Here is a 57,671-nt window from a genome sequence, read left to right on the forward strand (position 1 = left end):
CGCAATTCCAGCATAAATCTCGAATATGAAGTTCCTCCACCTAGTGGAGTTATATCTTCTCCTGAAACTCCACCAAAAGAAGTTGCATCTCTATAACCTCGCAAAGGAATAATTTCTCTACCGTCAAATCTATTTCCATAAAGACCGGTTCCTCCTAAATAAAATCTTTCAAAAGGAGGTATTCCTACCTTAGAATTATAATTACTTAAGAATCCAAACTCTCCTCCAGCTTTCAAAACAAATTTTCCAATTAATTCTTGATACCAATAAGCTTTCATCTTGATCTTATAATATTCTAGCCATTTATATTTTTCCTTATCGGTCTTCTTATTATAATCCTCATTATTAAACGCTGAGTAGGGAGGGGTAAATTTGATAGAAAGCTCAAATTCTGATCCCATGGTTGGAAAAATTGGATCAAATCCTGCAGAATATCTTCCTAAACTTGCATATAAACTAAAATTATTACTTTCTCCATTATCCCAGGTGGTATAGCCTAATGCATTTTCATCGGCTATATTAAATGGATAATTTCTGAAAGAATATAATTGATAATTAATTCCATAAGATAATCTAAAATAATTATCCGGCCAGTTTAAACGGGTGGTTAAACCTACTTGACCTCCATATATATCTAATTTATTTTTTCCTTCTGCGTAATAATTATTATAGTTTAATATAGTACTATATAGAGATACAGTCATAGAGGTAGGTCTTTTACCGGTAATCCATGGTTCTGTAAACGAAATACTATAGTTTTGATAATTGCTTCCTGCTTGAGCTCTTAATGATATGCTTTGTCCATCTCCTGATGGTATCGGCTTCCAAGCTTTTTTCTTAAAAAAATCATTAAATGAGAAATTTCCGAATGTAAGTCCTAAAGTCCCAATAAATCGATTACCTCCATATCCTCCTTGTAATTCTATCTGACTATTTGTTCCTTTTTCTTCTAATTTATAATTAACGTCTACCGTACGGGTTTCTACATTAGGTGTGATGTCCGGACGTAAGGTTTGTGCTTCAAAATATCCCATTTGAGCTAATTCCATAATAGTTCTTTGTATATCTTCTTTTGAAAAAAGATCCCCAGGTCTAGTACTGAGAGAACGTTGTATCACATGGTCATGGGTTTTCGTATTTCCTGAAAAAGTCACCTTATCCCAATAGGCTTGTTCTCCTTCTCTTATTTTTATTTCAACATCAATAGTATCGTTTCGTACTGCTTTTTCTATTGGGATTACATTTGAAAATACATATCCATTATTATAATAAAGAGTCGCTATATCATCATTTTTTTCTGATCCAGATACTTTTTTATTAAATCCGACAGCATCATAAGGATCTCCCTTTTTATAGCCAATGACTTTAGTTAGCGTTTCACTGGAATAAGCAGAATTTCCTGAAAAGGTAACATTTCCTAAATAATATCTTTTTCCTTCTTCTACATTTACTTTAACATTAAAATTTTTTTTATTTGTTCTGATTACTGTATCTGAAGTTATTTTAGCATCTCTAAATCCATATGATTGAAATGTTTCAACTACTCTGTTCAAATCTTCTAAATACTTTTCCGGAACGTATTTTGATTTCTTCCAAAACCGATAAAATCTTTTTTGTTTTGTATTTTTAAAAGCTCGTGATCTCACGGTTGAAGCTTTTAAAACTTTAGTTCCGTTAATCTTGATAGAACTTACTTTAACTCTTGGTCCTTTATCTATTGTTACATTCCAATTAACCAAATTAGGATCTGATGGATTGGCAGATTCTTTTATAACAGCCATGGCATCAGGGAAACCCTTTTCCGTATACTCATTTTTTATAGAGTTTTGAAGTTTAGTACGTAAATCATCAGTAATTTTAGATTTAGTTTTAAGCCCATTATCTTTGATAAGCTTTTCTCCTTTTGATTTACTGATTCCATGGAATTTAACTGTTCCTAAATCAGGAAGTGCAACTAGATTTATTCGAAGGTACACTTCTTTATTAATTATTTTGGTTAAAAAGATCTCAACATTAGCAAAAAGTTTAGAATCCCACAACTTTTTTACTGCTGTATTAATCTGCATTCCAGGTATTTCGACTATATCTCCTTCATATAAGCCTGTGTATCGCATGATTTGATTTTTGGAATACTTATCGGTTCCTGTAATTTTGATCTCTTTAATACGTAATGCAGAATCATCTTTAGAAGAGGTATCTAAATCTTTATTCACCCCAGCATTAGATGTTTGCCCAGACACTTGGACGCTATCTGAAACCTGACCAAATATAAATGTATGTATTGAGATTAAAACGGCCGCTAATAATTTCTTCATGTATAATTTTTACTTCTTTTACTTTACTTTTATTTGTTCGCTTATTTTTCCAAATCTTCTTTCTCTGGTCTGATAAAATTCTATTGCTTTCGAAAATTCATCTTTGTTAAAATCAGGCCATAATGTATCTGTAAAATATAATTCTGCGTAGGCTATTTGCCAAAGTAAAAAATTACTAATTCTTTGTTCTCCACTAGTTCTAATAAGAAGATCTACATCTGGTAGATCATTAGTATATAAATATTGATTAAAAATATTCTCATTTATTTGTTCTAAGGACAATTCATTGTTTGAAAAATCTAAGGCTATTTTTTTAGTTGCATCTACAATCTCATTTTTAGAACCATAGCTTAATGCTAAGGTTAAGGTCCCCTTTTGATTATTACAAGTTTCAGTGATCAGTATATTCAACTCCTCGCTAACATTCTTAGGGAATTTATCAATATTACCGATTACTTTAACTCTAATCCCTTTTTCCTTTAAACTCTTTGTTTCTTTTTTTATAGTATTCACTAATAATCCCATTAATGAATTAACTTCTAAAATCGGTCTATTCCAATTTTCTGTAGAAAATGCATATAAGGTAAGATAGGGTATATTTGTATCATCACAAAATTCAATTGCTTCTCGAACGGCTTTAATTGCATTTTGATGTCCCAAACTACGAATCATACCTCTTTTTTTAGCCCATCTACCGTTGCCATCCATAATTATAGCAACATGTCGGGGTAACTTATTTTCTTCTATAAATATATCTTTTTTAGACATTAATAATTTTAATTTAATAACAATAACATGGAGGTCTACCAAATGTATATGTTAAGTTTATTCCCCATATTAAATACCAATCATTACTTTTAAATGTATTACCTGTTTGGTGTTTTCCTATTATTTTAGAGTTTCTCCTATTTATTTCATCTTTTATGTTAGAATCTGTCGCACTAATGCTATTTAACTTTGGATCAACATTTATAGTTATATTTTTGTTTTTTACAGAACTATAATCAAGATTATCTTGAAATGTATATCTTGCTCCTACTTCAAATGATAATAACCAATCGTATTTAATCTTAATTTTATATCCTATTCCAAAAGGAATATTAAAACCGAATTTCATGGATTTTTTATAATTTTCCTCTGTTATAAAATCCTTATAATCTTTTGGGTTTCGAAAAGATCCATCAGAATTTTTAGCACGTGTATGATTGATTGTATATTTTCTATCATTATATCCATATCCTCCAATTCCAGCAAATATATAAGGGGATGATCCGGAATATTTTATATCATTAATATCAAAGAAATAATACTCAAATAGAACCGAGGTTTCTAATATTGTATTACTTCCTGAAATATGTCTTTTGTACCTGTAATCTTCACTCGCTTTTTCATCATCAAAAAACACCCTGTTATATATTAAATTAAGCCTTAAGCTTTGTCTATTATCTAAATTATATCTATAAAGTAGACCTAGTGAAATTGGTATTCTATCCATATCCATAGGTAAAATCTCTATATAGTTTGTTTTACCTATATCTCCAATAATATTAGCTCTTCCAATAGAAATTCCAAGTTCATTACGTTGGGCCTTTATATGTATCAGACAACAAGTACAAATTAGAATAATTAATAAGAAAATATTTTTCATTTTAATTTAATATTATTTCACATAATGCACTAAACGTGAAATAAAGTTATTATGTTGCATTTTTCTTTGCAATTATCTATCATCTCAAACAACAAATATAATAATTCTTTTTATGTTTATACTCTTTATTTTATTATTAACTTATTTTTAGTACGTAACCTTTATTTTAAATATCTTTTTACCCTTTCTATTAAAAATAAAATTCAAATTTTAAAATTGTTATATGTAAAATTTGATTATTTTTGAAATCTAATGTCTAAGATAACTGAACAAATTAAAATTCCAATTGCTGATGAAATGAAGCTTTTCGAGAAGAGATTCTATGAATCTATGAAAAGTAAAGTTCCCTTGTTGGATAGAATAACTCAGTTTATTGTTAGAAGAAAAGGTAAGCAAATGCGTCCTATGTTTGTATTCTTAACAGCTAAGCTTACCGGTACTATAACTGATAAAACTTATCGTGCAGCTTCATTAATTGAACTTATTCATACTGCAACCTTAGTCCATGATGATGTAGTAGACGAGAGTTATATGAGAAGAGGGTTCTTTTCAATTAATGCATTATGGAAAAATAAAATTGCTGTTTTGGTAGGTGATTATCTTCTTTCCAAAAGCGTATTATTAGCTACTGATAATCAAGATTTAGATTTACTATCAATTATCTCTAGAACTATACGTGAAATGTCTGAAGGAGAGTTACTGCAACTGGAAAAAAGCCGTATGCTTGATATAACAGAAGAAGTTTATTTTGAAATTATACGTCAAAAAACTGCTGTTCTTATATCTGCCTGTTGCGAAGCTGGAGCACGTTCTACTTTTGCTTCTGATGAAAATGCTGATAAACTGCGACTCTTTGGGGAATATACTGGTATTGCATTTCAAATTAAAGATGACTTATTTGATTACACAAGTACCAATCTTATCGGGAAACCTATAGGAATTGATATTCAGGAAAGAAAAATGACACTCCCTTTAATTTACGTTCTTTCTACAACAACTAAAGAGAACAAAAAGTGGTTAATTAATTCCATTAAAAATCATAACAAGGATAAAAAAAGAGTTTCTGAAATAATTAATTTTGTTAAGGAAAACGGAGGACTAAACTATACGATAAATAAGATGAATGAATATAAACAAAAAGCGCTAGATATTTTAGTTACTTTTCCTAAAAACGAAAATCGCGATTCTTTAGAGCTTATGCTAAAATATGTTATTGAAAGAAAACATTAAAGAATTAACACTTTTATTTTTCTACAATTACAATCATTTGACCACTTCATTTAAATAAATTTAGCATTTTGAAAATTGAACATTATAAATTAAGCGATGGATTTTTATATTAATATAGAAGGAAATTTAAAAAATAATTTTTCACTTTATAAGCAAATGGCACCCTTCTCCGATTATTGTTTATAAGATGAATTTGTTATTTTCTAAACTTCCTATCATTATAACTATCAATTAATTTTCTTGTTTTTCTAGAAATAAATAAAATGCATACTCTAATGCAACCTCTTTCAATGATTCGAAACGTCCGCTTGAACCTCCATGTCCTGCATCCATATTGGTTTGTAATAATAAAAGATTAGAATCTGTTTTCATATCTCTAAGTTTTGCCACCCATTTAGCCGGCTCCCAGTATTGTACCTGAGAATCGTGTAAACCGGTTGTTACTAACATATTGGGATACTCTTTCTTTTCGACATTATCATATGGAGAATAAGATTTCATATAATTATAATATTCTATTTGATTTGGATTTCCCCATTCGTCATATTCTCCTGTGGTTAAGGGAATATTCTCATCCAACATGGTGGTAACTACATCTACAAAGGGGACATCTGCAACCACTCCATGAAAAAGTTTGGGTGCATAATTAATTACTGCTCCCATTAATAAACCGCCGGCACTTCCCCCATTGGCATATAAATGATTGCATGAAGTGTATTCATTTTTAATTAAATATTCAGCACTATCTATAAAATCGAAGAATGTATTTTTCTTTTTTAACATTTTCCCTTCTTCATACCAACGTCTACCTAAATCTTCCCCACCCCTTACATGAGTTATTACGTAAATGAAGCCTCGATCCAATAAAGATAAGCGTATTGAACTAAAAGTAGCATCCATCGAATATCCATAAGATCCATAAGCATATAATAATAAGGGGGTATTTTTTGAAGGCTTTGTATCTTTTCTCATTACTAAAGACATAGGTATACTTACTCCGTCCCTTGCTTTTGCCCATATTCTCTTAGTTATATAATTATCTTTAGTAAAATTTCCGATTACTTCCTGCTCTTTTAATACCGTCTTTTCTTTTGTACGCATATTATAATCTATATCACTCCATGGCGTAGTCATAGAGGTATAACGATACCTTATTATTTCTGTATCAAAATCTCTATTAACAGATGTGCCCACTGTATAAACTTCTTCTTCAAAAGGAATTTCATACGTAACTGAATTGTCCCAACTTTTAATTTTTATATGTGTTAATCCACTTTCACGTTCTTCTGTCACTAAATAATTTCTAAAGAGCTCAAATCCTTCCAGTAAGATTTTTTCATTATGCGGAATTACTTCAATCCAATTTTCTTTTTCTGTTTCTGTTATTGAAGTCTTCATCAATTTAAAGTTAGTAGCACCATCTTTATTAGTAAGAATGTAGAAGAAATCATCAAAATGGTCGAATGAGTACTCTAACCCTCTTATTCTCTCTTGAAATATTTTCCATTTTGCATTGGGATTATCGGCAGGAATAAACCTATATTCATCAGTTAATGTACTACCGGATGCTATAACTATATATTTTAAGGATTTAGTTTTAGTTACATATACAGTAAAGGTTTCATCTTTTTCTTCAAATAATAATATATCTTCTTTTTGTGATGTTCCTAATACATGCTTATATATTTTAGAAGAACGTAAGGTTTTTGGGTCTTGAACTGAATAAAATAGTGTATGATTATCATTTGCCCATACTACATTCCCCGTTGTGTTTTCTAATATATCGGAAAGTAATTCTCCTGTTATTAAATTTTTAATCTGTATTGAATAGATTCTTCGTCCAATTGTATCAACAGAATAACAGACCATTGTATTATCCGGACTTACACTAATGCTTCCAATTTGATAAAATTTATATTCTTTAGCCATTTGATTAACATCAAACATAATTTCCTCTTGGGCATCTAAAGATTCTTTTTTTCGAATATATATCGGATATTCACCCCCTTTTATATATTTGGTTGCATACCAATACTTATTAAATTTATAGGGAACTGACTCATCATCTTCTTTGATCCTAGACTTCATTTCTCCAAATAAATCTTTTTGTAATTGTTCCGTAGATCTCATTTGCTCTTGGGTGTAAGCATTTTCCTTCTCCAAATACTCGATCACTTCCGGATTATCTCTATCATTAAGCCAATAGTAATTATCGATTCTTGTATCATTATGAATAACCAACTTTTTAGGAATTTTCTTCGCTACAGGTGCCTGCATATTTACTTAATTTATTATCAACATCAAAAATAAGGGTAAAAATATAGAAAGACAATAGTTTAGATATTTTTATTAAGTCCCTATAAATAAAATACAATAAATTATATTTATTAATAAACAAATTTGATCATTGTTAATATTTAAAATCTTTATTTTATAAAAATTTATTTAATTTTCATTACCCCTACTTTTATCCCTACTTTAATTTCATATATTTGCGCAAATATTTTAATTTATTAATAAATGATATTAACTACAACTAATTCTATTGAAGGATTTACCACTAAGGAATATAAGGGTATTGTAAGCGGTGAAACTATTATTGGAGCAAATTTTATCAAGGATTTCAAAGCTAATCTTACCGATTTTTTCGGTGGTAGGTCTACTGCTTATGAAAAAGTTTTAATTGAAGCTAAACAAACGGCATTACAAGAGTTGGAAAAAAACGCAAAACAATTAGGAGCAAATGCTGTTATCGGTATTCATATAGATTATGAAACTTTGGGTGCTAAAGGGAGTATGATTATGGTATCTATCTCTGGCACAGCTGTAATAATTTAAAATAAATATTGATAAAACTCCTTTCAATTTTCTGCCTTTTTATTTAGTATTTCAATTTATTCATAAACAAATATTGATAGCGACAACGCTACTTATTTTATTTGAAATAAAAAGAAATACAAATAGAAAATATATTAAAAGAATCTTTTAAAGATCTCATTTCAGGATTCATTTATTAGATGGTGGAGGCGAATTCTATGAAATTTAGCTTTGAAGTACGATGCTACACAATATTTTCCGTGAAGATGTCTCATAATACTTTCACGGAAAATACAAAAAAATAAAATAAAAGATTTACATGGCACATTAATCTTAGCCTTACAATTAGTTTCAGATTTTTCCGAAAAAAACACATTCATGGAATAAATATATTATCAATAAATTTCCTGAATTTAATTTTTTTCTCATTCTTTTATAAAGAAGACAATTTTCCGATAAAAGAGTTCTCATTACTTACACTGAATTATTTTTAAATATCGTATTCAGGCTTAACTTTTTGAACATAACATTATATGAGTCCTCTTTAATTGCTCCATACCTCCTATTATTTATTTTATTGTATTTTTATAAAATTAAGATTATTAATAAAGTCTTTTTTATATAAACAAAAAACCCTCAAAAATGAGAGTTTTTTATTTAATATATGTAATTTAAGTTTAGTTACATTTATGCATCTAATTCTCCGGCAATAACATTTAAACTTCCTAAAGTTATAATTGCGTCTGATAACATTTGATCTTTTATTAATTCCGGATAAGCTTGGTAATATATAAAACACGGTCTTCGGAAATGCAGTCTATAAGGACTTCTTCCTCCATCACTTACCATATAAAATCCTAATTCACCATTTCCTCCTTCAACGGAATGAAAAACTTCTCCAGTTGGAATATCTGTTTCTCCCATAATTATTTTAAAATGATAAATCAATGCTTCCATACTTGTATAGACATCTGGTTTATCGGGAAGATAATATTCTGGAACATCCACATGGTAATTGCCCTCAGGTAAATTTTCATAAGCATTTTTAACCAATTTGAAACTTTCCCTCATTTCTTGTAAACGTACCATGAATCTATCGTAAGCATCTCCTGCAGTTCCAATTGGAATAATAAAATCAAAATCATCATAAGAAGAATAAGGACTCATTACTCTCACATCATAGTCTACTCCAGCGGCTCGTAAATTAGGACCTGTAAAACCGTAATTCAAGGCTCTTTCAGCTGAGATCCCCCCCACTCCAATTGTCCGATCCATAAAGATTCTGTTTCTTTCTAGCAAACTGGCAAATTCTTCTAATCTTTTAGGAAATTCTGCTATAAATTCTTTTATTAATTGATGAAATTTCGGACTAAAATCACGTTCAAATCCTCCTATTCTTCCAATATTAGTTGTCATACGAGCTCCACAAACCTGCTCGTATAGATCATATATTTTCTCTCTATCCTGAAATACGTATGTAAATCCAGTTAAAGCACCTGTATCAACTCCCATTACGGAGTCACAAACCAAATGGTCTGCTATTCTTGCCAACTCCATGATTATGATACGCATATAATCAATTTTTTTGGTAACTTTTATTCCCAAAAATTTCTCCATGGTCATATGCCATCCCATATTGTTAATTGGAGATGAACAATAATTAAGCCTATCTGTTAGAGTAGTGATTTGTGAATATGTTCTTCTTTCAGATATTTTTTCAAATGCTCGGTGAATGTATCCCACCGTAGATTTGGCTGATACAATCCTTTCTCCATCCATCAATATTTTATTTTCAAATATACCATGAGTAGAAGGGTGTGTAGGTCCTAAGTTGATTCTTTGCAACTCGCCGTCTACTTGTTCCTTCACAATATATTTGTCCACAGAATTTGATAAATCAATCAAATCACTAATATTTTTTTGCTTAGACATTTTATTATTCTAACTATTTTATTTTACTAAATTATCTGCCGAACATGGCATCATTTTTATCAGTGCGAGTAGTATCTTCCAATGTATATTGCTTCAAAAGTGGATGATAATCCATATCGTCCCTATTTAGTATTCTTGTAAGGTCAGGATGTCCTTTGAATTTGATTCCATAGAAATCAAAGGTTTCCCTCTCTTGCCAATTAGCAGCAGAATAAATAGAGGTAATTGAATCAATTTCAGGATTATCTATAGAAAAAAATGCTTTAATCCGTATTCTAAAATTATTTATAAAGCTATGAAGATGGTAGATTACTCCAAGTTCATTACCTTTATTGGTAGGATAATGTATTCCGCAAACATCCGTTAAAAAATCAATTTTAATATCATGATTTTTAATGAAAGTTAATAAGGGAAGTACAATATCTTTTTTTATTTCCAGGGTTAAAATTCCATCCGGTTCATATGTCCTTATAATACCATCTCCAAACTCATCTGTTATGAGTTGCAATACAAATTGATTATCTATAATTTTTCCTTCCATAAATTATCACGAAATTTCATATGAACTTAATAATTCTTTGTATTCTGCAGATTCTCTTCTTCTTAGACTTTCATTTCTAGCTATTTCTTGAATTTGCATAAAACCTTCAATAATTTGTTCAGGTCTAGGAGGACATCCGGGAACATATACATCTACGGGAATAACTTTATCAATTCCTTGCAATACTGAATAGGTATCAAAAATTCCACCACTTGAAGCACAGGCCCCCACTGCCATCACCCATTTAGGCTCTGCCATTTGAGTGTACACTCGCTTTAATACCGGAGCTAATTTTTTAGATATGGTTCCACAGACCATAAGAAGGTCTGCCTGTCTTGGCGAAAAACACATATTTTCTGCTCCAAAACGTGATAAATCATAATTGGAAGCCTGTATAGCCATAAATTCAATTCCACAGCAAGAGGTAGCAAATGGTAATGGCCATAGTGAATAAGACCTTGCTAATCCAATGATCTTATCAAAATTTCCGGCAAAATATCCGGGCCCACTAACTCCTTCAGGAGCCTCAACAATCTTAACTTTTTTTTCTGCCATTTCTTTTTTAAAAATATTTTAAAAATAGATTTTTATTATTCCTATTTTTCCCAATCCAGTGCGCCTTTTTTAACCACATATACAAAGCCCATAAGAAAAACGGAAATGAATGTTAATACCGCTAAAAAGCCTTCTACTCCGAAATCTCTTATATTTAAAGCATAGGGATAAAAAAAGATGATTTCAATATCAAATAATACAAATAAAATTGCTGTTAAAAAATATTTAACTGAAAAGGGCGAACGGGCATCTCCTTCATATGCTATTCCACATTCAAAGGTATCATCCTTAACTTTCCCGTGTACTCTCGAACCTAACATAGCCGATCCGATTAGAGCTGTTACACTGAACCCTAAAGCTACTGCAACCTGTATAAGTACTGGAACATAATCTATAGGTAAACTCATCCTTTCTAATTTTTTATACTTTCAATTTTAGAATGCAAAGTTAATATATTTTTTATAGTTGACCTCTATTTCAGCTATTAAACATCTTCAAATTAGCCTACAAGAAATTAGAATAAAAAAAACAAAAACAAATATAAAATATTAACAATCAATATATTAATAAAAACAACAACATAAAAAACTCATTTTATTTGTAATTGGTCTAAATTAAAATTATATTTGCCGAAAAAATAAAAAATTATTATGAAAAAAACCTACATAGCTTTTGTTCTTTTATGTTTAGGACAGCTACTATTAGCTCAATATACATCAGGAATTAAAGGATATTTATTAGATGTTGAAGACAAACCGATCAAAACGGCAATTATTTACATTGACGATGAAAAAGTTTCTGAGGTTAATAATCAATCTGGATATTTTGAAGTATCTGGTCTTAATGATGGATTTCATAAATTAACTATCACCTCAACTAAATTTAATGATTATACGAAATCTATTATACTCAATCCAGATGAAGTTCAAGACATAAGTATAACATTATATGGAAAAGGTGATATAGATGATGTGACTATATACGGAACCAAACAAATACACGGATTAGATATGATTACCCGTCTTCCGGTTGCTCCTAGAGAATTACCTCAAAATATTTCTGTTATTACCAGTGAAATTATTGATAAGCAAGGAGCGTTAACCTTAACGGATGCAGTTAGAAATGTTCCGGGAGTGACTTTATTCGGAACTTATGGGGGAGCTTCTGAAAGTATGTCAATCAGAGGATATCGCGGTACTCCTGTATTAAAAAACGGTGTTCAAGTTGATTCTGATTTCCGATCTGCTTCTTTACTCTCTGACATGCAAGGAGTATCTAGTGTTCAAGTATTACGCGGTTCAGCAGCTATTACTCAAGGTATAGGGAACGGATTAGGAAGTCCGGGAGGAGTTATCAATGTAGTTACTAAAACTCCTTTGTTTTTAACAGCTGGAAACGTCGCCATTGAAACAGGAAGCTGGGGATTATTCAGACCAACATTTGACTATCAGACTGTATTAGATAAAAAAAGAACGGCCGGATTTCGTTTAAATGGTGCCTACCAGAGATCTGACAGTTATAAACCTAGAGTCGATAATAACAGAGTTTACATAAATCCATCCTTTGAATGGAGGCCTGACGATAAAACAACCGTTACTCTTGAATTAGATTACCTAAATAATAATATCACCCCGGATAGAGGTACCGTAAATTCAACTGACTCTGATAAAAATAACCTATTAGATACCACCCACAAATTTTATGGATGGACAACTGATAATCAGAACACAAAAATTACCACATACAGTGCAAAAGTTGTAAGAAAATTAAATGATGTATTAAGTTTACGTGCTTTATATGCGGCATCTGAAAATAACGAAGAAACTTACGGGTTAGGTTCTTTAGCTAGCCCTTATAGATTTAAAGATGAAACAGGAAAAGATGTCACTGATTTTACCAGACGTGCCAGAACTTTAGCTTGGTCAGAAAGTGAAGATAAAAATAAAGTAATACAAATTGATTTGATTGGAAAAAATATCTATACTGGTAAAGTAAAACACACTTTTCAAACAGGTTTTGATTATAAGTTAAATAAAACAAATTCCATTACCCATGGAAAATATAGAAGAGACGATAGGGGAAAGGTAATTTTAGATCCTAAAACTGGATTACCTGCTATAGATAGATCTATAAATATAGATGTAATTAATATATTTGATAAAATACCAAATGTATTACCAAAAGGAATCAATAAATCTGCCTTCGACGCAATTGCTTCAACTAGTTCAAGTGAGTCAGAAGTATATGGAATAATGATTCAAGATGCTGTTGAAATAAATAAGTACATTCGAGCTAATGTAGGATTACGTTTTAGTCAAGATGCTAAAAAACCGAATATAGATGCCGCTAATGAGGCATGGGATCCTTTTGTAGGAGTAATGGTTAGCCCTTTAAAAAATATAAGTGTTTTTGGTAATTATGCTACTACAACTAATTTACGATCCGCAAGTAATCCTACTAAAGACGGAGGTACTATTGGATCTTCCGTTACTAACCAATTTGAGGTAGGAGTGAAATCTGATTGGTTTAATAAAAAATTAGATTTTAATGTAACCTATTACTTTATTAAAAATAATGATATATCTTACCAAGTATATGAAAATGGAGTAGGTACAGGATATTACTCTAAAGCAGGAGATTTAAGAAGAAATGGGGTAGAAATCGAGGCGAATGGTCACATTTTGGAAAATTTACAAGTAATTTTAGGATATTCTTATTCAGATGTACAATATAAAAATAGCGTAGCTTATGTAAATGGTTCAAGACCTATGAATGCTCCGTATACTACTGCAAATGGATGGGTACAATACTTAGTCAATAATGGAGCATTAAAAAACCTTGTTGTAGGCGTTGGTGTGTATTATGTAGGTGATCGTCCTATTAATGACCATAGTTCAGATTTAAGAGCTGATGGTCATGGTTCCACCCCGGGTATAAAACCTTTTAATATGCCTGATTATACCACTGTCAATGCTCAATTAGGATACACTTATCAAAATATAGGATTAAAATTTTTCTTTAATAATATTTTCGATAAAATTGGTTATACGTCTTATTATAGAGGTGGTTATATTAATCAAATTGATCCTAGAAATTTTAAACTTCAACTTACCTATAAATTCTAACTTTTTCATCAAATAATTTTTTAATTACTAATATTAAAACTACCTGCTTAGGCTGGTAGTTTTTTTGTATCTATTATAAAAAAGATATATATTACGATGAAATGACTTCATAACTTGAGAAAATTATATAATAGCGTTTTTCTTCTTATAAATATTTCGTATTAAAATAATTTATTGTTATTTTTTTTATCCAAACTATTCACATTTTCAGAATTGAAATTGCAGGTTTAATTCATATTAATAGGATGTGTACAAAGGAAAATTGAGAATTAAAATTTTCAACTTAGAAATAAAAGAAAAAAAACACTTATTCTGTACTCAAAAATATTTATAAAATTATAGGTAGGAATTTGTTAAAATGAGAATTTCATTGAAATAAATAAAAATAAAATAAGAATACGGCATTCAATGCTTTTTCAAGATTATTTAACTATAAATATTTAAATTAATATCATTAAATTTAATTAACAATTTTGAGAATTTATATGTGGTTAAATAAAATGATAAAAAAGTAATAGAAAATAAATATTAATCTTTAACTTATAAAAAAGATAATCCTTTTAATTGTAAAAGCCTCATCTCATCATTTATTGTTTTTCTGTCAGATATTTCCAATATCTTTTTGGCATATGTTGTTTTTGATTCTTTAGATTAATTCGTTCTTTAATGGTTAACGCCTGATAGTATTTTTTCCATGATTCCTGAAAGAGTACTTCTTTAGAATCCAATAAACTTTCATTGATTGAATCTTTGCTGAAATATTCATTATCTCTTTCTAGCGTCATTTGAATAACCTCTTTACTATCATAATAAAATCCATAATCACGTTTTAAATCATAAATAATCCAAGACTGAAAAGAAAATCGATCTTTAAAATGCGGAATAGCCAGCGGTAAACTATTGTAAATGGGATACACAGGAGCAAAATAGATTCCGTCTCTGGATTTTTTAAATCGAACAAATTGTTTCCAATTATATCCTTCTTTATAGACTTTTTTAGCTAAATTATGGGCTTGAATTATTACATCGTCACCAAAATCGGTATGACCGGCAAATTTGCTATCAATGGCTTTTTTAATATATTTAAATAGTAACCAATCTCTTTCATCTTGCTCCGACAGCCAAACTGCATGAATAATGTTAAGTGATTCTTTAGACATTTTTTTCTTTAGATAATTCCATACTTTTACTACAATCTCTTCTCTTGTTTGTATCTCTAATAATTGGTCGATAAATAAAGGAGGAATATCTCCTAATTTTATAAGCATCTCTGGAAATAATTTCTTTTGATATGCCTCAAAAATTACACATAAAAGCCCATCTAACGTCTTATCATAAGAAAATAGTATCATTATTTTTTTAAATTTTAAGGAAAAAATAAAGAAATCTGATTGGTGTTTTTAACAGTATTTTTTTTATTTACAAGAATTTTCTTTAAATAAGCAGGTGTAGTTTCATTAATGGTGATTCCTGAGGAATCTCTACATGTAATGAAATATTGCGCCCTTTTTATAATAACTCCGATTTTTTTTAGTTGATATAAATCTAATTTACCAAATTTCCGTGATGCTATAATTAATTTGGCTGACTTAATTCCTATACCAGGCACACGCAATATCTGCCGATACTCAGCATTATTAATATCAATAGGAAACATTTCGGGATGACGAAGTGCCCAAGCTAGTTTGGGATCCACATCTAGATCGAGATTAGGATTTTTTTCATCAATAATTTCTTCTGCCGAAAATTGATAAAATCTCATCAGCCAATCCGCCTGGTATAGTCTATTTTCCCTTACTAAGGGAGCTTGTTGCAAAACGGGAAGCCGAGTGTCATAAGAATTAACTGGTATGAATCCTGAATAGTAGACTCTTCTCATACTTGATTGCATATATAAAAGTGAGGAAACCCTTAATATATCTTGATCCGTCTCGTTGGTTGCCCCTATAATCATCTGTGTGCTCTGCCCTGCCGGAGTAAATCGGGGAATTGATTTATATTTTTTCTTTTCTTCCTTATATTCGAGAACTCCGTTCTGAATATATTTCATGGGGGCAAAGACGCTTTTGTGATCTTTTTCGGGGGCTAAAAATTTGAGGTTTTTCTCTGTAGGAATTTCTATATTCACGCTGAGTCTATCCGCATATAGTCCTGCTTGTGTTACTAATTCTTTACTGGCTCCCGGAATGCTTTTCATATGAATATAACCATTATATCTATGAACCGTACGCAATTCCTTGATTACCCGAATCATTCTTTCCATGGTATGATCGGGACTTTTAACTACTCCTGAGCTTAAAAACAAACCTTCTATATAATTTCTTTTATAAAATTCCAATGTTAGTTCAACCAGTTCTTTAACACTGAATGCAGTTCGTTTTATATCGTTACTTTTACGACTTATGCAATAGGCACAATCGTACATGCAATAATTGGTCATCATTATTTTCAGCAAAGAAATGCATCTTCCGTCATCGGTAAATGTATGGCATATTCCCGAAAAAGAAGTTGAGCCTATGCCCCCTGCTGCACTCTTCCTTCCAGCTCCGCTTGAGGAACAAGAAACATCATATTTGGCTGATTCTGCTAATGTTGCGAGCTTATTGATGATTTGTTCTTTCATACATAACAAAATTACTAATCCTATTTTTTTTTATGAAATTTCAAATCATAAAAGAAACATAAATATTTAATAAACAATAACTTAAATTAAAAATATTTCCGTAAGTTTCTAAAGGAAACCAAGGAATATTATATGCCTTAATTTTTACTTAATAGTGTACCATTTTAACATATATAAGCCTATAAGCAATCCTCTTAAAAATAATATATATCTGAAACGAGTTATTAAATAAATATTATAAAATTTAAGTAATTAATGATCATGCTCAGACTCTATCTCGCCGGATTGGAGATAGTATACTCCTTTTATCACCAATTCTTGCTGAGAATTGAAATTTAAAATCTCTATGAAATCATCATTTGATCTTCCTATTTTTATTTCTTTTCGTTCTACATGATTTCCTTTTTTTATAAAAATATATGATTTTTCGTCCTCTTCGAATACAGCCTCTTTAGGTACTGTTAGCACATCTTTAGATTTATTGATTATATAAGCATTTACAAATCTTTTCTCATAAAAATCAGTTGGTGGTAATTTCGTTTGAATATCTGCATGAACCTGTATGGTATTATTTTCGGTATTCGTTACTTTTCCTATAATATGAATTTTACTTTTAATTAAAGTTTCAATTTCAGGTAGAGTAAATTCTACAGCTTGCCCTACATATAAAGATGAGGCATATTTGGACGGAACGTTTAATTCAACATGCAATTTATCTTGATTTATTATCAAGAAAAGTTCATCGGCGGTACTTATTTGCTTACCGGGAGAAATTTCTTCTGCTTGTACATATCCACTTATAGGACTTAATATTTTTAATTCCGGATTAATTTTACCTGTCTTGATTATAAAATTTGGCATAAACCCTAATAAGTGTAGTTCTGATCTCAAGCTTTCATATTCTGCAGTTGAGACTTGATAGGCAGCTAGAGATTGTTCGTAAGATTTTTTACTGGTTGCATCTCCTTCTAATAATGTCTTTTTTCGCTGGTAATCTTTGTATGCTAAATTCATCGTATAATAACTTTCTAAAAATTGTTTTTGCAATGTTATAAATGAAGGGTTATTTATAGTTGCTAATTCTTGCCCTTTATGTACATAATCTCCGGTAATAAAATTTATTTTCTCAATAAATCCATCTATTTTACTGTGGATGGATGCTTTATTTTCTGGAAGAGCATGTATAATACCAGTAACCATTATTTTTGATTCAATGGAACGCAACTCTGCTTTGCCGAATTCTATCCCATTAGTTTTGATCATCTCATCGTTTAAAGTTATTTTGGAATGCTCTTGGATATCTTCTTGATAGTGCTCTTTATTTTTTGAGGAACATGAATAACAAAGTATTGTTACAGTGTAAAATATATTTATGTATGTTGATATTTTCATGATCGATAAATTAATTTTGTTGGGTTAAATAGTTAAGTTCAATCAGAGTTTGATTATAGGTATTTACTAAATCCAAATAGGTATTTTGCGACTCTAAAGAGGATCTTAATATGCTGCAATATTGCAGGTAGTCAATTTCTCCGTAACGATATTTTATGTCTGCTATTCCGATCATTTTTTGTGAATCTTCGAGATGGGAAGTTCCAAATATGTTTAATTCATTATTAATCAGTTTCTGCTGCTCTTTTAGCTGCTTTATCCTTAAGTTTATACTTCGTTTGGTTTGTTCTTTCTGATATTCGACATTTTTATTTTCCAATAAGGTTTGTTCTTTCAGCTTTTTATAATCATTATTAAATAAGGGGATGTTTACGCTAACTACTCCTGCATAGTAGCTGTAATTATTTTCTATGCTTTGCATCAATCCTCCAATGGATAGTTCCGGTAATCTTTTGGATTTTTCCCAAGCTAACATTTTATTGTTGTGCTCCTTTTCTTTTTCAAATTCATACAAATATTTATAATTTATACTGTCTGAAATAGAATTATTCTGCATTTGGTGGAATCTCTCCAACGGCTCTAATTTTTCATTCGCATTTATTCCACATAAGTTATATATATTATTTTCAATGTTTATATTTTCTTGTTCATTTATGATCTTTTGCTGTATTATTTGTTCCAACTCTGCCTTAAAAAATTGTTTTTCCATATAATCTGTTTCTCCTTTTTCATAACTAAACTGAGCCTTTTTTAGTCCTTCTTTATATAAGGAATCCATTTGGGTAAATAATTTTCTTTTTTCAATAAGGTAAACCCATTGGTTATATAGTTGTTCGAGATGAAAAATTATTATGTGTTTTTGTAAGGAAGATTTTGCCGTTAACCATTCTACGCGACTATCCATAAAATTCTTCTTTTTTCCATATGAAAATAGATTTCCAAAATCTTGGCCGATTTCCCATTGATAATCTGATTCTCTACTGTTAAATTGCCCATATCCTACCTTCATTGAAGTCGAATTGAGCGAATAAGCATATTTCTTTTCCAATTTTTCTTTTTGAATCTGTAATTCTCTAGTTTTCAATTCAATATTTTCTTTATAAGCCAGATCTATAAGATTGGAAAGCGATACTTTTGTTTGAGCTTTTCCTGAATATATGCTTCCTAAAAAAATTACTATCGAAATGATTATTTTAGGATTTATCTTCTTTTTAAACCTCTTATTTTCTAAAATGTAATATAAGGCCGGGACTATTAATAAAGTTAATAAGGTAGATGTAAACAACCCTCCTATTACTACGGTAGCTAAAGGTCTTTGTACTTCAGCACCATTAGATGTTGATAAAGCCATAGGAAAAAAGCCTAGGGTAGCCACCATTGCAGTCATAAACACAGGTCGTAATCGATTTTCCCCCCCTACTTTTATTATTTCCTGAAGAGAAGTATATTTACCTGAATTTTTTAAGTAATTTAATTCACTTACCAAAACTATTCCGTTTAGAACGGCAACGCCGAAAAGGGCTATAAAACCAACGCCTGCCGAAATACTAAAAGGCAGCCCTCTTATCCACAATGCAATAATTCCTCCAATCGATGCTAAAGGGACTGCTGAAAAAATCAATAGCGCATCTTTAATACTCTTAAAAGTTATATATAAGAGTAAGAGTATTATGGATAAAGCAATAGGAATTGCAATGCTCAGTCGTGAAGAGGCTTCTTTAAGATTTTTAAATGCTCCTCCATATTCAATTCTATAACCGGGAGGCAATTTGATGGAGGTGTTTAACCTTGATTGAATATCTTGAACTAAGGATGTTATGTCTGTTTCACGAACATTTATCCCAATATTTATTTTTCTTTGCGCTTGTTCTCTTGAAATTAGCATAGGCCCGGTCTCATATTTTACGGATGCTACTTCAGAAACTGGAATTAGATTTTGAGTAGCGGTACGTACATGTAATTGTTCTAAACTCAAATTTTTTCTATATTTTTCATCTAAACGTATTACTAAATCGAAACGTCGTTCTCCTTCTACAATAGTCCCTGCTTTTAAGCCCGCCACTGAAGATTGTATGATTAGATTTAACGTGTTTACATCTAATCCATATTGGGCTAATTTGTTACGATCATAGGTAATTTCCATTTGCTTGAGACCTTCTGTTTGTTCTACTTTTACATCCGATGCTCCTTCTATTTTTTTTATTATTTGTGAAGCTCGATCTGCTATTTTTTTTAATTCTACCGCATCTTCTCCGAATATTTTAATTACAATATCCGCTTTTGCTCCTGTCATTAATTCATTAAATCTTAACTGAATGGGTTGAGAAAATTCAAATGAAGCGCCTAACACTGATGACAGCTTATCTTTGATTTTATTAGCCAATTCTTCTTGTGTTTGAGCTGAAACCCATTTATCTTTTTCTTTTAAAATAATCATGATATCTGAATCTTCTATTCCCATAGGATCAGTAGGAACTTCGGCGGTTCCTATTTTTGATATCACATGAATAACTTCTGGAAAATTATTTTTTATAATTTTTTCTATTTTATTGGTAGTCTTAATACTTTCCTTTAAGGAACTCCCGGGCTGAATGCTCATTTGCATAGCTATGTTTCCTTCCTGTAAGGTGGGAACAAACTCAGCCCCCATATTTTTGAAAATAAATATGGAAAAAAGCCAAATTATTAGGACTACACCTACTACTTTATAAGGTATTTTTAATACTTTCTCCAATATAGGGAGATAAACTGATTTTAGTTTATCCATAATTTTATCTGCATAAGTTATTTTATATACAATATCTTTTTTTATAAAAAGTGTTGTCATTACAGGTACATAGGTTAAGGAAAGCAGTAGTGCTCCAAGTATAGCAAAACTTACAGCCATAGCCATAGGCCTAAACATTTTGCCTTCAATTCCCGTTAAAGACATTACCGGAATAAAAACCAATATGATTATCAGAATTCCAAATGCTGCCGATTTATAAATTTCTCCTGTAGTTTTACCTACAATTCCATCTAATTGTTTTTGGGTGATATTTTTTCCTAAGTATTTTGTATGCAAGACATAAATAACAGATTCTACAATAATAATAGCACCGTCTACAACAATACCAAAATCTATTGCTCCTAAAGACAGCAAATTGGCAGACACTCCAAAAATGTTCATCATTATTAAGGCAAATAATAAGGAAAGTGGTATGATTGAGGCTACGATAAGACCTGCTCTTATATTTCCCAATAAAATAATCACAACAAAAATTACTATTATTCCGCCTTCAATTAAATTTTTTTTAACTGTTGAAATAGTTTTTTCAATGAGATGGGATCTATCTAGATATATATATATTTCTAAACCTTCAGGTAAGGTGGTCTTAACTTGATTAATCCTTTCTTTTACGTTTCGGACAGTCTTATAGGAATTTTCTCCTTTCAACATTAAAGTTATTCCTCCAACCACTTCTCCTTTTCCGTCCATGGTCATTGCTCCGAATCTTTGGGCGGATGCATAGGTTACTTCCGCTATATCTGATATTTTTATGGGAACTTGTTCCTTTACTGCTACTACTATATTTTTTATATCTTGAAGGTTTTTTAACATTCCGTTTGTTCTGATATAAAATAAATTGTGCTGTTTTTCAATATATCCTGATCCTGAATTTTGATTATTTTTTTCCAGCGCATTATAAACTTCTTCTAAGGTAATTCCATAGCTTTGTAATACAATAGGATCAATTCCTACTTCATATTCTTTTACTTTTCCTCCGAAACTTGAAATTTCAATGATACCCTCAATTCCATTAAGCTGTTTTTTTATTATCCAATCCTGAATTGTTCGTAAATCTTCCAAAGTGTAATCCGATTCAAAACCAGGCTTAACTTTAATTACATATTGACAAATCTCTCCTAGCCCTGTAGTTATAGGCATTAGTTGTGGTTCACCTATTCCGTTAGGAATTTCATTTTTAGTGATATCTATTTGTTCTTTTACTAATTGTCTTGCTCGTAGTACTGGAATATTTTCTTTAAATACTACAGTTATTATGGATAAGCCAAATCTTGATATAGATCTTACTTCAATCGCTCCAGGTATATTCCTTAATTCTGATTCCAGAGGTATGGTTATTAATTGCTCGACTTCTTGTGGGGCTAATGTGGGAGAGGTAGTAACTACCTGTACTTGATTATTGGTAATGTCGGGAGTAGCGTCTATAGGTATGGTCTGTATCGAATACAAACCACCTATTAGTAAAGCTACTACACCAATGGCTACCCATAATTTATATTTTATTGATAACTCAATTATAGCTTGAAACATGTTTTATTATTTTTTAATTATGTATAAAATGATATTATTACATTTTTAGCTTTCTAAAAAAAATTTACATAATTTCCAATCACCGATCTTCATTCTATAGATCTGTGTCATATAAATGAAGATTTATTATTTGTTGTAGCAATTATTATTTTAGAAGTAAAATTTATATTCTATTTAATTTACTCCTATTTCTAAATGGATAATTATGAAATTTTTAAATAAATGTAAAAGGAGGAGCCCTTAAAGGATTTTCTAACTGATTTTCAGTTGAAGTATTTGAAAAGGTATAATAATGTTTTACATGTTTTTTTTCCGGATTTTTTAAACAAAAGTTAACGTTTAAAAAAAAATCGGGATTTATAAAAATGAGTTTTTGAAAAATTTCATAGTCTGTAGTGGATAATTTGAATTCATCCAAATTATTTTCCCCTAGATCGATGTGTTTAATAAGATCCTCAAGCTGATTAAATATATTTGAAGATTGATTTTCTTCTGAATCAACAAAAATACAGTTATGAAGCGTAAATTCAAACTCAACCTTATGCTGATGCGGCACAAAGGCATGCACTACAATTAATAATGTAGCAAATATTATTGATATTTCCCTTATTAATTTCAATTATAACAAATATAAATATTTAATTTGTTAAAAGCTATATTTTATATCTTATTTTATTATAAGATAATTTTATATAGCGTTTTTATCTCCACTTATCGTTTTAAAAACAGTTCCTGCAATAATTATCATATCTAATAAAAAAGACCATTTCCTGACATAATACACATCTGCTATGATTCGTTTCTGCATATCTTCTCTAGAATTAATTTCTCCTCTAAAACCTTTTACTTGAGCCAAACCGGTAATTCCCGGCTTAACATAATGCCTTAGGCTATATTTTAATAATAAATCATTGTAATAGTTATCTTGAACGACCATGTGCGGTCGTGGCCCAACAACCGACATATTACCTTTTAAAACGTTAAAAAATTGAGGCATTTCATCTAAACTGGATTTACGTAATATACTTCCTAATTTTGTAATTCTCGAATCTCCTTTAACAGTTGCTTTAACATCATTATCAGAACTATCAATCATGGTTCTGAATTTATAACAGTTAAATATTTGTCCCCCAAATCCAACTCTTTTTTGAAGATATAGAACTGGTTTTCCTGAATCTAATAAAATAGCTAATCCAATGAGCGGAAACAGCCAACTTAAAATAAAAATGATTATAAAACTGGAAAAAATTATATCGAAACTTCTTTTTAAAATTTGATTCCAAATATCATCAAGTGGAAATTTTTTAAATAAAAGTATTGGAAAAGTATCATAATACTCCAATTTTAAACCATAAAAAGAACCATATGCTGCGCTAGGAATAAATCTTATTTCAATATGCAACTTTTGGGCTAATACTACAAGGCTATCATGAATTTCAAGAGATAATTTTCCATTTAGAGAAAAAAATACTATTTGAACTCCTTCTTCTAATATAAAATATTTTAGTCTTATCAAATCGAATTTGTAGACTTTTTTTTGTTCATTGTCTTGAATATTTGAGAAAAAACATCCACAATTCATAAATCCATAATCCTTTCTTTTAGATAATAATTTAATAAAAGAACGTGTATTTTTATTTTCATCTACAAAAATTACTTTTCTATAATTACCTCCTAGCCTTCTATATATTTTTAATAATAAAAAAAGTAAAGCTCGAGCACCACATGTAAATGTAAATAGTAATAATAAAAAACATATTGTAATTCTATTTGAATATAAATCATCTTTTTTTAAACCCGACACAGCAAAAATTATGATACTAAATAAAATAATTTGGTGTAATGTAATTTTAATAATTGCTATAAAACTCGTAACTCTATCTACAGCATATAAACCAGTTTTTAATGAAATAAAATACCAGCTCATTAAAAATAATATTAATGCTTTATAATGAGCTAATAATAGATTATTTAATGAAATCCCATAAATACCTAAATCATTATATTGAATAGCTAAAAAACAAAAGAATAAAATAATTATAAAAATCAAATCTAATAAGAGATGAAGAAGAAAACTATTCTTTAAATACCTAACATACCTCATATACAATTACACTTTACTTCAAATAAAAATTTATTATGATGAATTTATATAAATATTTAATTTTATAAAATTAGTTATTTTTATACATATAAATATTTTTTATTTTTCTGTTTCAAATTATATAATTATTATATGCTAATTATTTAAATAATATTAAAATTAAATTTTATTTTTTTATAGATTAGAATTAATAATAATAGTTATAAATAAATAAATAACAACATTAAAAAGATGTAAATATAAAAGAGCATTTCGGAATAAGATTATTTATATTTAATTATTTCATATATTTATATAGTTAGATCATTTTTTTTTTATATTAAACATTAAAAAATTTATAAACTCTTAAATAATGCAAAAGATCAAAGTTTTACATGTAGTCGAATCTCTTGGAGGAGGTGTATTTACTTATATAAAAGACTTAACATTTTTTTTTAGAAAGCATAATACTTTATTTGATACGACAGTTGCATATTGTAATAAACGCCCCGAAGTTTCTAATTTAAATTTAAAAAAAGAATTATCTAATGGAGTTTCATTAATTGAAGTGGATATAAATAAAGAAATTTCGTTAAGGGATTTTAAAAGTCTTTATGACATAATAAAAATATACTATTCTTTACAACCTGATATCATACATCTACATTCATCTAAAGCAGGTGTTTTAGGAAAATTTGCCTCTCTATTTTATAGGAAAGCAAAAGTTTTTTATACTCCACATGGATACTCTTTTTTAAGAAAAGATATTATGTCTACCAAAAATAATTTTTTTTATTATATAGAAAAATATACAACCAAGTTCCTGGGAGGTACTACAATTGCTTGTGGAGATAGTGAATATGATTTAGCAAAAGAATTAGGAAAAGCCTTATTGGTGAGAAATGGGATAAATGTCCCCTATATATTAAATAAACACAAGTCAGAAAAATTATGTAATAACCGTATAGTCATAGGTACAATTGGAAGAATAGCCCATGTCAAAAATCCTGATCTATTTAATAAAATTGCATTAAATAATCCTGATCTTGATTTCTTATGGATCGGTGATGGTGACTCGAAAGAAATACTAAATGCACCAAATATTCATGTAACCGGCTGGCTAAATAGAGAAAAAATATTTGAACATTTAAATAAATTGGACATTTATATTCAAACTTCATTACGAGAGGGATTACCAATTGCTCCTTTAGAAGCAATGATATTTCAAAAACCTGTCCTAGCAACAAATACATTTGGAAATAAGGATGTTGTTACTCACGAGAAAACCGGATTCCTATTTACTAATGAAAATGATGCCCAAAAATATATAAATATTTTAAAAGATCTAAAAATCTGCAAAAAGATGGGAAAAGCAGGAATGGAAAGATGTATGGAATATTTTGATTTAAATAAAAATTTCATCTCTTTATTAAATATTTATCTTGATTGCTTACATAAAGATATCCGAAAAGACTAATAAATATACAACTATATACCGTCCCATCGAAACGTATTAAGAAATCATCGGTCATATTAGACACTATAAAGGATAAAGAATAATAAATTATCAAAGAATTATGTATTTTACATCCTATGTAAAATGGTATGATCATATACAAAATCAGCAATATTAATCCAATTATTCCAAATTTCACCAAATAATCTAAATATTGATTATGAACAGGAAATTTGTATTTAAACAAAAACATTTGATCGGTTTCATAGTAATATTCAAATAATTTTCTTTTTCCATCCGATGCTCCCACTCCAACGCATAAATTCCTTTTTGATAGATTAATAGCCGACCTCCAAATACTTAATCTTGTTACTAAAGAATTATAAATTTCACCTTCTGGATTTTCAAAATCATCAAGTCTCCCAATCTTATCTAAATTTCTAAAAGAAACAGTTGTGTATTTTTGTATTATATATGGAAAAAAATTTATAAATAATACCACAAAAATTGATATTAATGTTGTAATAAAAAATATTCTTTTAGCTGTAAAACTGAATTTATACTTATAAATAGTAATAAATAATGAACCCAATATTGAACAAAAAACTGCCATTCTTGTATTTATTAAGAAGACAAAATTTATTAAAATTATATATACAAGACAATCAAAAAATTTTTGATTTTTTTTCTTTTTTACATTATTAAAAAAAACATATAGCGAGCAAATTGAACAAAATGAAACAATTAAATTGAGTGCAGGTGCATGATTATGATATATACTTCTTGAAAAACTATATCCCATATCCCATACATCTATCCCATTTAAATAATTTTCAATATTTTTATTAAAAAAGATTATATAGTTAATTAAAAAACAAATCAGAGTTATACACATTATTTTTGTCCAATAATTGATTATTTTAAAAACGTCAATCTTAAATGGAGAAGAAAGTATAAAAAAAGGTACAAATAAATATATAATTTTTTTTTCTAATGACTTAAATCCATAATATACATAATCATTATTCCAAAACATTAATACTTCTATTAGAAATGGAATCGAAATTAAGAGAGTCAACCAATGAAATTTAATTTTAAATTTCAATTTGATAAAAATATAAATTTGAAAAACGATATATAATATTATCAGAAATGTACAAATCGGTCTAAATATAATCGTACTTAAAATTAATATTAACAAAATAAAATTTATCTTTTCAAGTTTTTGATTTATTAGCATCATAAAATAAAATAAAATAAATTAGAGGGAATATGCCTGCCTTATGTCTTATAGATGAACCCAAGTCAGGTTCAAATAATCCCTGAACGATAAAAAAAGTAAATGTGATATAAAACGCCCAATTAATATTGTTTTTTTTGTTATATTTTAAACTATTTTTAAATCGTATTGATAAATATATAAATAACATTAATTGCCATAGTGAAAAGATTACTATTTGAGGTGAACGGGAAAAAATTGAATTAATGGGAAAATTAACTACCATAAAACCATATAAGATAGATACAGATTCCCCATACCAAGTATTTGTGGGGAGTGGCGGAATTATAGCAGATCTTGATTCATTTTTTATCTCAGGATGTTCTAAACGCATTTTATTCAATTCCGTTCTGTTTTTATCCGACATATATCCTCCTTTGATAACCCCATGAGCTATACTTAAAAAAATAATAAATACTAATCCATACAGTATAATTGTATATATACTATTAATTTTTATAAGACGTAAAATACTGAATAATATAGATAATATTAAAACTATAATATAATAGGTTCTAAAAATTAATGAAAAAATTATAAGCAAAAGGCATATAATAATTCTATTCCTTAAAATATGTTTTTGTTTCTTAATTATTACAACTAATAAATAAAAAAATAAAAAATTAATAAATTCTTTTGTTTGCATTGATAAATAGATTCCTAAAATGAAAAATGCAAAATACATAAGAACATTATTTACCCTTATTCTATCGAAATTAATAGGAACACATATTTTTAACAAAATACTAATTATAATTGGATATTGAATTATAGCAACCAAAGGAAAAGGTAACCATCTAAGCCCAGTGATTGAATAAAAAAAAATTGAAAACTGGAAACTTCCTACAATTCCTTTCACATTCCATGGATTGTTAATAATGGTTAAGGCATCTGAAAAGTATTTTTTTGGAAGTAAATAACTGCTTAGCACGGCTAAAATTATTCCTAAAATTGCAAAGCTGTAAAAAACTAGTTTACTTTTAGTTACTATTAAGTTATTCATTATCAATTAAAAATTTGAATATTTGTAAAGAAACATTATTCCAACTAAGGGTTTCTTTCTTTTTATGCATTTGATTAATTAAAAAATTTCGTTTGTTATCATCATGAATCAAACTTAATAAACCTTTTTTTAATGAATCTTTATTGGGTTCAACCCATATACATTCATCTTCATTTAACTGCTCGTGTAACCCTCCTACATTGGTACAAATCATCGGCAATTCTGAACTTATCCCTAAAGTTATAACACCAGATTGTGTAGCTTCTAAATAAGGAAGAATTAAAATATCAGCCCAATTTAACAGTTCGCCAATTTCTAAATCTGAAAGATATTTATCTTGTATTTTTAATTTATGTGTATTTTTAATTTTTAATTCATAATTACTCTTTCCTGCTATGATACATTCTTCTATATTTTCATCAATTTCTTCAATAACTTCGGAAAGAAGTTCAACTCCTTTATAACGGCTAATTCTACCTAAAAAAAGTAGATTTTTACCTCTATTAATTTTTATGGATGATTGATATATATATTTATTTTCAATTAAACCATGAGGTACAATTATATAGGGTTTTATAAGTTTTAAAGAATTTTCAACACTTGTTTTTACATAATTAGTTAAATATATCAATTGGGTACTATATTTAATATTCAAATTTGAATATTTTTGAATTAAATAGCCATTTTCTCCCTTATGTAAAACCCCATCATGTACAGTCAATATAACCTCCCGCCCCAACATTCTGAATAAAAAAATAAAAGGTAAATTCCACATATGAAAATAAGGCAAGTATAATGCTTTATATTTCTTTATAATTCTTGGCAAAAGAATTATTATATAATAGGGAAGAATAAATGTAGTATTTAATATAAATGAAATGGATGACTTGTAAGTTTTAATAAACTTTTGCTCGGGTATTCTAAATCCTTCAACTACGTATTTAGATTTATAGTAATCAAAAGCCTGTTTTGGGAAATGTAAAACTATATTATCAGAATACACAGGTAAGCTGCCTGTTCTACCTAAAGATAAAATCATAATTTTATTTTTCATTTCAAATTAATTTGTATTCCAAATATTATTTTAAATACCATAATTACTCTATCCCATTGATTCCGCTTTATTCTATTTATTATAATGGGAATAAAACTTAAATACACTGTCGGCAAATGATAAAATTTCAAATTTTTCTTTGCAAAAACTATTTTATTTTTCAGTAGATAATAATCTGAAAATATAGTTTTTGTTTTTCCTTCTTTATTACCTTTATCTATAGTAGTACCATGTTTATGATAAATGTATACACCTGTAAAAATTACTGATTCCCATGATTTTTTCTTTGCTCTAGAGGTATAATCCCATTCTTCAAAATATAAAAAATAATCTTCTTCTAATAATCCTACTTTATCAAAACATTCTTTTTTTATAAACATTGAGGCACCTATTGGTATGAGATCATATATATCTTCTTTAGAGATTTCCGAATACAGCAATCCTGCGTAAACAGGAAAAGTATGTGCCAACCAATTATTATATTCATTGGCTACACACTGCAATTTATCACAAAAATCATAATAACACAATGAATTACCAATTATACCCACCTTGTTTTTTAAAATACTCAATTTACCTGTTATATCATATAAAAAATTAGTAGGAACTACTGTATCGTTATTTAATAACCAAATATAATCAAATTTATCTTGATTTTTAAGATATTTTAAAACAACATTATTTGCTGCAGAAAAACCTTTATTTATAGCACTTCGAATAAAAATTATTTTTTGATTTATTGAATTTTTATATTCAATTTCTTCCTCTTTAAGAAATAGTATATCTTTACTTGATTTATAGGAAAACGGAAATACAATATTTGGAAATTTAGTTTGGATAGGTATGGGAATATTCTGACTCCATTTTTTAAACATTTCATAATCTTCATTTTTTAATGAATTATCAACTATAAATAATTGAAAATTTTGATATGAAGATTTGAGAATAGATTCCAAACATTCAATTGTATCCGGATATCTATTATAATTGACTATTATAATTTTATATATCAATTTGATTCTATAAATTTTATTAAAATACTTAAATTTTTCTGCCAAGAATTATCTGAATGATCCTTATTAGGGAAATTTATAAAATAATCATTATCATTAATTATTTGTTCTAAAATAAAACTTAATTCTTCATGATTATTTTGATCTATTATTATTCCGAAATTATTATTCCTATTGATAGTTTCTTTTGCACCACCGACATTTGTTGAAATTATATAATTATTAAATCTATATGCTTCAGAAAAAACCATCGGATAACCTTCACATTTTGAAGTTAATACAAAAACTTTCGCTTTATTATAATATTCCCATAAAGTAATTTTTTCAAGAATAGGACCAGTAAAAATCACTTTATCTTTTAATACAGGATTTTTATTATAAAATAATTTTATTTCTTTTTTGAAATCATTTTCTATTGAGCCAATAAAGTAAAATTTCCAATTTTTTAAATTAGGTAGTTTTTCAATTGCGTTTAAAAACATTTGTGTATTTTTTTCAACTGTTCCTAATCGCCCAACGGTTATAAATACATTTTCTTTTTCATTAAAGGATCTAACATTAATTGATATTTTTTTTAATGCTTCTTCATCAAATCCATTTTCTACATAAAAAATTTTTTCAGGTATATTTAAATTATCCTTCCACAATTTATAAGCTTTTAATGTTTCCAAGGAAATAAAATCACTTTGACTGAGTAACTTCTCATATAATATATTTTTAATAAATGAGGGCCTTTTTATTACTTTCAAAAAATCATTCCCACTATCTATTTTTAAATAAAATTTACCCTTTGGATTTACTATTTTGTATATAGCACACAATATTGCGCTTTTAGATCTAAAGTGAAAAGACATTAATAAATCTATATTTTTCCCATTAAGAATAACATAAAATAAAGATGATATAAAAAATGATATATTTTGTACTTTTTTTAGATGAAAAATATTTTTTAATGGAAATAATTTTACTCCCATATATTTTTTACCAAATAAATTATTAGTCTTCGTTTTTTGGTAAACTATAGTTACTTCAGTATTCAGCCCCTTACCTAAATAATAAGGTACCTGAAATACATCTTTTCCCAAATGTTCTTTTTCTAAGTGAGAAAATATTAAAGTTAAATTTTTAATTTCCATCTACTCAATATCATATTAACATAAACAATAACATTGATTCCTATAAAAGGAGAGGTTGTTAAGATAATTATCGTCATTATCCCTATTTTCAATAAAAGTGAAATATATATGTTATCTGAAATAATAAAAATATTAATAATCTCAGCCATTATTATTAATAGAAATAATATTACGATTGATTTAATAATATATATAAATATTTTATTTTTATTCCTGATATTAATTAAATAAATCATTATAAAAAAAGTTATTAAATGGAATATTCCCATGGAAATGGGAAATATAGATTGGTTATAAATTTTATAAAAAAGGCAATTAAATATGATAATTCCAATCTGAGTGATAACACCTAACAATGCTTGTAGCTTATTTTTTGTTTGAGATATCATTACAGGAGATATATAAACATACAAACAAATAAAAATAAACGAAAGCGAATATAACTTTGTTAAATGTGTAATTTGCTCAATGTCACTACTTGTTATTGCCCCTCTTTTAAAAAATATATAATTAATTTCATATGCATTTATATACAATAAGGGAACAAAAAAACTCAATATGAAAACTATAAATTTTAAATAAGAATAAAATGAATGATTATACACATCCCATTCTTTTCTATAATAGTTTTTCGTAAGTTGGGGAATTATTGCCGTTAAAATAATGTTAGTAAATACAACCTGAAATAATAATGTAAACTTTTGAGCATAATCAATCATTGAAATTATACCTATACCAATTCTGTTGGATAAACCTTTTTCAATCAACGAGTTTATTTGTCCTATAAAATAGGGAAAGTAAAATGGGGTTCCAAACCATATAAAATCCTTTGCTTTTAGTACAAATTTATTATCCCATCTAATTATAGGCAATATTTTATTCTTTTTAAGAAAAAATATAATAATTACAGATAGAGTTATTAAATTAAAATATTGTCCTAAGTATAGAGAAACAACACCAACATATTTCGTCCCAAAATAAATTATTACTAAGTTACCTATAGATGTAAAAAAAGCTGTTATTTCCGGTACGTAAAATATATTATTAGCATTTAAAATTCCAATACCTATTGAAGAAAATTGTGTAAACAAAATACTATAAAGTAAAATATTAATGTAGGTATAATATCTATTCAAAAATAAATCCCCTACACTAAACAAATTTTGAATTATAGATTTACCAAAAAAGAAAAAAATTATAATTAATATTATTATAAATAAAATATAAATAACTAATAAAGAGCCTGTTTTAACCAATGCTGAATGAAGGGACTCTTCTTCCTTTATTTGAATAAATTTTATCTTGAAAACATCTGATATAGGATTAAAAAAAGAATTATTTATATTAACTATAAATCCTGAGGTAATTACCCATATGTCTCTATTTATTGACAACCCGAAAAATTCTGCAGATACACTTACTATTAATAAATTTATAATAAGAGTAAATGCTTTTATAACAAAAATGTTTAAACTAATTCTTCGTGATGAAATCGCCATATTATTGAATATATTACCAGCCAAAAAGTATTATTTCATTTAAAATATTGCATTAAAAATGTTATGCTTTTTTTACTCTTAATATAAAAATGTTTCAAAGTTGAAAATTATTTACTAAGGCTAAAATAAAGTTTGATTTCTTGTCGTTAGATTGAGTTTTTAAAAGATAAATAAAAACTCTTAATTATAATATAATTAAGAGTTTTTAGAATATAATTATTTATTTACTTTTTTGTGCTGTTTTAATGCCTGAATCATTCCACCATTTTCCATCCGAAGTTCTAACAAACACATCTCCTGTTTTAGTGTCGAAAACATAAGTTCGCAAACCATCCGGGCCTTGCAATACCTGAAACGAATATCTATTAGCTGGAGCTATTTCTTGCCCATTAGCTGGTTTATCGCAACTTATAAATAATAGTAGCATTAGTCCTAAGATTGAACTTGAGATAATTTTTATCATAACATTTTTATACAAATATAGATATTTTTATATTATATAAGCACAATTTGCAAACATTTCTTTTAAACTATCTTTCCATTCAGGAATTAAAATACCAAAAGTCGTTTTTATCTTAGTTTTATCCAATAGACTATATTCGGGACGCTTGGCGGGAGTAGGATAATCGGAAGTTGATATAGGATTAATTTTAATCTTAGATTTACTTATTTTCTTTATTTCTTCACTAAATTGATACCATGTACATTCTCCTTCATTAGAAAAATTATAAATTCCATAAGCTCCTATATCATTTTGAATTATAGTAAGAAGAGCATCTGCTAAATCCAACGCATTTGTTGGTGAACCTATTTGATCATTTATAACATTTATTTCTTCTTTTTCTTTAAATAATTTCAACATCGTTTTAACGAAATTATTTCCATAGGGAGAATATAACCATGAAGTTCTTATAATATAGGTTTTAGAATTATAATATTGTGCGATTAGTTCTCCATTTAACTTAGTTTTACCATAAACACCCAAAGGTGCTACCGGATCATCTTCTTTTCGTGGTACGGATTCTTCGCCTGAAAACACATAATCTGTGGAAATATGTATAAAAGTTGCTTTTTGAAAAGCACTTGCTTTTGCTAAATATTTTACAGAATCTGCATTTAATCTTTCTGCCATTTCTATATCCGACTCTGCTTTATCAACAGCCGTATAAGCGGCACAGTTTATAACATAATCAAATTTATTTGAAAAAAAATAAGTCTTTACAAACATTTCGTCTAATACATCCAACTCTTGAATATCTGTAAATACAAAACTGTAATTAACAAGAGGCTTATCCTTTACTCTTTGCTTAATTGATCGACCCAACTGCCCATCTCCTCCTGTTACTAAAATTTTTTTCATGCTTTAAAATAAATCAATAGGTTTCAAGTTGTTAAATGAAATAGCATTCAAATCTTTTTCTGAAAGAATTTCTTTTCCTTTCTCAATTTTCCAATCTATATTTAAATACTTATCTAAAGGGTTAACACTAATTTCACTTTCTTTATTATAAAGACCTTCACATTTATATGCAAAAATAACTGTATCTGATAAAACTGAAAATCCGTGTAAAAATCCTTTCGGAATAAATAATTGTCTCTTATTTTTTGAAGATAATTCTACAGAAACATATTGTCCATAAGTCGAAGAATCTTTCCGTGCGTCTACCGCTACATCTATTACTTTTCCTTGTAACACATATACTAATTTAGCTTGGGAATAAGGAGGTAATTGTTGATGTAATCCTCTTATAACTCCGAAAGTCGATTGAGAAACATTATCCTGGACAAAATCGGGGGTATAACCTAATTTTTTAGTGAATTTTTCACGATTAAACGTTTCCATAAAGAAACCTCTGGAATCTTCAAAAACCTGAGGTTCTATAATATAGCATCCTTTAAGTTTAGTTTCAGTTACAGTCATTTATATTGTTAAATTATTTTTTATTTTGCTTTCTTAAACTTTCTACTCTTTCTTCAAACAATTTTTCAGGTATATTCACAAATATCTCTTCAAATAATTTCATAAAATGTTCTGGCTGTACTTCCGATTTTCTAGTAGTTAAATTAAAATATATTAAAGTTACCCATAATGTAGCATGTGTAATACTTTTATCTTTATTCAGCATTAACACTTCTACAGTATTAGTTCTATCTGTATACTTTATTATTTTACTTGTAATTACAACATCTTTATTATACTTAACTTCTTTTATGTACGCAATTTGGTTTTGCAATGCAACCCATAAACATCCTGTATTTTTAGATTGTTCAAAATTATCTAGTTGATAATTTTGTAGACAATGATCTTCTCTCGCATTAAGCATATAATCAAAATATCGAAGATTAGAAAGATGTCCTATAGGATCACAATCACTAAAACGCACTCTATAGATAGATTCAGGTTCTTTTATTTTCATAATATAAATTTATAATGAATTTAACATGAATTTATGCTTCATGTTCTAATTTTTATAATTATTTTAATAAAAATATCATTGTAAAATAATTATATAATATAAGAATGTTTGTACATTATTTCAAATATTCTTAATATTTTAATAATTATTTCTTTTAAGATACTACTTATTAATAATATTTACTATATTTTGTAGGTCAGCTATTTCCAAGCCAACATATAAAGGCAGACATAAAATTCTTTCTGATATTGATTCAGATATCGGCATCTTACTACCCTTAAGATAATGTATAGTATTTAGGGAAGGGTAAAAATAACGCCTAGGTACGATATTATGTTCAAATAATTTTTTCTGTACTTTAAGTAATATATCTTCAGAATTAAATATAACCGGATAATAGCTATAATTCCATTTAGTACTTTCCCTTATTTTAAAGACTTTAAACTCACTAAAATCTAGCGATTTATTGTAAAAATCAACGATTTTTTTTCTCTCAGCATTAATAAAATCAATATAATTTAAAACAGACAAGCCCATGGCTGCTTGTAACTCAGAAATTTTAGCATTTATACCAACTCCGCATAAATCATAATTCCCCGTATAACCAAAATTATGACTAAATACTAATTTTTCCATTAATTCGGAATCCTTGCAAAATATTGCTCCTCCTTCTCCGGTATGAAAAAGTTTAGTTGCATGAAAACTGCAAGTACTTATATCTCCGAATTCAAAAACTGATTTGTTATCATATTCAACACCAAAACAATGGGCTGCATCGTATATAACTTTCAGTTGATATTTTTTAGCTATTTTTTCTATAACTTTTACATTACATGGATTTCCAAAAACATGGGTAGCTAATATAGCCGTAGTTTTTTCTGTAATAGCTTTTTCAATCTTATTCTCATCTATAGTAAGATGATCAGGATCAATATCTACAAATACTGGGGTACAATTTTCCCAAACAATTGTTGAAGTGGTAGCTATGAAACTAAAAGGTGTAGTAATAACTTCTCCTCCTTTGGCCATAATCTTTAATGCCATTTGCAATGGAATAGTTCCATTATTGGTAATTAATATATTACTAATATTAAGATACTCCTTAAGTTTCTTTTCTAGTTTTAAAACTAATTCACCCCTATTTGTAAGCCATTGGTTTCTCCAAATTATTTCCAAATACTCATTATATTCGGTTAACGGAGGTAAAAAAACCTTAGTTACATTAATTCTTTTTTCCAAAATCAAAAAACGCCTTTATTTAATTAATTAATAGTTTAAAAAATCAAAACTAAAATAAAAATCAAAAGTATAACAAAATTCATTATTTTCATAAAGAATATTAATAATTTTATAAGCTTTAAAAATTTATTTAAATATTTTTCTCATTGTAACATTTCTAAAACTTTATAAACGCTAATATTCAAGTTAAATAAATCCACTATTTAATTTTATTTACCTTTGCAAAAAATATGATATGTCAAATATTATAGCGCTAGTAGGAAGACCTAATGTAGGAAAATCAACTCTTTTTAATCGTTTATTACAAAAGAGAGAAGCAATAGTAGATAGTATAGCCGGTGTAACTCGTGATAGACATTACGGAAAAAGCGATTGGAATGGAGTGGATTTTACTGTTATCGATACCGGTGGATATGTGGTTGGATCAGAAGATATTTTCGAAGAGGAGATAAGAAAACAGGTAGAGCTTGCCGTAGATGAAGCTTCTGCAATTATTTTTTTAGTTGATGTAACTGAGGGAATTACAGACATGGATAAAGAAGTTTCCAATTTATTAAGAAAAACAGATAAACCTGTATTTCTCGTAGTTAATAAAGTGGATAATGCTATGTTAGAAACCGATGCTATGGAATTTTATTCCTTAGGAGTAGAAAAGTATTATACAATATCGGGGATGACCGGTAGCGGAACAGGAGATCTGCTTGATGATATAGTAGCTACATTTACAGAAGTAAATTATGTCGATCCTTTTGAAGGATTACCAAGAATAACAATTGCAGGAAGACCTAATGTAGGAAAATCAACATTTACTAATGCCTTATTGGAAAACGAGCGCAATATTGTTACCGATATAGCTGGAACCACCAGAGATAGCATTGAAACTTTATACGAAAAATTCGGATATAAATTTGTATTAGTAGATACCGCCGGAATGCGAAAAAAAACTAAAGTAAATGAAAATCTGGAATTTTATTCTGTTATGCGTTCTATCCGATCCATAGAAGATTCTGATGTAGTAATTTTAATGATAGATGCTACCTTAGGTTGGGAAAAACAAGATATGAATATATTGTTTTTAGCGCAAAAATATAGGAAAGGAATTGTAATTGTAGTTAATAAATGGGACTTAGTTGAAAAAGAAACTAATACCTTACGACAATTTGAAATTTACATAAAGGATAAAATTGCACCTTTCACTGATGTACCTATTATATTTACCTCTGCTATGACAAAACAACGTGTTTATAAAACAGTAGAAACAGCTATGAAAGTCTATGAAAATCGCGCACGAAGAATCAAGACTAGCAAATTAAATGAAATTATGCTTCCTATTATCGAGTCTACCCCTCCTCCAAGTATAAAAGGTAAATATATAAAAATTAAATATTGTACACAGCTTCCAACAAAAACCCCGCAATTTGCATTTTTTGCTAATCTTCCTCAATATATTAAAGAACCTTATAAACGATTTATTGAAAACAAACTACGCCAGAACTTTGAGTTAACAGGCGTACCTATAGAAATATATTTCAGACAAAAATAAATTTTGTGACAAAATAAAAAAGCTTCTCAATTATAGAGAAGCTTTTTTTATTTAAAATTTTCACCCATTAAAAAGGATATTCAAACAATTCACTTTCACGATAATACGGATTCCCTTTTGCTTCAAGATTTAGTTTACTTATAGAATACATTACTACAAGTATAAATAATCCCAACATAAAAATAAAGGATCCTATTTCTAATAATCCAATACCCCAAAATGCCCCAACAGTACCGGGCATGATAATATTAAACATATCCAAATAATGACCCAATAAAACTACACAAGCCATAATTGGAACAATAACATAATTTCTCTTCACTTTACTACTAACCAATATTAAAAACGGTAAAACTAAATTAGGAATTAACATGGTAAAATAGGTTGGCTCATATAATTTATATCTTCCAAAAAAATATACGGTTTCCTCCGGAATATTAGCATACCAATACAACATATATTGAGCAAACCATAAATAAGACCAAAGGAGACTAAGTCCAAACAAAAATTTAGCCAGGTCATGCATATGATTATCATTAAAAGCAGGTAAAAATCCTTTCTTTTTTAGATATATGGAAATAAGTAGCATAACTCCTATAGAAGAAACCAAGCAACTGATTAAAACATACCACATATATAAAGTGGAATACCAATGAGGGTCTATCGACATTAACCAATCCCATGCCCAACAAGCAGATGCTAAAGCGAAGAAAACTATGGATCCCACACTCCAGTTATATACCTTTTTGTAATCAGCTACATCTTTACTTTCATCTAATTTTCTAGTTAATGATTTAATTTTCCATAAAAAGAATATACATCCCGCTACATATAGTAAAGTTCGTATTAAAAAGAAGGGCCTATTTAAAAAAGGTTCTTTAGATTTTATCAATAAATCAAAATGTGACGATTTTGGATCTGTCAAGGCAGGATCCATCCAATGATAAAGATGATTCAGACCGCCATGCTCCCCTCCATAGGTTGAAAGGAAAATAAATATAACCATTAACAATCCTCCAACAGGTAAAAACGAAGCGATACCTTCCATCACCCGAATTACAACGATAGACCAACCTGCATTTCCAGCATGTTGAACGGCTGCAAAAAACAATGCAGTCGCAGAAATTCCAAAAAATAACATTAAAGAAACAAAAAAAGCTGACCAGGGTCTATTATGAATTTGATTTTCCGCATGTTCAATATGTTCTTTAGAATGTGCAACATCATTTTTATAAACGGAATTCATAGGTTGAGCACCAGCTAATTCTTCATTTTTTTGCAATATTTCTTTCACTGCATGTTCATCTATACGTGAATTCTGATAATACCCTATACCAAAGGCTATCAATCCTACTATGATTAATACTATGGATGTTAATTTAAGACTGGATGAAAATGTATATCTCATAGTTGTATTATTGTTCTGTTGTTTGTAATTGTTCTGTTGAAGCTGCTATTGCAGTAGGTTTAAACTCATTTATAACATATTCTGCTACCCGCCATATATCGCCAGGTAATAGTTGTCCTGCATAAGATCCCATAGCATTCCTTCCATGTTTAATAACATAATGTACAGACCCAACTGTTATATCTCTGTCTTTATAGTTGGGAACTCCCGAATATGCACCGGATTGAACGATATCTCCTTGACCATCACCTCCTGTACCATGACAAGCCGAACAAGTTTTCACATACAAATCTTTACCTCTTGCTAGATCTTTATCTCTATTTTTAGGATCTAGAGGGGAAACAGTTATTTTTTTAGAAGCATCATATCCTTCAGGCGTATTAGGTAAATCCATTGGTAAAATACCTTCCGGATTTTGAGAAATAGTTCCAGGTACCGGAGCTAACGCGGTTGCTCCTTCATGATTTGAAAATAAGGGAACAGTTGTTCCTTGTTCTCCATAAGCTATTACTGCCTCCTGATAAGGATCGTAAGCTACCGGATAGTACATATCAGGGAAATAAACCAAACTGGGTTTTTTCTTACTACAGGAAAGTATTAATAAACTTCCTGTGATAGCAAAAAGAATATATTTAGTTATTTTTTTCATCTTCAATTTTTTTTACACTTATTTCCTCAACTCCAGTAGCTATTAATATTTCTTTTACTTGCTCGTAATCATGATTTGAAATTTCAACTAAAAATTTATCATCAGTAGTCCTTGGGTCCGGATTTTGAGGTTTTTGTCCTGGATAATGCCTATTTAAAATAAGATAAGTTATAGACATAAGGTGAGCAGCAAAAAAAACAGTTAACTCAAACATGATTGGTATAAAAGCAGGGACATTTTCTCCCCAACTAAAACTGGGTTTACCGCCTATATTTTGTTGCCAATCATAATTCATAGTATACCAGGTTAGTAAACAAGCTACTGTCAGTCCTAAAGCTCCATAGAAAAAGGCAAATTCAGACATTCTGGATTCCTTCAACCCCATAGCCTTATCTAATCCGTGTACAGGAAATGGTGTATATACTTCATTGATTTTTATCCCTTTATCACGAAGTTGCTTAACCCCATCTATAAGGAGATCATCATCTCCATATAAACCGTAAATAATTGTCTTAGTGGTGCTCATTTTCTAAATGATGTTTTTTATACCCTTCACTGGATGTTTTTATAATTGTCTTCAATTCTGCCTGTGCAATTACTGGAAAAGTCCTGGCATATAATAGATATAATACTCCGAAGAAACCTATAGTTCCTATAAATATTCCTACGTCAACATAAGAAGGTTGGAACATTGTCCAAGCACTTGGTAAATAGTCTCTTGACAAATTAATAACTATAATGTCAAACCTTTCAAACCACATGCCTATATTGATTACAATAGAAACAATAAATGTCCATAAGAAGTTTCTTCTTAATTTTTTAATCCAAAGAGAAGCTGGAATTAATACATTACAAAGAATTAATAACCAGAACGCCCACCAATAAGGACCCGTGGCTGCACCTATTGAAAAATAGGTAAAATCTTCATATCTACTACCAGAATACCATCCTATAAAGAATTCCGTAATATATGCAACGGTTACCATTCCTCCGGTTACAACAATCACAATATTCATGTATTCGATATGCTTTTGTGTAATATAATCTTCTAAATGACATACCTTTCTTACGACACTTAATAAGGTTTGTACCATGGCAAATCCCGAAAATATCGCTCCAGCTACGAAATATGGAGGATATACTGTTGAATGCCAACCTTTAATTACAGATGTGGCAAAATCAAATGACACAATAGTATGTACAGAAAACACCAATGGAGTGGCAAGACCGGCCAAAACTAAAGACACTTCTTCAAACCTTTGCCAATGTTTAGCTTTACCTCCCCATCCGAAACTCAAAATAGTATATATCTTTTTTGTTACAGGCTTAACAGCTCTATCTCTTATCATGGCAAAATCAGGGATTAACCCTATATACCAGAACACTACAGATACAGAAAAATAAGTACTAATGGCAAATACGTCCCATAGTAAAGGTGAATTGAAATTCGGCCATAATGTTCCAAACTGATTGGTAATAGGAAATACAAAATATGCTAACCATATACGTCCCATATGTATACATGGAAACATGGCCGCCTGAACTACAGCGAAAATTGTCATAGCCTCTGCAGAACGATTGATTGAAAGTCTCCATTTTTGACGAAATAGTAATAAAACTGCTGAAATTAAAGTTCCGGCATGCCCTATTCCAACCCACCATACAAAGTTAGTTATATCCCATCCCCAATTAATCGTTCTGTTTAGTCCCCATACTCCTATTCCGGTTCCTATTGTATAGGCAATGCAACCTACTCCATATATAAAGGCAACTAAAGCAATATAAAAAGCAAACCACCAAAGTTTGCCTGCTTTGGTTTCAATAGGACGCGCAATATCTTCTGTAATGTCATGATAGGATTTATCTCCTAAAATTAACGGTTCGCGAATAGGTGCTTCGTAATGTCCTGACATAGTAACTTTCTTAAATTTTTTATGATTCTTTTCTATTCCTTATTTTGTATTGGTAAAATACATTAGGTTTTGTTCCTACTTCTTCCAACAATACATATTTCCTTTTATCTTTAGCTAGTTTTGCAATTTCTGATGAAGAATCATTAATGTCTCCAAATTTAATTGCCCCACTAGAGCAAGCCAGTGAACAAGCCACCTGAAACTCTCCGTCTTCTACTTTTCTTCCTTGCTTTTTCGCTTCTAGAATTGTAGCTTGGGTCATTTGTATACATAGGGAGCATTTTTCCATAACTCCTCTTGAACGAACAACGACATCTGGATTTAATACCATCCTTCCTAAATCGTTATTCATATTATAATCAAACTTGTCATTAAGTGCATAATTGAACCAATTGAAACGGCGTACTTTATACGGACAGTTATTTGCACAATAACGAGTTCCTACGCATCGGTTGTATGCCATATGATTTTGCCCTTGTTTACCGTGTGAAGTTGCCGCTACCGGACAAACAGTTTCACAAGGAGCATGGTTACAATGTTGACACATTACAGGTTGAAAAATTACATCCGGATTGGTAGGATTGGGTTCGATCAACTCTTTATACATAGGAACTTGATCTAAATCTTCCAAGATTTCTTCTTTTTGCTCAATTCGTTTTTTTGAAGAATAATATCTGTCGATACGTAACCAATACATATCTCTTGACATCCGTATCTCTTCTTTACCAACTACGGGTACATTATTTTCTGCTTGACAAGCAATAATACAAGCGCCACATCCGGTACACGCATTTAAATCAACTGAAAGATTAAAATGTGGACCGTCTGTACTATCATAATCTCTCCATAGATCAACCTTATTCATGGGCATCTCTCCCACATAGGAATCCATCTTTAATGGCTCATTCCATTCTTTGGAATCTACATTTAAGAAAGTATCCAGAGAAATCTCTCTTGCTATTTCATATCTACCCATCAATGTTCCTTGCATTTGCATAGAAGCAAATTCATGAATACCTTTAACAGGGTTTATAGTTACATTATATTGTACAAAATTTGATTTCAAATATATCGGAAATGCATTGATCCCTGTCTGACCTACTTTTCCTGACTTTGATTGTCCATAGCCTAAAGCTAAACCAATAGAGCCTTTAGCTTGTCCGGGCTGAATAAATACAGGGACATTTTTTATTACTTTTCCATTAACGACCAAATCTACCAACGAACCATCCAATTGCATTCTTCCATTGATTTCATTTTTTACTCCCAATTGGTTAGCATCTTCCAAGGAAATTGTAATATAATTATCCCATGCTAATCGCGAAATTGGATCCGGTAACTCTTGCAACCAGGGATTATTTGCCTGAGCGCCATCCCCTATTGCTGTTTTTAAATATAGATTTAACTCAAGTTTTCCTGTCTTAATCCCGGATATACTCGAAAGCGCTTGCTCAACATTTCCACCAATTACATCCAATAAAACAGTTTCAGAAGTTTCATTGTAGCCATTATATAATGCTTGATTAAAGCTATACCCCAATTTAGATCCTAATTGGCCTTGCCAATATTGTTTTAAAAAATTATAGTATGCATTGGTTTGTTTTGGCGTTGCTGTCGTAGTTGTATAAGTTGAATTAAATGGAGTAGTTTCCTCTTGACCTGTAACTTTTGCTTTTGTAGCCAAAGAATCAGTTGATTGAGGTGTACCTGCATCAAAAGGCTCTGCTGTAACAGCGTTTCTTGGAATTCCTGCATTTTTCCAAACCAACAAGGAATCTTGGAATTGTCGAGTATCAAAAATTCTTTGAATGGTTGGTTGGGATAGTAAATAAATTCCTGTTGCCGGATTTATATCCCCCCAGGATTCTAACCAATGAGGTACCGGTGCAAGGGCTTTAAACAGGGACGCTGTCTCATTTTCATATTCTGTAAGAGAAACCGTACAATCTACTTTAGCTAATAGATTTTTTAATTTTTCACTATCTGAATATGAATATATCGGATTAGTATTGTAGTTAAGCAATACCCCTACTTGACCATTTGATAGCCAAGAAAGTAATTCCGAAAAGCGTGAATCATTAGATTCTTTAGTTAATAACACTTTATCTTTTCTAACTGCTAATGAGTTAAGTTTTTGATTTATTAAATAGGAAAGAACATAAGCAGATTTATCGCCTTCGGCAAATACTACTGCTTTTGAACCTTTCGCTAGTAATTTTTTAGCTATCTTTTGAGCAGTAGGATCTGTAGAAGTACCCTCTAATGCTCTATAAACTTCTCCTAATAATTTTTGAACTTCTGAAGGCTTTAATGGCAATCTTTCATCAGAACTAGCTCCTGATAAACTTAAATTTGATTCAATTTGTATATGCTTCAGCATATTTTCACCTGGGATTTTTGCTTTTGCATAATCTGCCTCAAAATGCCCTCCGTTCCAATCATTTAGAAAATCTGCAGAAAAGGAAACCAATAATTCTACTTTGGTTAAATCGTATAGAGGTAAAGCTCTTACACCATAAACCTCTTCTGCTGCATCTAATGCCGGAGAATACGAAATTGCATCGTAAATAATATGTTCCGTTCCTGGATATACTGCTGTAAAATCTTCAATTATTTTTTTTGTTGAAGGTGATGGTAAAGATGGAGTTAAAATAACTATTTTTTTACCTGAAGCTTTGGCTGATTGTAAACCTTTATTCACATAATCATCCAAAATTTCCCATTCAACTTCGGAAGAATTTAATTTTGGTAATTTTGCTCTGTTATTATCGTATAACGAAAGTACAGAAGCTTGACTTCTAGCACTGCTTCCTCCAAATAAAGAAGCATTTTTATTACTTTCTATTTTTATAGGTCTTCCTTCTCTTGTTTTAACTAAAACGCTAGCAATGTCAAAACCATTATATAGAGTGGAAGCATAGTAGCTCGGTACTCCCGGGATTATTCCTTCGGGCTTAACAACATAAGGAACCGATTTTATAATTGGAGCTTCACAAGCTGCCAAAGTTACTGCGGCCGTTCCAAAACCTAAGAATTTTAAAAAATCTCTTCTTGATGTTTTTGTAGAAAACATTGCAGTTTCATCTCCTAAAAATTCATCTACGGGGATCTCCTCTGCAAATTCATTTGCTGCTAGTTTTTCTGATAGTGAAGGATCTTGTAATTCTTCTAAACTCCTAAATTTTATTTTATCTTTTGAAGCCATAATGATCTTCCGATGATTTTAATTAATTAATAATGACATTTACCACATTCTAACCCTCCTATTGCATCTACCGTTATTTTGGATTTATCTTCTCCGTATTCTTTCTTAAGCTTTTCATGAAGCTTATTGAAGTAAGCTGCATTATAACCATTATTCATATCAACTTCTGTGGTACGATGACATTCTACGCACCATCCCATTGTAAAATCATTTGCCATTCTTACTACATTCATTGTATCTATGGCACCGTGACAAGCTTTACATACAACATCTATTTGATGGTTTGGATTTTTCTTATTGTAATCGGCAATTATTGTTTTTTCTCCTGCCACTACGTGTTGAGAATGATTAAAATAGACAAAATCAGGCATATTATGTATTCTTTCCCATTTAACCGGTTTTTGATTTCCTGTATATTTTTGATTTTCCTCATCCCAACCTACATGTTCATAAATTTTCTTTATTTCGGCAGTGTAAAATTCTTTGGATTTGCCAGGTTCAATATATTTTCCGGTATATTCACTAATATTTCTATGACAATTCATACATACGCTCAGAGATGGAATTTCAGATACTTTCCCATATTTAGCTCCGGAATGACATAATTGGCAATTTATCTTATTCTCTCCTGCATGAATTTTATGTGAAAAATAAATCGGTTGTTCCGGCTCATATCCTTTATCTACTCCAATTCCCATAAGCCATGCCCAAACACCGTATAAAGACAGAGCTAAAAATAGTGTAATTAAACAGTATAAGGCTCCTTTGTATTTTATATAAAATTGGGAGAAGGTTCTGATTCTTGTAGCCTCAAGCTCGGATAATTCAGAACTTGAAGTTTTTAATTTAACTAATTGGTTTATTTTTAGTAAGGTAAAAATAAGTATCACTCCAAGACAAGCGAAGGATACGAGAATATAATTTATATCATTAGAGTTATTTTTTTGAACAACAACAGGGGCAGCTTCTTCTTTGGGTTCGGGAGGGTTTTCCACATAGGCTAAAATATCATCTATATTTTGCTCGGACAATCTACCTTCAAAGACATCCATAGCTACTTTATCATATTCTTCATAGGTTTTATTAGCTCGCTTATCTCCGCTTTTTCTAAGTGCCTCATTGTTCATAATCCATTTACGAATCCATTCCACATCAACCCCTTCCTCACTTAATGAGCTAACTATTCCTTTAAGAGCAGGTCCTGTAAGTTTACGATCTAAAGCATGACAAGCGGTACAATTGTCTTTGAATAATTTCTCTCCATTCTTTACATCTCCATTTACTTTCTGCGCTATAACAGAAATACTTGTAAAGAGAGTCAGCATACAAACTGCTATAATTTTATTCATAATAATTTATTTCAATTGAATGAAACTTATTTATAATATAATTGTCCCAATAAAAGCGACTTATGCAAAAATAAAAATATGCAACATATTGCCAAATCTTTTTTTTAACATATCTTTCACTTTTTATTAATTTGTAATTATTCTAAATAACACCTTCCTTTATCTTCTTGTTAAACAAGCTATTAAATTGTAACTTACCCTTATAAGCATTAAAAAATATTTAAAAGAACATTTTTTGATTATTTTATTTATCTATTTTATCTTACCACAAAACGATCGTATTTATATTATTGATAGACAAAATATTACACTGTAAAGAGCCTTTATAAGCATTAAAAAAATATTTAAAAGGACATTTTTTGATTATTTTATTTACTCATTTTTTCTTGCTAAAAAACGTGTTAATTTAATTCCCATATCTAAAAAAATAATCTTAGCACTTCCATTTCTTTCAATATGAAAAAATGCGCTATTTATCTCTTTTAAAATATCTTCTATATTGCTACCATGCACAAAGCTACTAAAGCTATTCCACTTAAAATTTTCATAGGTTAACGGATTATTTACTAAACTGGGACTGTTATAGTTTTGAAGCAAGGCTTGTCTAAATGTTTCTGCACAAAATTGTAAAAAATTCTTTTGTTTTTCTCTTCCCCATGTTGAAATCTCTAATGACCAATCTACAATTTCTTTTAAAAATTCTGGTTTTTTAGGAGCCATAACTGCTGCTCGGTTCCATCGAATAAAATATTTTTCGAACTCTTCTTGTAAAGTGCTATTTTTAATTAATTTACAAGCAATATTCCAATCTCCCTCTGCTCTTTTTGCTATTGTTTCAGACATTTCTTGCTCTATAAAAAATTTTAATCGTAAATTTACTTCTATATCTTTATTATCAATTGGATTTACCGTTATTCGTTGACATCTTGACAATATCGTAGGTAAAATTTTTTTATCATCTTCAGCAAGTAAGATAAATAAAGTTTTAGCAGGTGGCTCTTCTAAAATTTTAAGTAATTTATTGGCTGATTCAACTCGCATAGTTTCCACCATCCAAATAATTTGTACTTTATAGCCACCTTCAAAGCTTTTCAAATTTAATCTATCAATTATATTCTCAATTTCTTTTACAGAAATTATACCCTGTTTTTTGTCTTCATTGAGATATTCATACCATTGATTAATATCTCTGTAGGAATCTTCAAGCAAAAATTCTCTATATCGCTTTATGTAATCGGAACTTATTGCTTCTTTCTTTTCAACGGAATTATTAATTGTCGGAAAAGACAAATGTAAATCCGGGTGTTGTAATTGATGGGTTTGTAGTAAACATTTTTCAGATTTTTTGCATATAACTTCAGAAGCATAGGCTAAAGCCAAGGGTAAAACACCAAAACCCGATTTTCCTATAAAAAGTTGTGCATGGCTGATCCTATCTTCTTGTATTGAATTTTGTAATTGTTTTTTTAAATTATCCTGACCAATTATTTCATCCCATTTCATAAAAACAAAGATAAATCAACTTTTCTAAAATATTTCGTTTAATCTACTCATTTACTATTTATATAAAATATATTATTTAAATTAATAGGACTTTTATATATTATTTTTTCATTTTTATTAAATTGATTAACTCGTAATTATTTTAATACTTATCAAAATTTTTTAGCTTAAAGAATTTTGATAAAAAGATTAGTTATAACTTAACTTTAAATACTATCTATGAATCACGTTGTCAGTTTTTATTTACGAAAATTGTTTATAAATTATTCATATTCATCAACATTAATGAACAATTATTGCATGAATAGTTTTAATTAGATACTAAAAAATTGTTTATAAAAAAGATAGGTCTACCTTATAATTTTGCATATTTTTGAAACTAATATGGAGAAACTTGAATCTAAATACAATAATTTTTCTAAATCCAACAAAATCATTAACTTAGAAAAAGGAAAATTACCTCCTCAAGCTATTGATTTAGAAGAAGCCGTACTTGGTGCCATGATGATCGATAAAAAAGGGCTAGATGAAATTATTGATATTTTATCTCCTGAAGTTTTTTATAAAAGAGAGCACCAACTCATTTATGAGGCTATAGAAGATTTGTTTAAACAAACGGATCCTATAGATATTCTTACTATTTCTAATAAGTTACGTTCTCAAGGAAATCTAGATGCTGCAGGTGGCGATTTTTATTTAATACAACTTTCGAACAAAATCTCATCTTCCGCTCATATAGAATATCATTCTCGTATTATTCTTGAGAAATACATACTTAGAAAACTTATAGAAATTTCATCTAATATGATTGAAAAGTCTTATGACGAGACTTCTGATGTTTTTGATTTACTTGATTATTCTGAAAGTCAACTATATGAAATTACCAACGGAACCCTAAAACGCACCTTTAATGAGGCTAAAAACTTGGTATCAAATGCTTTAAAAAAAATAAAATCATTAGAATCCAAACAAGGTATGAGTGGTATTCCTTCCGGTTTTAAGCATGTTGATAAAATAACGGCAGGATGGCAACCTTCGGATCTTATTATAATTGCTGCCAGGCCCGGTATGGGTAAAACTGCTTTTATTCTATCCATGGCCAGAAATATTGCTATTGGTGCGGAAACTCCTATAGGCGTATTTTCATTGGAAATGTCTGCAGAACAGTTGATGATGCGTATGATATCCAGTGAGACCGGAATAGAATCTGAAAAGCTTAGAAAAGCAAATTTATCGGAATTGGAATGGCAACAACTCTATTCCCGAGTTAATAAGCTTGAAAATGCGCCCATATTTATAGATGATTCTCCGGGTATTTCTGTTTTCGACTTAAGAGCTAAAGCCCGTAGACTTGTTTCGCAACATGGAGTAAAAATGATAATGATTGACTATCTTCAATTAATGTCAGCCGGCGGAAAAGGAATTGGAAACAGGGAACAAGAGATTGCAACAATTTCTCGTTCTTTAAAAGCGATTGCTAAAGAGCTGGAAATACCTGTTATTGCCTTATCCCAGTTATCTCGTTCCGTTGAAACTCGAGGAGGAAGTAAAAAGCCCTTACTTTCAGATTTAAGGGAATCAGGAGCTATAGAACAGGATGCTGATATTGTTACCTTTATTTACAGACCTGAATATTATAAGCTGGATACTTGGGAAGACGGAACTCCTTGTGCGGGACAAGCAGAATTTATTATTGCTAAGCATAGAAATGGAGCTTTGGAAGATGTTCGATTGCGGTTTACTAGCTCACAGGCTAAATTTTCTGATATTGATGAGGATTATTTTTCTGTACAAGAAAGTATAAGCTCAACAACTTTTGAAAGTAAAATTAATGATGAGACTTCCTTTGATAGTGCTATAAATATACCTTCTATTAATCCTAGTAGTTCTTTTGGTATTGATGATAATATTGATGATCCAGATGCCGATATGCCTTTTTAAAGCATTTTAATATTTATTTATAATTATAAATAATTAATTTAAATCATCAACACTTTAGTAACTTAGATTTTACAAATAAATTTTTATTAATACAATCCAGTATTTATAAATAAAAAAACACCTAACTAAAAATAGTAGGTGTTTTTTATGATAACGAAAATATTATTAAATTTATTTTTTTACAGTATCCACAACAGCTTTGAAAGCTTCCGGATGATTCATAGCTAAATCTGCTAGGACTTTTCTATTTAAATCTATATTTTTTTCTTTTAATAATCCTATAAATTTAGAATAAGAAAGACCATATTGTCTGGTACCTGCATTAATTCTCTGTATCCATAAAGCTCTGAAATTTCTTTTCTTTTGCTTTCTGCCTACATAGGCATATTGTAATCCTTTTTCAACAGCATTTTTTGCTACTGTCCAAACATTTTTTCTTCTTCCGTAATAACCTTTTGCTAATTTTAGGACTCTTTTCCTGCGTGCTCTTGACGCTACTGAATTGACTGATCTTGGCATACCTTTTTGTTTTTTTGAAGTGGGTGGAAGAGTTTATCTTCTCTTATATTGACCCATTCCAGGGTTAAACTTTTAAATGATTTTAAAAAACCAGAATATCATATGATATTCTCTTATTTGATTAATAATTGTCTTTTAACGCTTTTTTCATCTGCAATATCTACTAAGGTAGAATGCGTTAGATTACGTTTACGTTTTGTGCTTTTTTTAGTCAAAATGTGACTTTTGAATGCATGTTTTCTTTTAATTTTCCCAGATCCGGTAATCGAAAAACGCTTTTTAGCACCTGATTTTGTTTTTAATTTTGGCATTTTTTTATTTTTTACCTCGTTATCAATTTTACAAAATTATATATTTTTCAAAAAATAAACAAATCATTTAGGGTATGAGAAACTTTTAATCATCCATAATAGTATTGCTTACATATGTAAGTTAGGCTCTATGAAATAAAAAAATATGGAATAAAATTATTTTCAATTTCACATTCTATCTAATAGATAAGAATAAAAAATAAAGAACTCTTTTAATACATGCTTACTATAGTTAAGTAAAAAATTTGATGTCTTTTTACTATCTAATTCTTATCTTATTTTTTTGGGGACATCATCATAATCATTCTCTTACCTTCCAACTTGGGCATTTGTTCTACTTTCCCCCATTCTTCTAACTCTTGTGCTAATCTTAATAATAGAATTTGTCCTTGATCTTTAAAAACAATGGATCGTCCTTTAAAGAAAACATAAGCTTTAAGCTTTGAACCTTCTTCCAAAAATTTTTGCGCATGTTTCTTTTTAAATTCGAAATCGTGCTCATCGGTTTGCGGACCAAATCTAATTTCTTTAACAACTACCTTTGTTTGCTTAGATTTGAGTTCTTTTTGCTTCTTTTTTTGTTCGTAAAGGAATTTTTTATAATCAACTACTCTACAAACCGGTGGATTTGCACTTTCTGTGATCATTACCAAATCCAATTCTAAATCTTCAGCAATGGCTAATGCTTCTTTTATAGGATAAATTCCTTGATTAACATTATCACCTACTAAACGAACTTCCGGAACATCAATTTTTCCATTAATCTTATGTTCTGGCTCTTGTTTCTTTGGGATATATTTCCCTCTTGAATTATTTCTATTAAGTGCTATGGTATTAAAATTTTATTGATTATTTGTTGCTTTTTTCATCATCGTTACTACTTCTTCTAAAGAAAAAGTACCTAAATCTCCTTCTCCGCGTTTACGAACTGACACGGTATCGGTTGCTGCTTCTTTCTCTCCCACTACAAACATATAAGGAATCTTATTGATCTCTGCATCACGTATCTTTTTACCTGTCTTTTCGTTACGATCGTCTATCCGTCCGCAAATATCCGAATTTTCCATTAAATCCAAAACTTTTTTTGCATAATCTGCATACTTTTCACTAATAGGAAGTATAATAAATGGTTCGGGGCTTAGCCAAAGCGGTAAATCTCCAGCAGTGTGCTCAAGTAAAATAGCCACGAAACGTTCTAATGACCCAAAAGGTGCTCTGTGTATCATTACTGGACGATGTTTTTCATTATCCGACCCTATATAGTGAAGATCAAAACGCTCCGGCAAATTATAATCCACCTGTATGGTTCCTAACTGCCAGCTTCGGCCCAAAGCGTCTTTTACCATAAAGTCTAATTTTGGACCATAAAAAGCAGCCTCCCCGTATTCGATGACGGTTGGTAAACCTTTTTTTTCAGCAGCCTGCTTGATAGCATTTTCAGCTTTTTCCCAATTTTCATCACTTCCTATATATTTCTCCTTGTTTTCTCTATCTCGTAAGGAAACCTGAGCGATAAAATCATCAAATCCTAAAGATTTAAATGTATATAATACTAAATCTATTACTTTTTCAAACTCTCCGATTAGCTGATCAGGTGTACAGAAAATATGTGCATCATCCTGAGTAAAGCCTCTAACACGAGTCAAGCCATGTAATTCTCCACTTTGTTCGTATCTGTATACGGTTCCGAATTCTGCAAATCTTTTGGGTAAATCTTTATAAGACCATGGAGAGGAACGATAAATTTCGCAATGATGCGGACAATTCATCGGCTTTAATAAAAATTCTTCTCCTTCGTTAGGAGTTTTTATAGGTTGGAAGCTATCTGCTCCGTATTTTTCATAATGTCCGCTGGTTACATATAAATCTTTATGTCCTATATGCGGAGTGGCTACAATTTCATAGCCTGCTTTTTGTTGCGCTGCTCCTAAAAAGTTAATTAATTTCTGTCTTAATTTAGCTCCTTTGGGCAACCATAAAGGTAATCCTGCTCCTACTTTTTCGGAAAAAGTAAATAATTGCAGTTCTTTCCCTAATTTTCTGTGATCACGTTTCTTAGCTTCTTCAATTCTTTCCAAGTATTCGGTCAGTTCTTTTTGTTTAGGAAATGAAATTCCATATACCCGAACTAATTGTTTGTTTTTTTCATCACCTCTCCAATAAGCTCCGGCTGCATTTAAAACTTTTACTGCTTTTACAATTCCTGTCGAAGGAATATGTCCCCCTCTACATAAATCGGTAAAATTATCGTGAGTTACAAAAGTAATGGATCCGTCTTCCAGATTTTCAATTAATTCTGTTTTGAACGGATTATCTTTATATGCCTCTAAGGCTTCTTTTTTAGATACGGAACGGATATTGAACGTTGAATTTTTCTTGGCATTTTCCAACATCTTCTTTTCTATTTTCTCAAAATCCTTTTCTGAGAAAGTTTCATCGCCAAAATCTACATCATAATAAAATCCATTCTCTATCGCCGGACCTATGGTTAATTTAGCATTAGGATAGTAATCTAATATTGCTTGAGCCAATAGGTGGGCGGAAGAATGCCAGAATGCTTTTTTACCTAAATTGTCATTCCATGTTAATAATTGAACCGTTGCATCTGCGGTTATTGGATCGGCAACTTCTACTTGCTTACCATTTACTAATGCAGAAATCGTATTTCTAGCCAAGCCATCTGAAATGCTTCTAGCTACATCCAACGGTGTTACGGAATTTTGAAATTCTTTCACACTTCCATCAGGAAGGGTAATTTTTATCATTCTTCTAAAATTTTAGGGTACAAATTTACGAAAGTTTTATAAATGAAATTATTGGGCTTTTTAAAATATTCTAAAATAATTTTTTATTTTTTATAATCCAATGAGTTTTATCTTCTTATTAATACAACAATCTTATTTATTTGAGTCAAATAACTTTTTTGAAAAACATTTGAATTTATAAAATAGTATTGATAAGATAGAGAGAATATTGTATGTTAATATGGCTAGTAATTTAAATTAAAATGATTTTACCCACTGACTGTATTTCTAAATACCTCAGCGTGAATCAACTTAATCAAATCTTCCGGATTAATCTGTATTTGCAATCCTCTTTGTCCGGCACTGATATAGATTGATTTGAAGTGTAAGCAAGATTCTTCGATGTATGTAGGAAATAATTTTTTCATACCTATCGGGGAACATGCTCCTCTTATGTATCCCGTCAAATTTAATAATGATTTCATCGGAATTAAATCGCATTTTTTATTTTTTGAAATGATAGCCATCTGCTTTAACTCTATATCTTCATCGCCAGGAACAACGCAGACAAAGTATCCGGTTTTATCTCCTTGAAGAACCAAGGTCTTAAATACTTGCCTTATGTTCTCCCCTAAGATTTCAGCAACATGTACTGCACTTAAATCATTTTCATCAACTTCATAGGATATTAAAGTATAATTGATTTTATGTAAATCTAATATCCTGGCCGCATTGGTTTTGTGTATTTTATTTTTGCTCATTTAAGACTTTTTCAGATATCTTGACCTTACTTTATAAAAATCAATGTTATTTTTTGTTGTCTTATCGATCAAATTCGAGAGCCCTACCTCTTACTTCTTTTATTTCGCCATCCGTATAGGCTAATTCACCGTTTAAGAATGTTTTTTCAATAGTTGAGCTAAAAGTTACATTTTCCAAAGGAGACCAACCACATTTATATCGAAGATTCTTTTGAGTTATCGTATAAGGTTTATTAGGGTTAATCAATACCAAATCCGCATAATATCCTTTACGTATATATCCTCTTTTATTAATTTGATAAAGCTGCGCCGGAGCATGACACATTTTCTCAACCACTTTTTCTTTGGTGATTTTTTTTTGTTTTACTAATTGTAGCATCATTTGGAGAGAATGTTGCACTAAGGGGCCACCAGAGGCTGCTTGTAAGCATCCTCCTTCTTTTTCGCTCCATAAATGCGGTGCATGATCTGTGGCTATTACATCGAGCTTATTTTCAACAACTGCTTTAATCAATGAATCTCGATCTTGTTTCTTTTTTACCGCAGGGTTCCATTTAATTTTTGATCCTAGTTTTTCATAATCTTCATCCGTAAACCATAAATGATGCACACAAGCTTCACCGGTGACTTTTTTTTCTGATAATGGTTTATTTTCAAACAGACTTAATTCTTTTTCTGTAGAAATATGCAATACATGAAGCCTCGTTCCGTATTTATGCGCCAATTCAATCGCTTCGGATGAGGATTGATAACAAGCTTCTACGCTTCTTATCAATGGATGGTAAGGAATGGGAATATACTCTCCTAACAATTTTTTATAATATTCTATATTTTTCCTTATAATTTCTTCTTTTTCACAATGTACTGCAACTAGCATATTGGTCTCAGAAAATATGGCTTCTAAAGCTTTTTTGTTATCAACTAACATATTTCCTGTAGAAGAGCCCATAAATATTTTTATTCCACATACATTCCTGGAATCAACTTTCAAAAGCTCAGCATTATTATCATTGGTTGCACCCAGATAAAAAGAATAGTTAGCATAAGACTTTTGGGAGGCCAGAGCAAACTTATTTTCTAATGCTTCAATAGTAATGGTTTGCGGGTTTGTATTTGGCATTTCCATATAAGAAGTTACTCCTCCGGCTATAGCGGCTCTACTTTCACTTCGTATATCTCCTTTATGAGTTAATCCAGGTTCTCTAAAATGAACCTGATCATCAATCACACCTGGTAACAACCACAACTCTTCAGCATTTATTCGTGTCGATTGATTACGAATTTCTTCAGGAACTTCTCCAGTATATATTTCGGAAATGATATCATTTTTCAGTAAGACTGATCCTACCATTGATTGTCCTTCATTTATAATTGTGGCATTTTCAATAAGTATCATTTTTTGATTTGATTTAAATTAATGGCCTGCTGTTTTTGAAAATAAGTTTATTATAAGTACTCCTATGATAATGAATATAATACCAATAATTGCTGGAATATCCAATTTTTGTTTGTATAAAAAATAGCCTGAAAGGCTAATTAAAATAATACCTATTCCGGACCATATCGCATACGCTATACCGATGGGTATATTTCGTATTGCTTTGGTTAAGCTGTATAAAGCAGCAATAAATAAGGTAAAAAAAATCAGGGTAGGCTTCCATTTAGTGAATTCTTTTGTCATTGGCAACAGAGATGTGCCTGCAGTTTCCAAACATATCGCTATAAATAGATAAATATAGGATTTCATATTAAAATAATTCTGATTGATCCCCTAAAATTTTCATTTTCCCCAGATGTTTATATGCTTTTTCTGTTGCTTCTCTTCCTCTTGGAGTACGCATAAGATAACCTTCCTGAATTAAAAAAGGCTCATATACTTCTTCAAGTGTTCCCGGATTCTCTCCAACTGCTGTTGCTATAGTTGTTAAACCTACGGGACCTCCTTTAAATTTTTCTATAATGGTGCTTAAAATTTTATTATCCATTTCATCCAATCCGTGCTTATCTACCTTTAATGCTTCCAAACCTATTTCCGATATATTGACATCAATCTTTCCATTACCCTTAATTTGCGCAAAATCGCGAATTCTTCTTAATAAAGCATTGGCAATACGCGGAGTACCTCTGCTTCGGGAGGCTATCTCAATGGCTGCCTGATTTTCAATCGGCATGTTCATAATGCGTGAGCTCCTTTCCACAATGGTACTTAATAGTTCCGTGTGGTAATATTCAAATCTAAAATTAATTCCAAAACGCGCTCTAAGAGGTGCAGTTAATAAGCCGGAACGTGTTGTTGCTCCAATTAATGTAAATGGATTTAGATTTATTTGGACTGATCGTGCATTAGGGCCACTTTCAATCATTATATCAATTTTATAATCTTCCATCGCTGAATACAAATATTCTTCCACTATAGGTGAAAGTCTGTGAATTTCATCGATAAACAAAACATCATTTTCTTCTAGCCCCGTCAATAGACCGGCAAGATCTCCTGGTTTATCCAAAACGGGTCCTGATGTAATTTTAATTCCTACATTTAATTCATTGGCAATTATGTTAGCCAATGTTGTCTTTCCCAGACCGGGTGGACCATGCAATAAGACATGATCTAGAGATTCTCCTCTTAACTTAGCTGCCTTTACGAATATTTCAAGATTATCCATAATATGGGCCTGTCCTACAAATTCATTAAAACTCTTGGGACGTACCTGTTCCTCCTGGTCAATTTCCTCTTTCGAATATTTATCCTTATCCGGATCCAATAAATCTGACATTTTGTAAATTTAAAACATCTGGAGAAATTTAAAAAGTAAACAACATTAAATTATTCTTCTTTATTATTTAAATAAAAACTATCTCTTACTCCATAAATTCAACTTTATTTTTACCAATACTATCCAATAAAGAATTACTTATAAGTTTTTATTTGTATATCTTTTAAACATAAAAATAAACAAAAAAAAATTTATTTTATCCATTTTTATTAATGAAGAATCAATTAATTACTTCGATATTTTATATTCAACTTATCTATATTATTATTAATACTTTTACTTGGAATTTTGAAAACTGCTGGATATAAAAGTGCACTTATAATACTTGTAGATCCCCTATTGATTGATCTATTCGAAATTCATTTATCGATAACAG

At 29.7% G+C, this 57,671-nt stretch carries 46 protein-coding genes (1 of these 46 only partly in view); 6 read left to right on the forward strand and 40 right to left on the reverse strand.

Translation table 11 applies throughout. From position 1 onward, the window contains the following. The 3 genes in view from bamA to Q0T35_RS01415 are tightly spaced (at most 18 nt apart) and all read right to left on the reverse strand, a layout consistent with a single transcriptional unit that may run on beyond the window. On the reverse strand, positions 1-2,315 hold the 5' portion of the coding sequence (gene bamA / locus Q0T35_RS01405; RefSeq protein ID WP_295840590.1) for an outer membrane protein assembly factor BamA. It extends 250 nt beyond the left edge of the window; only the first 2,315 of its 2,565 coding nucleotides appear in the window; its start codon is at positions 2,313-2,315; the stop codon falls past the left edge of the window. A gap of 18 nt (positions 2,316-2,333) precedes the next feature. Further along, on the reverse strand, positions 2,334-3,083 hold the full coding sequence (locus Q0T35_RS01410; RefSeq protein ID WP_293917197.1) for an isoprenyl transferase: 750 nt from the start codon (positions 3,081-3,083) through the stop codon (positions 2,334-2,336). A 13-nt stretch (positions 3,084-3,096) separates the two neighbouring features. Continuing rightward, positions 3,097-3,963 carry a DUF6089 family protein gene (locus Q0T35_RS01415; protein WP_295840592.1) on the reverse strand — a complete coding sequence of 289 codons (867 nt, stop codon included), beginning with the start codon at positions 3,961-3,963 and terminating at the stop codon, positions 3,097-3,099. Between the two features lie 252 nt (positions 3,964-4,215). Here Q0T35_RS01415 and Q0T35_RS01420 point away from each other — a divergent pair, with 252 nt between their 5' ends. Beyond that, complete coding sequence (locus tag Q0T35_RS01420) at positions 4,216-5,193, forward strand: polyprenyl synthetase family protein (RefSeq protein WP_295840595.1); 978 nt, start codon at positions 4,216-4,218, stop codon at positions 5,191-5,193. A gap of 231 nt (positions 5,194-5,424) precedes the next feature. Here Q0T35_RS01420 and Q0T35_RS01425 read toward each other — a convergent pair whose 3' ends face one another. Beyond that, positions 5,425-7,470 carry a S9 family peptidase gene (locus Q0T35_RS01425; RefSeq protein ID WP_295840596.1) on the reverse strand — a complete coding sequence of 682 codons (2,046 nt, stop codon included), beginning with the start codon at positions 7,468-7,470 and terminating at the stop codon, positions 5,425-5,427. 243 nt (positions 7,471-7,713) lie between these two features. On the opposite strand from Q0T35_RS01425, the gene Q0T35_RS01430 reads away from it, so the two are divergent. Next, on the forward strand, positions 7,714-8,031 hold the full coding sequence (locus tag Q0T35_RS01430; RefSeq protein WP_295809855.1) for a YbjQ family protein: 318 nt from the start codon (positions 7,714-7,716) through the stop codon (positions 8,029-8,031). A 666-nt stretch (positions 8,032-8,697) separates the two neighbouring features. On the opposite strand, the gene Q0T35_RS01435 is transcribed toward Q0T35_RS01430, so the two are convergent. The 4 genes from Q0T35_RS01435 to Q0T35_RS01450 are packed head-to-tail and all read right to left on the reverse strand — an operon-like array spanning position 8,698 to position 11,445. Continuing rightward, positions 8,698-9,942 (reverse strand): NADH-quinone oxidoreductase subunit D, encoded by a 1,245-nt coding sequence (locus Q0T35_RS01435; protein WP_293918621.1) that lies wholly within the window; start codon positions 9,940-9,942, stop codon positions 8,698-8,700. A 31-nt stretch (positions 9,943-9,973) separates the two neighbouring features. Next, positions 9,974-10,468 (reverse strand): NADH-quinone oxidoreductase subunit C, encoded by a 495-nt coding sequence (locus Q0T35_RS01440; protein ID WP_293918636.1) that lies wholly within the window; start codon positions 10,466-10,468, stop codon positions 9,974-9,976. A gap of 21 nt (positions 10,469-10,489) precedes the next feature. After that, positions 10,490-11,038, reverse strand: coding sequence for an NADH-quinone oxidoreductase subunit B (locus Q0T35_RS01445; RefSeq protein WP_293918623.1), 549 nt, complete (start codon positions 11,036-11,038; stop codon positions 10,490-10,492). 41 nt (positions 11,039-11,079) lie between these two features. Next, a complete protein-coding gene (locus Q0T35_RS01450) occupies positions 11,080-11,445 on the reverse strand; it encodes an NADH-quinone oxidoreductase subunit A (RefSeq protein WP_293918624.1) in 366 nt (121 codons plus the stop codon). A 243-nt stretch (positions 11,446-11,688) separates the two neighbouring features. Between Q0T35_RS01450 and Q0T35_RS01455 the strand changes: the two genes are divergently transcribed. Then, positions 11,689-14,163 carry a TonB-dependent receptor gene (locus Q0T35_RS01455; protein ID WP_295840598.1) on the forward strand — a complete coding sequence of 825 codons (2,475 nt, stop codon included), beginning with the start codon at positions 11,689-11,691 and terminating at the stop codon, positions 14,161-14,163. A 587-nt stretch (positions 14,164-14,750) separates the two neighbouring features. On the opposite strand, the gene Q0T35_RS01460 is transcribed toward Q0T35_RS01455, so the two are convergent. The 6 genes from Q0T35_RS01460 to Q0T35_RS01485 form a co-directional block, all read right to left on the reverse strand. Next, entirely contained in the window at positions 14,751-15,515 is a 765-nt protein-coding gene (locus tag Q0T35_RS01460; protein ID WP_295840599.1) for a TIGR03915 family putative DNA repair protein, read from the reverse strand. A gap of 14 nt (positions 15,516-15,529) precedes the next feature. Next, positions 15,530-16,786 carry a putative DNA modification/repair radical SAM protein gene (locus Q0T35_RS01465; protein ID WP_295840602.1) on the reverse strand — a complete coding sequence of 419 codons (1,257 nt, stop codon included), beginning with the start codon at positions 16,784-16,786 and terminating at the stop codon, positions 15,530-15,532. Positions 16,787-17,038: 252 nt separating this feature from the next. Continuing rightward, the gene (locus tag Q0T35_RS01470; protein WP_293918632.1) at positions 17,039-18,178 is read right to left on the reverse strand and encodes an efflux RND transporter periplasmic adaptor subunit; all 1,140 of its coding nucleotides are present in this window, start codon (positions 18,176-18,178) and stop codon (positions 17,039-17,041) included. 10 nt (positions 18,179-18,188) lie between these two features. Beyond that, entirely contained in the window at positions 18,189-22,496 is a 4,308-nt protein-coding gene (locus tag Q0T35_RS01475) for a CusA/CzcA family heavy metal efflux RND transporter (protein WP_295840607.1), read from the reverse strand. Between the two features lie 214 nt (positions 22,497-22,710). Beyond that, positions 22,711-23,115 (reverse strand): hypothetical protein, encoded by a 405-nt coding sequence (locus Q0T35_RS01480; RefSeq protein WP_293919308.1) that lies wholly within the window; start codon positions 23,113-23,115, stop codon positions 22,711-22,713. A 69-nt stretch (positions 23,116-23,184) separates the two neighbouring features. Continuing rightward, positions 23,185-24,600, reverse strand: coding sequence for an exopolysaccharide biosynthesis polyprenyl glycosylphosphotransferase (locus Q0T35_RS01485; RefSeq protein WP_293919307.1), 1,416 nt, complete (start codon positions 24,598-24,600; stop codon positions 23,185-23,187). Positions 24,601-24,952: 352 nt separating this feature from the next. Between Q0T35_RS01485 and Q0T35_RS01490 the strand changes: the two genes are divergently transcribed. Continuing rightward, complete coding sequence (locus Q0T35_RS01490) at positions 24,953-26,056, forward strand: glycosyltransferase (RefSeq protein ID WP_295809833.1); 1,104 nt, start codon at positions 24,953-24,955, stop codon at positions 26,054-26,056. Here the strand turns inward: Q0T35_RS01490 and Q0T35_RS01495 are convergent. The 11 genes from Q0T35_RS01495 to Q0T35_RS01545 form a co-directional block, all read right to left on the reverse strand. Beyond that, entirely contained in the window at positions 25,998-27,278 is a 1,281-nt protein-coding gene (locus Q0T35_RS01495; RefSeq protein WP_366937718.1) for an O-antigen ligase family protein, read from the reverse strand. The two genes, Q0T35_RS01490 and Q0T35_RS01495, sit on opposite strands and share 59 nt — an antisense overlap. Further along, positions 27,253-28,317, reverse strand: coding sequence for a hypothetical protein (locus Q0T35_RS01500; protein WP_295840610.1), 1,065 nt, complete (start codon positions 28,315-28,317; stop codon positions 27,253-27,255). The genes Q0T35_RS01495 and Q0T35_RS01500 overlap by 26 nt, the downstream gene beginning before the upstream one ends. Further along, on the reverse strand, positions 28,310-29,371 hold the full coding sequence (locus tag Q0T35_RS01505) for a glycosyltransferase (protein ID WP_295840612.1): 1,062 nt from the start codon (positions 29,369-29,371) through the stop codon (positions 28,310-28,312). Before Q0T35_RS01505 ends, Q0T35_RS01500 begins: the two co-directional genes overlap by 8 nt. Continuing rightward, entirely contained in the window at positions 29,368-30,384 is a 1,017-nt protein-coding gene (locus Q0T35_RS01510) for a glycosyltransferase (protein ID WP_295840614.1), read from the reverse strand. The genes Q0T35_RS01505 and Q0T35_RS01510 overlap by 4 nt, the downstream gene beginning before the upstream one ends. Beyond that, the gene (locus Q0T35_RS01515; protein WP_295840617.1) at positions 30,381-31,520 is read right to left on the reverse strand and encodes a glycosyltransferase; all 1,140 of its coding nucleotides are present in this window, start codon (positions 31,518-31,520) and stop codon (positions 30,381-30,383) included. The genes Q0T35_RS01510 and Q0T35_RS01515 overlap by 4 nt, the downstream gene beginning before the upstream one ends. Next, the gene (locus Q0T35_RS01520; protein WP_295840619.1) at positions 31,502-33,019 is read right to left on the reverse strand and encodes a lipid II flippase MurJ; all 1,518 of its coding nucleotides are present in this window, start codon (positions 33,017-33,019) and stop codon (positions 31,502-31,504) included. The genes Q0T35_RS01515 and Q0T35_RS01520 overlap by 19 nt, the downstream gene beginning before the upstream one ends. Positions 33,020-33,239: 220 nt before the next feature. Beyond that, positions 33,240-33,482, reverse strand: a complete 243-nt coding sequence (locus tag Q0T35_RS01525; protein WP_293918957.1) for a hypothetical protein — start codon at positions 33,480-33,482, stop codon at positions 33,240-33,242. 27 nt (positions 33,483-33,509) lie between these two features. After that, complete coding sequence (gene rfbD / locus Q0T35_RS01530) at positions 33,510-34,379, reverse strand: dTDP-4-dehydrorhamnose reductase (protein WP_293918958.1); 870 nt, start codon at positions 34,377-34,379, stop codon at positions 33,510-33,512. Between the two features lie 3 nt (positions 34,380-34,382). Further along, complete coding sequence (rfbC, locus tag Q0T35_RS01535) at positions 34,383-34,940, reverse strand: dTDP-4-dehydrorhamnose 3,5-epimerase (protein WP_293918959.1); 558 nt, start codon at positions 34,938-34,940, stop codon at positions 34,383-34,385. Between the two features lie 13 nt (positions 34,941-34,953). Continuing rightward, positions 34,954-35,436, reverse strand: coding sequence for a thioesterase family protein (locus Q0T35_RS01540; RefSeq protein WP_293918960.1), 483 nt, complete (start codon positions 35,434-35,436; stop codon positions 34,954-34,956). 162 nt (positions 35,437-35,598) lie between these two features. Next, positions 35,599-36,681, reverse strand: a complete 1,083-nt coding sequence (locus Q0T35_RS01545) for a DegT/DnrJ/EryC1/StrS aminotransferase family protein (protein ID WP_293918961.1) — start codon at positions 36,679-36,681, stop codon at positions 35,599-35,601. Between the two features lie 229 nt (positions 36,682-36,910). On the opposite strand from Q0T35_RS01545, the gene der reads away from it, so the two are divergent. Next, complete coding sequence (gene der / locus Q0T35_RS01550) at positions 36,911-38,218, forward strand: ribosome biogenesis GTPase Der (protein WP_293918962.1); 1,308 nt, start codon at positions 36,911-36,913, stop codon at positions 38,216-38,218. Positions 38,219-38,285: 67 nt separating this feature from the next. Here the strand turns inward: der and Q0T35_RS01555 are convergent, their stop codons facing one another. From Q0T35_RS01555 to Q0T35_RS01585, 7 genes are all read right to left on the reverse strand, one after another. After that, positions 38,286-39,626 (reverse strand): quinol:cytochrome C oxidoreductase, encoded by a 1,341-nt coding sequence (locus Q0T35_RS01555; RefSeq protein WP_293918963.1) that lies wholly within the window; start codon positions 39,624-39,626, stop codon positions 38,286-38,288. A gap of 7 nt (positions 39,627-39,633) precedes the next feature. Then, positions 39,634-40,275, reverse strand: coding sequence for a cytochrome c (locus Q0T35_RS01560; protein ID WP_295840623.1), 642 nt, complete (start codon positions 40,273-40,275; stop codon positions 39,634-39,636). Next, on the reverse strand, positions 40,259-40,801 hold the full coding sequence (locus Q0T35_RS01565; RefSeq protein WP_293918965.1) for a DUF3341 domain-containing protein: 543 nt from the start codon (positions 40,799-40,801) through the stop codon (positions 40,259-40,261). The genes Q0T35_RS01560 and Q0T35_RS01565 overlap by 17 nt, the downstream gene beginning before the upstream one ends. Next, complete coding sequence (gene nrfD / locus Q0T35_RS01570; protein WP_295840625.1) at positions 40,788-42,188, reverse strand: NrfD/PsrC family molybdoenzyme membrane anchor subunit; 1,401 nt, start codon at positions 42,186-42,188, stop codon at positions 40,788-40,790. Before nrfD ends, Q0T35_RS01565 begins: the two co-directional genes overlap by 14 nt. Positions 42,189-42,207: 19 nt before the next feature. Beyond that, a complete protein-coding gene (locus Q0T35_RS01575) occupies positions 42,208-45,393 on the reverse strand; it encodes a TAT-variant-translocated molybdopterin oxidoreductase (protein ID WP_295840628.1) in 3,186 nt (1,061 codons plus the stop codon). A gap of 26 nt (positions 45,394-45,419) precedes the next feature. After that, entirely contained in the window at positions 45,420-46,742 is a 1,323-nt protein-coding gene (locus tag Q0T35_RS01580; protein ID WP_293918351.1) for a c-type cytochrome, read from the reverse strand. Between the two features lie 372 nt (positions 46,743-47,114). Next, a complete protein-coding gene (locus Q0T35_RS01585) occupies positions 47,115-48,245 on the reverse strand; it encodes a DNA polymerase III subunit delta' (protein WP_295840630.1) in 1,131 nt (376 codons plus the stop codon). Positions 48,246-48,629: 384 nt separating this feature from the next. Between Q0T35_RS01585 and dnaB the strand changes: the two genes are divergently transcribed. Further along, on the forward strand, positions 48,630-50,186 hold the full coding sequence (gene dnaB, locus Q0T35_RS01590) for a replicative DNA helicase (RefSeq protein ID WP_295840632.1): 1,557 nt from the start codon (positions 48,630-48,632) through the stop codon (positions 50,184-50,186). A 171-nt stretch (positions 50,187-50,357) separates the two neighbouring features. Here dnaB and rplT read toward each other — a convergent pair whose 3' ends face one another. The 8 genes from rplT to ruvB all read right to left on the reverse strand — a co-directional run bounded on the left by rplT (position 50,358) and on the right by ruvB (position 57,295). After that, positions 50,358-50,705 carry a 50S ribosomal protein L20 gene (rplT, locus tag Q0T35_RS01595; RefSeq protein WP_293918357.1) on the reverse strand — a complete coding sequence of 116 codons (348 nt, stop codon included), beginning with the start codon at positions 50,703-50,705 and terminating at the stop codon, positions 50,358-50,360. Between the two features lie 113 nt (positions 50,706-50,818). Beyond that, positions 50,819-51,016: a 50S ribosomal protein L35 gene (rpmI, locus tag Q0T35_RS01600; protein WP_293918359.1), complete on the reverse strand. Its 198-nt coding sequence runs from the start codon at positions 51,014-51,016 to the stop codon at positions 50,819-50,821. Between the two features lie 275 nt (positions 51,017-51,291). Continuing rightward, positions 51,292-51,810 carry a translation initiation factor IF-3 gene (gene infC, locus Q0T35_RS01605; RefSeq protein ID WP_293918373.1) on the reverse strand — a complete coding sequence of 173 codons (519 nt, stop codon included), beginning with the start codon at positions 51,808-51,810 and terminating at the stop codon, positions 51,292-51,294. A 48-nt stretch (positions 51,811-51,858) separates the two neighbouring features. Further along, a complete protein-coding gene (thrS, locus tag Q0T35_RS01610; protein WP_295840634.1) occupies positions 51,859-53,781 on the reverse strand; it encodes a threonine--tRNA ligase in 1,923 nt (640 codons plus the stop codon). Between the two features lie 248 nt (positions 53,782-54,029). Next, positions 54,030-54,521, reverse strand: coding sequence for a Cys-tRNA(Pro) deacylase (gene ybaK, locus Q0T35_RS01615; RefSeq protein WP_295840636.1), 492 nt, complete (start codon positions 54,519-54,521; stop codon positions 54,030-54,032). 61 nt (positions 54,522-54,582) lie between these two features. After that, complete coding sequence (locus Q0T35_RS01620) at positions 54,583-55,917, reverse strand: dihydroorotase (RefSeq protein ID WP_295840638.1); 1,335 nt, start codon at positions 55,915-55,917, stop codon at positions 54,583-54,585. 18 nt (positions 55,918-55,935) lie between these two features. After that, a complete protein-coding gene (locus Q0T35_RS01625; RefSeq protein ID WP_293918367.1) occupies positions 55,936-56,268 on the reverse strand; it encodes a multidrug efflux SMR transporter in 333 nt (110 codons plus the stop codon). A gap of 1 nt (position 56,269) precedes the next feature. Next, the gene (gene ruvB / locus Q0T35_RS01630) at positions 56,270-57,295 is read right to left on the reverse strand and encodes a Holliday junction branch migration DNA helicase RuvB (protein ID WP_293918369.1); all 1,026 of its coding nucleotides are present in this window, start codon (positions 57,293-57,295) and stop codon (positions 56,270-56,272) included. Positions 57,296-57,671: the final 376 nt, after the last annotated feature.

The organism is uncultured Apibacter sp. (genome assembly GCF_946479295.1).
GTDB lineage: Bacteria > Bacteroidota > Bacteroidia > Flavobacteriales > Weeksellaceae > Apibacter.

Coding starts and splice junctions, on each gene's coding strand:
- Q0T35_RS01410 (WP_293917197.1), bottom strand. CDS start 3,083: ATGTCTAAAAAAGATATATTTATAGAAGAAAATAAGTTACCCCGACAT.
- Q0T35_RS01415 (WP_295840592.1), bottom strand. CDS start 3,963: ATGAAAAATATTTTCTTATTAATTATTCTAATTTGTACTTGTTGTCTG.
- Q0T35_RS01420 (WP_295840595.1), top strand. CDS start 4,216: ATGTCTAAGATAACTGAACAAATTAAAATTCCAATTGCTGATGAAATG.
- Q0T35_RS01425 (WP_295840596.1), bottom strand. CDS start 7,470: ATGCAGGCACCTGTAGCGAAGAAAATTCCTAAAAAGTTGGTTATTCAT.
- Q0T35_RS01430 (WP_295809855.1), top strand. CDS start 7,714: ATGATATTAACTACAACTAATTCTATTGAAGGATTTACCACTAAGGAA.
- Q0T35_RS01435 (WP_293918621.1), bottom strand. CDS start 9,942: ATGTCTAAGCAAAAAAATATTAGTGATTTGATTGATTTATCAAATTCT.
- Q0T35_RS01445 (WP_293918623.1), bottom strand. CDS start 11,038: ATGGCAGAAAAAAAAGTTAAGATTGTTGAGGCTCCTGAAGGAGTTAGT.
- Q0T35_RS01450 (WP_293918624.1), bottom strand. CDS start 11,445: ATGAGTTTACCTATAGATTATGTTCCAGTACTTATACAGGTTGCAGTA.
- Q0T35_RS01455 (WP_295840598.1), top strand. CDS start 11,689: ATGAAAAAAACCTACATAGCTTTTGTTCTTTTATGTTTAGGACAGCTA.
- Q0T35_RS01460 (WP_295840599.1), bottom strand. CDS start 15,515: ATGATACTATTTTCTTATGATAAGACGTTAGATGGGCTTTTATGTGTA.
- Q0T35_RS01465 (WP_295840602.1), bottom strand. CDS start 16,786: ATGAAAGAACAAATCATCAATAAGCTCGCAACATTAGCAGAATCAGCC.
- Q0T35_RS01470 (WP_293918632.1), bottom strand. CDS start 18,178: ATGAAAATATCAACATACATAAATATATTTTACACTGTAACAATACTT.
- Q0T35_RS01475 (WP_295840607.1), bottom strand. CDS start 22,496: ATGTTTCAAGCTATAATTGAGTTATCAATAAAATATAAATTATGGGTA.
- Q0T35_RS01485 (WP_293919307.1), bottom strand. CDS start 24,600: ATGAGGTATGTTAGGTATTTAAAGAATAGTTTTCTTCTTCATCTCTTA.
- Q0T35_RS01490 (WP_295809833.1), top strand. CDS start 24,953: ATGCAAAAGATCAAAGTTTTACATGTAGTCGAATCTCTTGGAGGAGGT.
- Q0T35_RS01495 (WP_366937718.1), bottom strand. CDS start 27,278: ATGATGCTAATAAATCAAAAACTTGAAAAGATAAATTTTATTTTGTTA.
- Q0T35_RS01500 (WP_295840610.1), bottom strand. CDS start 28,317: ATGAATAACTTAATAGTAACTAAAAGTAAACTAGTTTTTTACAGCTTT.
- Q0T35_RS01505 (WP_295840612.1), bottom strand. CDS start 29,371: ATGAAAAATAAAATTATGATTTTATCTTTAGGTAGAACAGGCAGCTTA.
- Q0T35_RS01515 (WP_295840617.1), bottom strand. CDS start 31,520: ATGGAAATTAAAAATTTAACTTTAATATTTTCTCACTTAGAAAAAGAA.
- Q0T35_RS01520 (WP_295840619.1), bottom strand. CDS start 33,019: ATGGCGATTTCATCACGAAGAATTAGTTTAAACATTTTTGTTATAAAA.
- Q0T35_RS01525 (WP_293918957.1), bottom strand. CDS start 33,482: ATGATAAAAATTATCTCAAGTTCAATCTTAGGACTAATGCTACTATTA.
- rfbD (WP_293918958.1), bottom strand. CDS start 34,379: ATGAAAAAAATTTTAGTAACAGGAGGAGATGGGCAGTTGGGTCGATCA.
- rfbC (WP_293918959.1), bottom strand. CDS start 34,940: ATGACTGTAACTGAAACTAAACTTAAAGGATGCTATATTATAGAACCT.
- Q0T35_RS01540 (WP_293918960.1), bottom strand. CDS start 35,436: ATGAAAATAAAAGAACCTGAATCTATCTATAGAGTGCGTTTTAGTGAT.
- der (WP_293918962.1), top strand. CDS start 36,911: ATGTCAAATATTATAGCGCTAGTAGGAAGACCTAATGTAGGAAAATCA.
- Q0T35_RS01555 (WP_293918963.1), bottom strand. CDS start 39,626: ATGAGATATACATTTTCATCCAGTCTTAAATTAACATCCATAGTATTA.
- Q0T35_RS01560 (WP_295840623.1), bottom strand. CDS start 40,275: ATGAAAAAAATAACTAAATATATTCTTTTTGCTATCACAGGAAGTTTA.
- Q0T35_RS01565 (WP_293918965.1), bottom strand. CDS start 40,801: ATGAGCACCACTAAGACAATTATTTACGGTTTATATGGAGATGATGAT.
- nrfD (WP_295840625.1), bottom strand. CDS start 42,188: ATGTCAGGACATTACGAAGCACCTATTCGCGAACCGTTAATTTTAGGA.
- Q0T35_RS01575 (WP_295840628.1), bottom strand. CDS start 45,393: ATGGCTTCAAAAGATAAAATAAAATTTAGGAGTTTAGAAGAATTACAA.
- Q0T35_RS01580 (WP_293918351.1), bottom strand. CDS start 46,742: ATGAATAAAATTATAGCAGTTTGTATGCTGACTCTCTTTACAAGTATT.
- Q0T35_RS01585 (WP_295840630.1), bottom strand. CDS start 48,245: ATGAAATGGGATGAAATAATTGGTCAGGATAATTTAAAAAAACAATTA.
- dnaB (WP_295840632.1), top strand. CDS start 48,630: ATGGAGAAACTTGAATCTAAATACAATAATTTTTCTAAATCCAACAAA.
- rplT (WP_293918357.1), bottom strand. CDS start 50,705: ATGCCAAGATCAGTCAATTCAGTAGCGTCAAGAGCACGCAGGAAAAGA.
- rpmI (WP_293918359.1), bottom strand. CDS start 51,016: ATGCCAAAATTAAAAACAAAATCAGGTGCTAAAAAGCGTTTTTCGATT.
- thrS (WP_295840634.1), bottom strand. CDS start 53,781: ATGATAAAAATTACCCTTCCTGATGGAAGTGTGAAAGAATTTCAAAAT.
- ybaK (WP_295840636.1), bottom strand. CDS start 54,521: ATGAGCAAAAATAAAATACACAAAACCAATGCGGCCAGGATATTAGAT.
- Q0T35_RS01620 (WP_295840638.1), bottom strand. CDS start 55,917: ATGATACTTATTGAAAATGCCACAATTATAAATGAAGGACAATCAATG.
- Q0T35_RS01625 (WP_293918367.1), bottom strand. CDS start 56,268: ATGAAATCCTATATTTATCTATTTATAGCGATATGTTTGGAAACTGCA.
- ruvB (WP_293918369.1), bottom strand. CDS start 57,295: ATGTCAGATTTATTGGATCCGGATAAGGATAAATATTCGAAAGAGGAA.